Here is a 57,671-nt window from a genome sequence, read left to right as displayed (position 1 = left end):
ATGGTCGCTGTTCGCCGCCCACAGCGTGGGGCAGGCGATCATCAACGCCGACGATGAAGTCGGTCAGCGCTGGCTGAGCAAGCTGCCGGATGCGGTGGCGGTGACGATGCAGGGCAACCTGCAGCCGGGCGGCCACGGCCGCTGGCTGAAAACCACGGCGGTCGACTATCACGACAACGGCGCCACCGTTCGCTTCAGCTCCAGCTGGGGCGACGGCGAGATCGAAAGCCGCCTGATGGGCGCGTTCAACGTCAGCAACCTGCTGTTGGCCTTGGCGACGCTGCTGTCGCTGGGCTATCCGCTGGAGGCGCTGGTGGAAACCGGCAGCCGTCTGCAGCCGGTCTGCGGCCGCATGGAAGTGTTTAACGCGCCGGGCAAACCGACGGTAGTGGTGGATTACGCCCACACGCCGGATGCGCTGGAGAAAGCGCTGGAAGCCGCGCGCCTGCACTGCCAGGGGCAGCTGTGGTGCGTGTTCGGCTGCGGCGGCGATCGCGACAAGGGCAAGCGTCCGCTGATGGGCGGCATCGCCGAACAGTTCGCCGATCGCGTGGTGATCACCGATGACAACCCGCGTACCGAAGAGCCGCGCGCGATTATCAACGACATCCTGACCGGATTGCTGGACGCCGGGCAGGCGCTGGTGATCCACGGCCGCGCCGAAGCGGTAACCAGCGCCATCATGCAGGCGCAGGAACAGGATGTGGTGTTGGTGGCGGGCAAAGGCCACGAAGATTACCAATTGGTAGGCAACCGCCGCCTGGATTACTCCGACCGCACGACGGTCGCCCGACTGCTGGGGGTGCTGGCATGATCCCTGTCTCTCTTCAGACACTGGCTGAGGTATTGAGCGCTGAGCTGATTGGCGCCGATTGCCAAATTGTCGAGGTGACGACAGACACCCGCAAGGTGACCGCCGGTTGCCTGTTTGTGGCGCTGAAAGGCGAGCGTTTCGACGCTCACGACTTCGCGGCGGATGCCGTAGCCGCAGGCGCCGGGGCGCTGCTGGTCAGTAAGCGCTTATTGGTGGACGTGTCGCAGCTGGTGGTGCAAGACACCCGTCTGGCGCTGGGGCAGCTTGGCGCCTGGGTGCGTCAGCAGGTGCCGGCGCGCGTGGTGGCGCTGACCGGCTCCTCGGGCAAGACATCGGTGAAAGAAATGACCGCCGCCATTCTGCGCGAATGCGGCGAAGTGCTGTATACCGCCGGCAACTTCAATAACGACATCGGCGTGCCGCTGACGTTGCTGCGTCTGGAACCGCAGCATGATTTTGCCGTGATTGAGCTGGGCGCTAACCACATTGGCGAAATTGCTTACACCACCGCATTGACGCGGCCGCAGACCGCTTTGGTGAACAACCTGGCGGCGGCTCACCTGGAAGGCTTTGGCTCGCTGGCCGGCGTCGCCCAGGCGAAAGGTGAAATCTTTACCGGCCTGCCGGCCGACGGCGTGGCGATCATCAACGCCGATAACAACGACTGGCCGCACTGGCAGAACATGCTGGGCGGCAAAACCGTCTGGTGCTTCTCGCCGCAGGCCGCCGCAGGCGTGGACTTCTTCGCGGACGACGTGCGGGTAAACGGCGCGGGCACGCAGTTCACGCTGCACAGCCCGTTCGGCACCGCCGAGATCGCGCTGCCGCTGCCGGGGCGCCACAACGTGGCCAATGCGCTGGCGGCGACGGCGCTGGCGATGTCGGTGGGCGCCACCCTCGAAGCGGTGCGTCAGGGGCTGAAACAGCTGCAGGCGGTGCCGGGGCGTCTGTTCCCGGTGGCGCTGGCCGAAGGCAAGCTGCTGCTGGACGACAGCTATAACGCCAACGTCGGGTCGATGACCGCGGCGGCGCAGGTGCTGGCAGAGATGCCGGGCTACCGCGTGATGGTGGTCGGCGATATGGCCGAGCTGGGTGCGGAAGCGGAAGAGTGTCACCGTCAGGTGGGCGAAGCCGCCCGTCTGGCCGGGGTCGACAAAGTGATCAGCGTCGGCGGTTTGAGCCGCGTGCTGAGCGAAGCCTCCGGCAACGGCGAACATTATCAGGACAAGACAGCAGTGATCGCGCGCGTGGCGGAATTACTGTCGGAACATGCGGTCATTACCGTGTTAATCAAAGGTTCACGTAGTGCCGCAATGGAGCAGGTAGTACGCGCGTTACAGGAGAAAGCACCATGTTAGTTTGGCTGGCCGAGCATTTGGTCAAGTATTACTCAGGCTTCAACGTCTTTTCTTATCTGACGTTCCGAGCCATTGTCAGCCTGCTGACCGCGCTGTTCCTGTCGCTGTGGATGGGTCCGCGGGTGATCAAGCGCCTGCAAGAAATGTCCTTCGGCCAGGTGGTGCGCAACGACGGCCCCGAGTCGCACTTCAGCAAGCGCGGCACGCCGACCATGGGCGGCATCATGATCCTGACCTCCATCACCATTTCGGTGCTGATGTGGGCTTACCCGTCCAACCCGTATGTCTGGTGCGTGCTGTTCGTGCTGGTGGGGTACGGCATCGTCGGTTTCGTCGACGACTACCGCAAGGTGGTGCGTAAGGACACCAAAGGGCTGATCGCCCGCTGGAAGTATTTCTGGCAGTCGGTGATTGCGCTGATTGTCGCATTCGCCATGTACGCCGTAGGAAAAGACACGCCAGCCACCGAGCTGGTTGTGCCGTTCTTTAAGGACGTGATGCCGCAGCTGGGCCTGCTGTATATCCTGCTGGCCTATTTCGTCATCGTCGGCACCAGCAACGCGGTCAACCTGACCGATGGCCTGGACGGCTTGGCGATCATGCCGACGGTATTCGTGGCGGCCGGCTTTGCGCTGGTGGCCTGGGCGACCGGTAACATGAACTTCGCCAACTACCTGCATATTCCGTATCTGCGTCATGCCGGTGAGCTGGTGATCGTGTGTACCGCCATCGTCGGCGCCGGCCTCGGGTTCCTGTGGTTCAACACCTACCCGGCCCAGGTGTTTATGGGTGACGTCGGGTCGTTGGCGCTGGGTGGCGCGCTGGGCACCATCGCGGTGCTGCTGCGCCAGGAGTTCTTGTTGGTGATCATGGGCGGCGTGTTCGTGGTAGAGACGCTGTCGGTGATCCTGCAGGTGGGATCGTTCAAGCTGCGCGGGCAACGCATTTTCCGCATGGCGCCGATTCACCACCACTATGAATTGAAAGGCTGGCCGGAACCGCGCGTTATCGTGCGCTTCTGGATCATTTCGCTGATGCTGGTGCTGATTGGCCTGGCAACGCTGAAGGTGCGTTAATCATGGCAGACTATCAGGGTAGAAAAGTCGTCATCATCGGATTGGGCCTCACCGGCCTGTCCTGTGTCGATTTCTTCATGGCGCGCGGCGTAACGCCGCGCGTGATGGATACCCGTATCGCGCCGCCAGGGTTGGACAAACTGCCTGAAAGCGTGGAGCGCCATCTGGGCGATCTGAATCAGGATTGGCTGTTGGCGGCGGATCTGATCGTCGCCAGCCCGGGCGTCGCGCTGGCGACCCCGGCATTGAGCGCCGCGGCGGACGCCGGCGTGGAAATCGTCGGCGACGTCGAACTGTTCTGCCGTGAAGCGCAGGCGCCGATCGTGGCGATCACCGGCTCCAACGGCAAAAGCACCGTCACCACCCTGGTGGGCGAGATGGCGAAAGCCGCCGGTTGGGCGGTGGGCGTGGGCGGCAATATCGGCCTGCCGGCGCTGAGCCTGCTGCGCCAGGAGTGCCAGCTTTACGTGCTGGAGTTGTCCAGCTTCCAGCTGGAAACGACGTATAGCCTGCGGGCGGCGGCGGCGACCATCCTGAACGTGACCGAAGATCATATGGATCGCTATCCGTTCGGCCTGCAGCAGTATCGCGGCGCCAAGCTGCGCGTGTATGAAAACGCCGCGGTGTGCGTGGTGAACGCCGACGACGCGCTGACCATGCCGGTGCGCGGCGCCGACGAGCGCTGCGTCAGCTTCGGCGCCGACGTGGGCGACTATCACCTGAACCGTCAGCAGGGGGAAACCTGGCTGCGGGTGCGCGGTGAGAAAGTGCTGAATACGCGCGAGATGAAACTGACCGGCCGCCACAATTACACCAACGCCCTGGCGGCGCTGGCGTTGGCGGATGCGGTCAATATTCCGCGCGCGTCCAGCCTGAAGGCGCTGACCACCTTCACCGGCCTGGCGCACCGCTTCCAGCTGGCCTGGGAGAACAACGGCGTGCGTTGGATCAACGATTCCAAAGCCACCAACGTCGGCAGCACCGAAGCGGCGCTGAACGGCCTGCAGGTAGACGGCACGTTGCATCTGCTGCTGGGCGGTGACGGCAAGTCCGCCGATTTCTCGCCGCTGGCGCGCTATCTGCAGGGCGACAACGTGCGTCTGTACTGCTTTGGCCGCGACGGCGCCCAGCTGGCACAGCTGCGGCCGGACGTGGCGACGTTGACCGAGACCATGGAGCAGGCGATGCGCACCATCGCCGGCCGCGTACAGCCCGGCGATATGGTGTTGCTGTCACCGGCCTGCGCCAGCCTCGATCAGTTCCGTAATTTTGAAGTGCGCGGCGATGAGTTCGCCCGCCTGGCGCAGGAGCTTGGCGGATGAAACTACGCTTGCCGAACTTCGGGCTGACAGAACGGATGAAAGACTGGGTGACCGGCGCGCGCGACAACGATGCGGTCAACATGGTGCTGTACGATCGCACCCTGCTGTGGCTGACCTTCGGGTTGGCATTCATCGGCTTCGTGATGGTGACCTCGGCGTCGATGCCGATCGGCCAACGTCTGGCGGACGATCCGTTCCTGTTCGCCAAACGTGACGCGCTGTACCTCGGCTTGGCGTTCGGTCTGTCGCTGGTGACGCTGCGTATCCCGATGGAAGTTTGGCAGCGTTACAGCAACGTGATGCTGCTGATGTCGATCGTGATGCTGCTGATCGTGCTGGTGGTGGGGAGCTCGGTAAACGGGGCCTCGCGCTGGATCGCGCTCGGCCCGCTGCGTATTCAGCCGGCGGAGCTGTCCAAGCTGTCGCTGTTCTGCTACCTGGCGAGCTATCTGGTGCGCAAGGTGGAAGAGGTGCGCAGCAACTTCTGGGGCTTCTGCAAGCCGATGGGCGTGATGGTGGTGCTGGCGGTGCTGCTGCTGGCGCAGCCGGACCTCGGTACCGTGGTGGTGCTGTTCATCACCACGCTGGCGATGCTGTTCCTGGCCGGCGCGAAAATGTGGCAATTCCTGGCGATCATCGGCTCCGGCGTGTTCGCCGTGGTGCTGCTGATCATCGCGGAACCGTACCGTATGCGCCGCGTGACCTCGTTCTGGAACCCGTGGGCCGACCCGTTCGGCAGCGGCTACCAGCTGACCCAGTCGCTGATGGCGTTTGGCCGCGGCGAGTTCTGGGGGCAGGGGCTCGGCAACTCGGTGCAGAAACTCGAGTATTTGCCGGAAGCGCACACCGACTTCATCTTCTCCATTTTGGGTGAAGAACTGGGCTATATCGGTGTGGTTTTAGCCCTGTTAATGGTATTCTTCGTCGCTTTTCGCGCGATGTCCATTGGGCGCCGCGCGCTGGAGATCGACCAACGCTTCTCCGGCTTCCTGGCCTGCGCGATCGGCGTATGGTTCAGCTTCCAGGCGCTGGTTAACGTCGGCGCCGCGGCGGGCATGCTGCCGACCAAAGGTCTGACGCTGCCGCTGATCAGTTACGGCGGTTCAAGTTTGCTGATTATGTCGACGGCCATCGTGCTGTTGCTGCGAATTGATTATGAAACGCGCCTGACCAAGGCTCAGGCGTTTGTGAAGAGGTAAGGGATGAGCGGGAAACCTAAGCGTTTAATGGTGATGGCAGGCGGTACAGGCGGGCACGTGTTCCCGGGGCTGGCGGTCGCGCATCATCTGATGGCGCAGGGCTGGCAGGTGCGCTGGCTCGGAACCGCAGACCGAATGGAAGCCGATCTGGTGCCGAAGCACGGGATCGAGATTGATTTTATCCGCATCTCCGGCCTGCGCGGCAAAGGCCTGAAGGCCCAGCTGACTGCGCCGCTGCGGATCTGGCAGGCGGTGCGCCAGGCGAAAGCCATCATGCGCAGCTATCAGCCGGATGTTGTGCTGGGGATGGGCGGTTACGTTTCCGGCCCCGGCGGCCTGGCGGCCTGGCAGTGCGGCATCCCGGTGGTGCTGCACGAGCAGAACGGCATCGCCGGCTTGACCAACCGCTGGCTGGCGCGCATCGCCGCCAAAGTGATGCAGGCCTTCCCCGGCGCGTTCCCGAACGCCGAGGTGGTGGGCAACCCGGTGCGCACCGACGTGTTGGCGCTGCCGCTGCCGGCGGAGCGGTTGCAGGGGCGCGAAGGCCCGATCCGCGTGCTGGTGATTGGCGGAAGTCAGGGCGCGCGCGTGCTGAATCAGACAGTTCCTGAAGTCGCGGCGCGTTTGGGCGATAGAATTACGCTCTGGCATCAGGTTGGCAAGGGCGCGCTGGAAACGGTGCTGCGCGACTACGAAAGGGTAGGGCAGACGCAGCACAAGGTGACCGAGTTCATCGACGACATGGCCGCCGCCTACGCCTGGGCCGACGTGGTGGTCTGCCGCTCCGGCGCGTTGACCGTCAGCGAAATCGCGGCGGCGGGGCTGCCGGCGATCTTCGTGCCGTTCATGCATAAGGATCGTCAGCAGTACTGGAACGCGCGCCCGCTGGAAGAAGCCGGCGCGGCGAAGATTATCGAACAGCCGCAGTTCAACGCCGATGTGGTGGCCGAACTGCTGGCGAGCTGGGATCGCAAGACGCTGCTGGCCATGGCCGAGAAAGCGCGCGCGGTCGCCATTCCGGACGCCACCGAGCGCGTGGCGGCGGAGCTGGTGCGGCTCGCCAAGTAACGAGTGCAGGGGTTCGGTGCGCCGAACCTGAATAAAAGCAATGTGATGTAGGGCCGGGGTACCGGATCCGGATTAGAGAGAGTGATGAATACACAACAACTGGCGAAACTACGTACTATCGTGCCCGAGATGCGTCGCGTCCGGCACATTCACTTTGTCGGCATCGGTGGTGCCGGCATGGGTGGTATCGCCGAAGTGTTGGCAAACGAAGGGTATCAGATCAGCGGCTCCGACCTGGCGCCGAATCCGGTCACCCAACAGTTGAGCGCGCTCGGGGCGACGATTTACTTCAATCACCGTCCGGAAAACGTGCTGGATGCGAGCGTGGTGGTGGTGTCTACCGCCATCTCCGCCGACAACCCGGAGATCGTCGCCGCCCGTGAAGCGCGCATCCCGGTGATCCGCCGCGCAGAGATGCTGGCGGAGCTGATGCGTTTTCGCCACGGCATCGCTATCGCCGGCACGCACGGCAAAACCACCACCACGGCGATGGTCTCGAGCATTTACGCCGAAGCCCGCCTGGACCCGACCTTTGTCAACGGCGGGCTGGTGAAGGCGGCGGGCACCCACGCGCGTCTGGGGTCCAGCCGTTATCTGATCGCGGAAGCGGATGAGAGCGATGCGTCGTTCCTGCATCTGCAGCCGATGGTGGCCGTGGTCACCAACATCGAAGCCGACCACATGGACACCTACCAGGGCGACTTCGAGAACCTGAAGCAGACGTTTATCAATTTCTTGCACAACTTGCCGTTCTACGGCCGCGCGGTGATGTGCATCGACGATCCGGTAGTGCGCGAGCTGTTGCCGCGCGTGGGTCGCCACATCACCACCTATGGCTTCAGTGAAGATGCCGATGTGCGCATCGAAGACTACCGGCAGATTGGGCCGCAGGGGCACTTTACCCTGAGCCGTCAGGACAAGCCGTTGCTGACGGTGACGCTGAACGCGCCGGGCCGCCACAATGCGTTGAACGCCGCAGCGGCGGTAGCGGTAGCGACCGAAGAAGGCATCGACGACGAAGATATCCTGCGCGCGCTGGCGGGCTTCCAGGGCACCGGGCGCCGCTTCGATTTCCTCGGCGAGTTCCCGCTGGAGCCGGTCAACGGCAAAGCGGGCAGCGCGATGCTGGTGGACGACTACGGCCACCATCCGACCGAAGTGGACGCCACGCTGAAAGCGGCGCGCGCCGGCTGGCCGGACAAGCGTCTGGTGATGATCTTCCAGCCGCACCGTTATACGCGCACCCGCGATCTGTACGACGATTTCGCCAACGTGCTGTCGCAGGTGGATGTGCTGCTGATGCTCGACGTGTACGCCGCCGGCGAAGCGCCGATCCCGGGCGCGGACAGCCGTTCGCTGTGCCGCACCATCCGCAGCCGCGGCAAGCTGGATCCGATCCTGGTTTCCGATGCCGATACCGTGCCGGAAACCCTGGCGCAGCTGCTGCAGGATGAGGACCTGGTGCTGGTGCAAGGCGCCGGCAACGTGGGCAAAATCGCCCGTAAACTGGCCGAGCTGAAGCTGCAGCCGCCGAAGAAAGAGGAGGAGCACCATGGCTGATAAAGTTGCAGTTCTGCTGGGCGGCACCTCCGCTGAACGTGACGTTTCCCTGCAATCCGGCGCCGCGGTGCTGGCCGGGTTGCGCGAAGCCGGTATCGATGCGCACGGCGTCGATACCCGCGATTTCCCGGTGACCCAGCTGAAAGAGCAGGGGTTCACCAAAGTGTTTATCGCGCTGCATGGCCGCGGCGGCGAGGACGGCACCCTGCAGGGGCTGCTGGAGTTCCTCGAGCTGCCTTATACCGGCAGCGGCGTGATGGCCTCGGCGCTGACCATGGACAAATGGCGCACCAAGATGGTGTGGCAGTCGATGGGCTTGCCGGTGGCGCCTTACGTGGCGCTGAATCGCCAGCTGTATCTCGGCGCTGAAAAAGCGGCGCTGCTGGCGCGCGTGGCGGATCTCGGCCTGCCGCTGATCGTCAAGCCGAGCCGAGAAGGCTCCAGCGTCGGCATGAGCAAGGTCACCGAGAGCGCCGCGTTGGAAGCCGCGCTGGAAGAGGCCTTCCGTCATGACGACGATGTGCTGGTGGAGAAGTGGCTGAGCGGCCCGGAATACACCGTAGCGATGCTGGGCGACCAGGTGCTGCCGTCGATCCGCATCCAGCCGGCCGGCGTGTTTTACGACTACCAGGCCAAGTACATTTCGGATGACACGCAGTACTTCTGCCCGAGCGGTTTGAGCGCCGAGCAGGAAGCCGAGATGGCGGCGTTGGCGCTGCGCGCCTATCGCGGCCTGGACTGCAGCGGCTGGGGCCGCGTCGACGTGATGCAAGACAGCGATGGCAGCTTCTATCTGCTTGAGGTGAACACCTCTCCGGGCATGACCAGTCATAGCCTGGTGCCGATGGCGGCGCGCCAGTTTGGATTAAGCTTCTCGCAGTTGGTGGCGAGAATTTTGGAGTTGGCCGACTGATATGTCGCAAGCTGCCCTGAATGCGCGCGATCGCGAGGTCGATAACGGCCCGCGCCGCAGCAATGGAACCCAGTTGGCGGGAATGATTTTCCTGCTGATGGTGTTGGGAACGGTCGTGTGGAGCGGTTGGGCGGTGCTTGGCTGGATGAAAGACGCCAGTCGCCTGCCGCTCTCAAGGCTGGTGGTGACCGGCGAACGCCACTACACCACCAACGATGATATTCGTCAGGCGATCCTGGCGCTGGGCGCGCCCGGCACCTTTATGACGCAGGATGTGGACGTCATCCAGCAGCAGATCGAGCGTCTGCCGTGGATCAAGCAGGCCAGCGTGCGCAAACAATGGCCGGATGAGCTGAAGATCCATCTGGTGGAGTACGTCCCGGTGGCGCGCTGGAACGATTTGCACATGGTGGACGCCGAGGGCAAAGCGTTCAGCGTGCCGGCGGAGCGGGCGGGCAAACAGAAGTTGCCGCTGCTCTACGGGCCGGAAGGGAGCGAGCAGGATGTGCTGGAAGGCTATCGGGCGATGAGCGCTTCGTTGGCGGCCAGCAAATATACGCTGAAAATGGCGGCGATGACCGCGCGCCATTCCTGGCAGCTGGCGCTGGACAACGATGTCCGGCTTGAGCTGGGGCGCGATGATCGCAACGGGCGTTTGCAGCGGTTTATCGAGCTTTACCCGGTATTGCAGCAGCAGGGCCAGGCGGAGAGCAAGCGTGTCAGCTATGTCGATCTGCGCTACGAGTCCGGCGCTTCGGTAGGGTGGGCTCCGGTGTTGGTCGATCCGCAGGCGCTTGGCGGTCAGCAAAACAGTAATCAGCAACAGAATCAGGCACAGGCAAAACAACAATGATCAAGTCGACGGACAGAAAACTGGTAGTTGGACTGGAGATCGGTACTGCAAAAGTCTCCGCGTTGGTAGGGGAAGTTCTGCCCGATGGCATGGTCAACATTATCGGGGTGGGCAGCTGCCCGTCTCGCGGTATGGATAAGGGTGGCGTAAACGACCTGGAGTCGGTGGTGAAGTGCGTACAGCGCGCCATCGATCAGGCCGAGCTGATGGCGGACTGCCAGATTTCCTCGGTGTATCTGGCGCTGTCGGGCAAACACATCAGCTGCCAGAACGAAATCGGCATGGTGCCGATCTCGGAAGAGGAAGTGACGCAGGACGACGTGGAGAACGTGGTGCACACCGCCAAATCGGTGCGCGTGCGCGACGAACACCGCATTCTGCACGTGATTCCTCAGGAATACGCCATCGATTATCAGGAAGGCATCAAAAACCCGGTTGGGCTGTCCGGCGTGCGTATGCAGGCCAAGGTGCATCTGATTACCTGCCATAACGATATGGCGAAGAACATCGTCAAGGCCGTGGAACGTTGCGGCCTGAAAGTTGACCAACTTATTTTCGCCGGTCTGGCCGCGAGCTACGCGGTGCTGACCGAAGATGAACGCGAACTCGGCGTTTGCGTGGTGGATATCGGCGGCGGCACCATGGATATGGCGGTGTACACCGGCGGTGCGCTGCGCCACACCAAAGTGATCCCTTATGCCGGGAACGTGGTCACCAGCGATATCGCCTACGCCTTCGGCACGCCGCCGACCGACGCGGAAGCGATTAAAGTTCGACACGGCTGTGCGCTTGGGTCGATTGTTAGCAAGGATGAGAATGTAGAGGTGCCTAGCGTCGGGGGACGTCCTCCGCGCAGTCTGCAAAGACAGACGCTGGCTGAAGTCATTGAGCCACGCTACACCGAACTGTTGAATCTGGTTAACGATGAAATTTTGCAATTGCAGGAGCAACTGCGTCAGCAAGGGGTGAAGCATCATCTGGCGGCAGGTATCGTGCTGACCGGTGGCGCCGCCCAGATTGATGGCCTGGCAGCCTGTGCGCAACGGGTGTTCCACACTCAGGTACGCATCGGCCAACCCTTGAACATCACGGGTCTGACGGATTATGCGCAGGAGCCTTACTACTCGACGGCGGTAGGTCTGCTGCACTATGGAAAAGAGTCTCACCTGAGCGGTGAGACGGAAGTAGAAAAACGCGCCTCGGTGGGCAATTGGTTTAAACGCATCAATAGCTGGCTGAGAAAAGAGTTTTAATGTTTCAACAAAGAGATCATGCTGAGTAATCTTTTTATGATCTCGCAGCGACAGGCACAAAACGGAGAGAAACTATGTTTGAACCAATGGAACTAACCAATGACGCGGTGATTAAAGTCATCGGCGTCGGCGGCGGCGGTGGCAACGCCGTTGAACACATGGTGCGCGAGCGCATCGAAGGTGTTGAATTCTTCGCTGTGAACACGGACGCCCAGGCGCTCCGCAAAACGGCGGTTGGCCAAACCATCCAGATCGGTAGCGGTATTACCAAAGGTCTGGGTGCGGGCGCGAACCCGGAAGTGGGTCGCAATTCAGCGGAAGAAGACCGCGAAGCCCTGCGCGCAGCGCTGGACGGCGCAGACATGGTCTTCATCGCGGCCGGCATGGGTGGCGGTACCGGTACCGGTGCGGCGCCAGTGGTGGCTGAAGTGGCTAAAGATTTGGGTATTCTGACCGTGGCCGTGGTGACCAAGCCTTTCAACTTCGAAGGCAAGAAGCGCATGGCATTCGCGGAGCAGGGTATCGCTGAGCTGTCCAAACACGTGGACTCGCTGATCACCATCCCGAACGACAAATTGCTGAAAGTTCTGGGGCGCGGCATCTCTCTGCTGGACGCCTTCGGCGCGGCCAACGACGTGCTGAAAGGCGCGGTGCAGGGTATCGCCGAGCTGATCACCCGTCCGGGCCTGATGAACGTCGACTTCGCCGACGTGCGCACCGTGATGTCCGAAATGGGCTACGCGATGATGGGTTCCGGCGTGGCTTGCGGTGAAGACCGTGCCGAAGAAGCGGCCGAAATGGCGATCTCCAGCCCACTGCTGGAAGACATCGACCTGTCCGGCGCGCGCGGCGTGCTGGTCAACATTACCGCCGGCTTCGACCTGCGTCTGGATGAGTTCGAAACCGTGGGTAACACCATCCGTGCGTTCGCTTCCGACAACGCGACCGTGGTTATCGGTACCTCGCTGGATCCGGAAATGAACGACGAACTGCGCGTTACCGTGGTTGCAACCGGTATCGGTATGGACAAACGTCCTGAAATCACCCTGGTGACCAATAAACAGGCCAGCCAGCCGGTGATGGATCACCGTTATCAGCAGCACGGCATGTCGCCTCTGCCGCAGGAAGTGAAACCTGCCGCCAAGGTGGTCAACGACCAAGCTGCGCAACCGAATAAAGAGCCCGACTATCTTGATATTCCAGCCTTCCTGCGTAAACAGGCAGACTAAGAATATCCTGAGAATTTGGAATCTCCGCTCTTTGTGCTAAACTGTCCCGCCGGCCATGCTGTATGCTTGGCTGGTAGGATGGATAACATTGCGAGATAAAACGATGATCAAACAAAGGACATTAAAACGTATTGTTCAGGCGACTGGCGTCGGTTTGCATACCGGCAAGAAAGTCACGCTGACAATGCGCCCAGCGCCGGCTAATACCGGGGTCATCTATCGTCGCACTGACTTGAATCCACCGGTTGATTTTCCGGCTGATGCAAAATCCGTGCGTGATACCATGCTCTGTACTTGCCTGGTGAATGAGCATGACGTGCGTATTTCGACCGTTGAGCACCTCAACGCCGCGCTGGCTGGGTTGGGCATCGACAATATCGTTATCGAAGTCGACGCCGCTGAAATCCCAATCATGGACGGCAGCGCCAGTCCGTTCGTGTTCTTGCTGCTGGATGCCGGCATCGAAGAACTGAACTCGGCGAAGAAATTCCTGCGTCTGAAAGAGACCGTGCGTGTTGAAGATGGCGACAAATGGGCCGAGCTGTCCCCGCATAACGGGTTCCGCCTGGACTTCACCATCGACTTCAACCACCCGGCTATCGACGCCAGCTCTCAGCGCTATCGTCTTGATTTCTCGGCTGAGTCGTTCGTGCGTCAAATCAGCCGCGCGCGCACCTTCGGGTTCATGCGCGACATCGAATACCTGCAGTCCCGCGGCCTGGCCCTGGGCGGCAGCTTCGACTGCGCCATCGTGGTGGATGACTACCGCGTGCTGAACGAAGACGGCCTGCGTTTCGAAGACGAATTCGTACGTCACAAAATGCTGGACGCCATCGGCGACCTGTTCATGTGCGGCCACAACATCATTGGCGCGTTTACCGCGTACAAGTCTGGCCACGCGTTGAACAACAAACTGCTGCAGGCCGTGCTGGCTAAGCAGGAAGCGTGGGAATACGTGACCTTCCAGGACGAAGCCGAAATGCCATTGGCATTCAAGGCACCGTCTACCGTATTGGCGTAAGGTCTGAATTCCTCGCCCGCTGCGAATAACGGCAGGCGCATCCTCTGAGAGCCTGAGCATTCAGGCTCGTGATGCGGTCTGATGTTTTGCAGTTGTGTCGCTGATTACTTATCACGACTGGTTGTGTTGGTACCCTCTCCGGCCAATGCAGCCAGCCGTTCCAATATCTTGCGCAGTTTTTCCGGGCTACGGCTCGCCAATCCTCTCAGTTCTTCCGCACTTTCCAGACTCAAATGCCGCATCGGCACCGGTTTTTCCGGCGCTTTCTCTGTGTTTTGCACCTGGTGGCTGCCTTTCGCCATCAAGGCCGGATTAATCCTGATGTCGATCGACGACAATGATGGTAGAATTTGCGCTCGTAGTGCAGACAGCAAAGCGGGTTGTTCGTAGCGCAAGCGCATCATCCAACTGGCATTTGCCGTTTCGAGCACTAAAATACCCTGTCGGAAATTCGCGACGCGGCACCAGGGATGCAGGGGAGCGGGCAACAGGCCCTTCACTGCACGGTTAAGCTTGAGCAGCGCCACCGCGCGTTGCTGGACGTTATGCAGCGGCCCTTTGCTGCCGGCAGACGCGTCGTCGAACAGGACATCTAATAATTGTGGACGGCTATCGCGCATAATGGGCTCCGGCGGATTATAAACTCGTGATCGGTATTCTAAATCGTTGGCGACAATTTGGCAGACGTTATTTCTGGCCCCATCTCCTGTTAGGGATGGTTGCGGCCACGCTTGGCGCGTCTTCCAGTTTGTCCGGCGCCCCCGATCAGGCCGCACTGCCGAATACGTCGTCCAGCCTTAACCGGCAAAATGCGGCCAATGGCACCTTCAACAGCCTGGCCCTGCTGCAGGACGCGCACCGCCGTCCTACCTTCAGCGTAGATTATTGGCAGCAACATGCGCTGCGCACCGTCATTCGTCACCTCTCTTTCGCGCTGGCGCCGCAGGCGGTTTATGCGCGGGTGCAGGAGAGCGAAGCCGAAGCGGAACCCCCTTTGCAGGTGGCGCAACTGGCGCTGCTGTCCACACTCAACGCGCTGCTGACGCACGAGCCGAAGCCGCCGACCATCATTCGCCACACCCACCTTGAGGTGCTGCCAACGCTGGCACGGCACCAGACCGGCCTGTGGGTGGCGCAGGTACAGGGCATTCGCGCCGGGCCTGCCGCGCTCGTCTGACTCCGCCCTTCGGGCACAAAAACCATAAATAATAGCAAGTTGACTGCCGTATCAGGCCGTCATGACAGAGATATCAAACATCATGTTAGTGAAATTATTAACCAAAGTTTTTGGCAGCCGTAACGATCGTACCCTGCGCCGCATGCGCAAAGTGGTTGAGCAGATCAACCGCATGGAACCGGACATGGAAAAACTGTCCGATGATGAGCTGAAAGCGAAAACCAACGAATTCCGCGCGCGCCTGGAGAAGGGCGAATCGCTGGAAAGCCTGATCCCGGAAGCCTTCGCCGTGGTGCGTGAGGCGAGCAAACGCGTGTTCGGCATGCGTCACTTCGACGTGCAGCTGCTGGGCGGCATGGTGCTGAACGATCGCTGCATCGCCGAGATGCGCACCGGTGAAGGTAAAACCCTGACCGCCACGCTGCCGGCTTACCTGAACGCCCTGAGTGGCCGCGGCGTGCACGTCGTGACCGTCAACGACTATCTGGCGCAGCGTGACGCCGAAAACAACCGTCCGCTGTTCGAGTTCCTCGGCCTGAGCATCGGTATCAACCTGCCGGGCATGCCGGCGCCGGCCAAGCGTGAAGCTTACGCCGCCGACATCACCTACGGTACCAACAACGAATACGGCTTCGACTACCTGCGCGACAACATGGCGTTCAGCCCGGAAGAGCGCGTGCAGCGCAAACTGCACTATGCGCTGGTGGATGAGGTGGACTCCATCCTGATCGATGAAGCGCGTACGCCGCTGATCATCTCCGGCCCGGCCGAAGACAGCTCCGAGATGTACATCAAGGTCAACAAGCTGATCCCTAAACTGATCCGCCAGGAAAAAGAAGACTCCGACACCTTCAAGGGTGAAGGGCACTTCTCGGTGGATGAGAAGGCGCGCCAGGTTCACCTGACCGAACGCGGCCTGATCCTGATCGAAGAGATGCTGGTGGAAGCCGGCATCATGGATGAGGGCGAGTCGCTGTACTCGCCGACCAACATCATGCTGATGCACCACGTTACCGCCGCGCTGCGCGCCCACGTGCTGTTCACCCGCGACGTTGACTACATCGTGAAAGACGGCGAAGTGATCATCGTCGACGAACACACCGGCCGTACCATGCAGGGCCGCCGCTGGTCCGACGGCCTGCACCAGGCGGTGGAAGCCAAAGAAGGCGTGGAGATCCAGAACGAGAACCAGACGCTGGCTTCGATCACCTTCCAGAACTACTTCCGTCTGTACGAGAAGCTGGCGGGGATGACCGGTACCGCCGATACCGAAGCCTTCGAATTCAGCTCGATCTACAAGCTGGACACCATCGTGGTGCCAACCAACCGTCCGATGATCCGTAAGGACATGCCGGATCTGGTATACATGACCGAGAAAGAGAAGATCGGCGCCATCATCGAAGACATCCGCGAGCGTACCGCCAAAGGCCAGCCGGTGCTGGTGGGCACCATCTCGATCGAGAAATCCGAAGTGGTTTCCCGAGAACTGACCAAAGCGGGCATCGACCACAAGGTGCTGAACGCCAAGTTCCACGCCATGGAAGCGGATATCGTCGCCCAGGCCGGCCAGAGCGGCGCGGTGACCATCGCCACCAACATGGCGGGCCGTGGTACCGATATCGTGCTGGGCGGCAGCTGGCAGGCCGAAGTGGCGCTGCTGGAAGCGCCGACCGAAGAGCAGATCGAAGCCATCAAAGCCGCCTGGAAAGTGCGCCACGACGCGGTGTTGGCGGCGGGCGGCCTGCATATCATCGGCACCGAGCGCCATGAATCGCGCCGTATTGATAACCAGCTGCGCGGCCGTTCCGGTCGTCAGGGCGATGCCGGTTCATCCCGCTTCTACCTGTCAATGGAAGATGCCCTGATGCGTATCTTCGCTTCGGATCGCGTGTCCGGCATGATGCGTAAACTGGGTATGAAAGAAGGCGAAGCGATTGAGCATCCGTGGGTGACCAAGGCGATCGCCAACGCGCAGCGCAAGGTAGAGAGCCGCAACTTCGACATCCGTAAGCAGCTGCTGGAATACGACGACGTCGCCAACGATCAGCGCCGCGCCATCTACAGCCAGCGTAACGAATTGCTGGACGTGTCCGACGTGAGCGAAACCATCGCCAGCATCCGCGAGGACGTGTTCAAGAGCACCATCGACAACTACATCACGCCGCAGTCGCTGGAAGAAGAGTGGGACATTCAGGGGTTGGAAGAGCGCCTGAAGAACGACTTCGATCTGGAGATGCCGATCGCACAATGGCTGGACAAAGAGCCGGAGCTGCACGAAGAGACGCTGCGCGAACGCATTCTGGAGAACGCCAAAGAGCAGTACCAGCGTAAGGAAGACGTGGTCGGCAGCGAAATGATGCGCAACTTCGAGAAGGGCGTGATGCTGCAGACGCTGGACTCCCTGTGGAAAGAGCACCTGGCGGCGATGGACTACCTGCGTCAGGGTATCCACCTGCGCGGCTATGCGCAGAAGGATCCGAAGCAGGAGTACAAGCGTGAATCCTTCAACATGTTCGCCACCATGCTGGAATCGCTGAAATATGAAGTGATCAGTGTGCTGAGCAAGGTACAGGTGCGGATGCCGGAAGAGGTGGAAGCGCTGGAACAGCAGCGCCGTGAAGAGGCCGAACGCCTGGCGCAGCACCAACAGCTGAGCCACCACGACGAGAACGCGCTGGTGACTGAAGATCCGAACGCGCCGGCGACCGCCGAGCGTAAAGTGGGCCGCAACGATCCATGCCCATGCGGCTCCGGCAAGAAATACAAGCAGTGCCACGGCCGCCTGCAGTAATGCCGGCTGCGGTTAATCGATAATACCCAGGGGCTCAGCTTGCTGAGCCCCTGTTTTTTGACACCCATCAGGAGGGTGAGATGAAACATCTGAATATCGCCGTGGGCATCATCCGTAATGCGCAACGGGAGATCTTTATTACCCGCCGCGCCGCCGACGCGCACATGGCCGGGTTCTGGGAGTTTCCCGGCGGCAAGATCGAACAGGGTGAAACTCCGGAACAGGCGCTGAGCCGCGAGCTGCGGGAAGAGACCGGTATCGAAGCCGAACGTGCCGAGCTGCTGGAGGTGGTGGAGCATCGCTTCAGCGATCGCATCGTGACGCTGAATTTTTATCTGGTGGAGGCCTGGGCAGGCGAGCCGTTCGGCCGTGAAGGGCAACCGATGCGCTGGGTAAAACAGGCGGATCTGCGTGAAGACGAATTCCCGGAAGCCAACGTCGGCATCATCCGACTGCTGGTGGCGCAGGCGAACGCCGCGCAATGACAAGCGTGGCCTGGCGCCCGCCAGGCCAACCGTGGGCGATCAGCGATCGTCCATTTCACTCCAGTCTTCGCTTTCCGACAGATCGCTGTTGCTCGGAATGCGCTTCTCTTCATCGGCCCATTCGCCGAGATCGATCAGCTGGCAGCGCTTGCTGCAAAACGGCCGGAACGGGCTGACTTCACCCCAAACCACGCCGGTGCCACAGGTTGGGCATTTTACTACGGTCGTCATAACGGTTCCTTACGCCTTCTGTCAGTGCTGAGAAGGCTTTCTTTCAGAAGTTCAACAACAGGCCAGTTCGAACGTCAGGCGTTCAGGCACCACGCCATTTTCGCTGTCCAGCGGCAGGAAACGAATGGCATAGCGGGTCTTGTGGCCGGAAATCTGCGGATAAAGCTGCGGCGCCAGATGGAGGCGCAGGCGCAGCAGATCTGCCCCTTCGGCGTTGTCCTGGAAAAAGCCGTTCAGGCTGATTTGATTGCGGAACGGCCCGGACTGGCGGATCAGATCCAGCACCATGGTCAGCGCCTGGTTCAGCGGATCCAGCGACTGCAGCCAGGTGGCGACGTCGGCGTCGCGATCCTGCTGCGGCGCGTGCATCCACATGTGCAGGGTCGGCAGATCGAAGCTGCAGCAGCCGCCGGGAATGTTCAGCCGCTGGCGCACCAGGCCGATCAGCCGGTCTTCGCGCAACGCCTGACCGAGGCGCGGCGCCGCCATCAGCGCCGATGCGCGCGACTTCAACTGGCCGCGCAGCTGATCGATCAGCGCCATGTCCACGCCCGGCACATCGGCCCAGGCCAGTAGTTTTTGCTGCTGGCGCTCCAGCTCTTTGAGCAGTTCGGTGCGCACTTCGCCGCGTTCCAGCACGTCGAGCAAGTCGGAGACGGTGCGAAAGAAGGTGAGGGCGATGGCGGTTTCGCTCAGGGCGCGTTGGCCGTGCAGCTGTTGCAGCAGGAATTCGATGCGCAGCCAGGTGCGCATTTTTTCGTTCAGCGGGTGTTCAAAGAGAACGGTTGGGGAAACATCACTCATGCAGTTTAATCCTGTTGGGGCGCTGTTGCCGCCAGTTCAAGGTAGCGACGATGCAGTGCGGCGACCTGTGGCTCTATCCCCTGAGCGGCGCCGCTGTTGTCAATAATGTCATCCGCCACGGCGAGGCGCTGCCGGCGCGTGGCTTGGGCGGCGAGAATGCTTTGCGCCTGCTCACGGCTGACGCCGTCGCGCGCGATGGTGCGAGCCAGCTGGGTTTCGGCGTCGACGTCGATCACCAGCACCCGATCGGCGCGATCCTGCAGGCCGTTTTCCACCAGCAACGGCACCACCCACAGCGCGTACGGGCTGGCGGCCTGCGCCAGTTGGCGCTGGGTTTCACGGTGTATCAGCGGATGCAGCAGCTGGTTCAGCCAGGTTTTGTCATCGGGATGGCTGAAGATGCGCTGACGCAGCGCAGCACGGTTCAACGCGCCGTCCGGCAGCAACATTTCATTACCAAATCGTTCGGCGATCGCGGCCAAGGCAGGGGTGCCTGGCTCGACGACCTGACGGGCGATCACGTCGGCATCGACAAGGGTTGCGCCGTGGCGCGCAAAGGCGTTCGCGACGGTCGTCTTGCCGCTGCCTATGCCCCCGGTCAACGCAACAATGTAGGCCATGGTGTTAGGTGCATCCGATGTTCATAAAAAAATAATAGTCGAATCATAAAGCGATCGCGCAGAAGTGCAAGTCGGCAGGCGGCGCTTGCGCGTCGGCACCGTTCGGGCGGCGAGAAAAAGCGCAGCGGCACGGCAAAAATGAGCGGGCAATCACACTGCGATTATGCAGGTAAATTTGTCGGATTGTAGCGTAAATAAAGGCGAATTCGCAGTCTTGTTCGGCGATTATTAGCGCGTATTATAACGTCACTGGAACTGGCATTAATCTCGCCGCCGTCTTTTTGCGCCACTGGAAAGCCGTCGGGCAGAGATTCGAACATCCTCCTTGCGATCCGTCGCCATTAACCAGGAAATCATAAGTCATGCGTATTGAAGAAGATTTGAAGTTGGGCTTTAAAGACGTGTTGATCCGCCCTAAGCGCTCCACGCTGAAAAGCCGTTCCGAGGTTGAACTGGAACGTCAGTTTACCTTCAAGCATTCAGGTTGCAGCTGGTCCGGCGTGCCGATTATCGCCGCCAACATGGACACGGTGGGCACCTTCCGCATGGCCGAGGCCCTGGCTTCTTTCGACGTTCTCACCGCCGTACACAAACATTACAGCGTCGAGCAATGGGCTGACTTCGTGCAGCGCATGCCGGAATCGGTGCTGCGCCACGTGATGGTGTCCACCGGCACCTCCGAAGCCGACTTCGCCAAAATGCAGCAGATCCTGGCCCTGTCTCCGGCGCTGAAATTCATCTGCATCGACGTGGCCAACGGCTACTCTGAACACTTCGTCGCCTTCCTGCAGAAAGCGCGCGAAGCCTGCCCGAATCACGTGATCTGCGCCGGCAACGTAGTGACCGGCGAGATGGTGGAAGAGCTTATCCTCTCCGGCGCCGACATCGTTAAGGTTGGCATCGGCCCGGGCTCAGTCTGTACTACCCGCGTGAAGACCGGCGTGGGCTACCCGCAGCTGTCGGCGGTGATTGAATGCGCCGATGCTGCCCACGGGCTGGGCGGCCAAATCGTCAGCGACGGCGGCTGCTCGGTGCCGGGCGACGTCGCTAAAGCCTTCGGCGGCGGCGCTGACTTCGTGATGCTGGGCGGCATGCTGGCCGGCCACGACGAGTGTGAAGGCACCGTGGTGGAAGAGAACGGCGAAAAGTTCATGCTGTTCTACGGCATGAGCTCCGAATCGGCGATGAAGCGCCACGTCGGCGGCGTGGCGGAGTATCGCGCGGCCGAAGGTAAAACCGTCAAACTGCCGCTGCGCGGCGAGGTGGAGTTTACCGTGCGCGATATCCTTGGCGGCCTGCGCTCTGCTTGCACCTACGTTGGCGCCGAGCGCCTGAAAGAGCTGACCAAGCGCACCACCTTTATCCGCGTGGCGGAGCAGGAAAACCGCGTCTTCGGCAGCAAATAAGCCGCACCTTGCATTCGGGCGCAGCGCACCGCGGCGCCCGCTATCCTCTTTTTTATCCCAGCACGCTGCCCAGTTGAAAAATAGGCAGGTACATGGCGATCACCAAAGCACCGACGATCCCGCCCACCACCAGCATCAGCAGCGGCTCCAGCGTTTGCGCCAGCGTATCGGCCAGCTCGTGCGTCTGCCGTTCGTACCACTGCGCCAATTTATCCAGCAAGACGTCCAGCGAGCCCGATTCTTCGCCCACCCGCACCAGCTGCCGGCACAGCGGCGGAAACAGCGGTTGCAGGGCGAGGGCGTGATGAAACGCCTCGCCTTCGGCGAGCTGCCGCTGCACCTGCTCCAGCGCCTGCCGGTACAGCAGATGGTCAGCCGCCAGCGCCGCCGCGTTCAAGCCTTCCACCAGCGTCAGCCCCGCGCGTTGGGTCATGGTCAGAATACGAAACGTTTGGCTCAGCGCGCCGCCGCTCACCAGCCGGGCGATCAGCGGCAGGCGCAGCAAGGCGGCCTGCTCACGTCGGCGCCACGGCGGGCGCGGATGCAGCCAGCGGCAATAGCCGAACAGCAACGCGCCGAGCAGCAGCGCCAAATAGGGGCCAACGGCGATCAGCAGCGCGGACAACCCCAATAACCCTTGGGTAAACCAAGGCAGCGGCGCATCGAACGACTGATAAACCTTGGCGAATTCCGGCAGCACCATCACCAGCATCAGCACGCTGACCAGCAGCGCCACCGCACAGATGAAGAGGGGATAGCGCAGCGCTTTGGTCACTTTGCGGCGCAGCAGCAATTGGGCTTCCTGCTGCTGCGCCAGCTGCAGGCAGCAGCGATCGAGATTGCCGGTTAGCTCGCCGATGGCGATCAGTTGGCGATAGATAAGTGGAAAAACGCCTGGCTGCGCGGCAAGGGTTTCGGAGAGCGGCTGCCCTTCGCGCACCTGTTCTGCCAACTGGCGCAACAGGCAACGCCAGGCCGCCGAAGGGTGCTCTGCCGCCAGAAGCTGCAGTGTATTGACCAGCGGCAACCCGGCCTGCAGCAGGGTGGCGAGTTGGCGGGTGAAGTGGATCAAAGGTTCTCCGCGCCACTGGCCGGGCGTGACGCGTTTGCCGTGCCCGATCCGCCAGGGTTGCATACCTTGCTCAATCAGTAACCGGCTCACCTGCCGTTTTTCATCGCTCATCAGTTCGCCGCGGCGCAGGGCGCCCTGGGCGTCGAAAGCCTGCCAAAGAAACAGCCGGCGCGCTTTCATGGCGCGGTTACGCCGAGCTGGACGACGTCGATCACGCGGTACAGCTCTTCCAGCGAGGTCACGCCTTCGCTGACCAGCGTCAGCCCGGCCTGCAGCAGCGAAAACTGCCCCTGCTCGCGGGCGACATCCGCCAGCAGGCTGGGCGCGGCGTTCGCCAGCAACGCCGCCTGTATTTCCGGCGTAATGGGCAACAGTTCATACACGCCGATGCGCCCGTAGTAGCCGCCGAAGCAATGCTCGCAGCCGTCGGCGCGCCAGGCGGTCAGCGGTTCCGGCCAGACCGAGGCAGGAAAATGCGTGGGTTGGCTGTGTGGGTAGCGGCAGTGGCGACACAGCCTGCGCACCAGCCGCTGCGCGATGACCAGTTTCAGACAGCCGGCGAGCAGGTAGCCGGGGATACCCATGTGCATCAGGCGCGTCAGGGTTTCGCCGGTGGAGTTGGTATGCAGCGTCGACAGCACCAGGTGGCCGGTTTGCGCGGCCTTGACCGCGATCTCGGCGGTTTCCGCATCGCGGATCTCGCCGATCATGATGACATCCGGATCCTGGCGCAGCAGGGCGCGCAGCACCCGGGCGAAGCTCAGCTCGGTTTTGGCGTTGATCTGGGTTTGATTGACGCCGAACAGCGGGATCTCGACAGGATCTTCGACGCTGCACAGGTTGCTTTGCGCATCGTTCAACTGGCGCAGGCCGCTGTACAGCGTTACCGTCTTGCCGCTGCCGGTCGGGCCGGTCACCAGGATCAAACCTTGCGGGCAGGCCAGCGCCGCCGCGTAGCGCGCCAGGTCCGCTCGGCTCATGCCCAGTTGATCCAGCGGCAGCTCCTGCTGTTCGCCCTGCTGAACGCGCAGCACCACCTTTTCGCCGTGCAGCGTCGGCAGAGTGGCGATACGCATGGCATAGCGCGCGCCGTCCAGCGTCAGGCTGAGCTGCCCGTCCTGAGGCTGACGGCGCTCGGCGATATCCAACTGGCCGAGGATCTTCAGCCGGGCGATGAGGCGTGCGGTCAGCTGGGATGACGGCGAGGCGAGGGTTTGCAGCACGCCGTCGATGCGCAGGCGAATGCGAAAATGCTGCCGAAAGGGCTCGAAGTGGACGTCCGAGGCGCGACGCTGAATGGCCAGGCGCAGCGTCTGGTTGATGAACTGCACCACCGGCGCGTCGCCGTCGTCGGGGTAGGCGATGTCGGCGCTGTCTTCTGCGGCCGCCAGCGGCGCCGGTAGCGGTTCCTGGCGTTGGTTCAGCGCCTGCTCCAGCCTGGCCGCCGGCCATTGCTCCAGATGGATGCGCTTGCCGGTGGCGAAACGCAGCGCCGCCAGCAGCCCCTGCGGCGCTTCTTCGTTGAGCGCGATCGTCAGGGTGGTTGGATCTTCGTTCAGCGCCAGCGCCTGATAGCGCCGGCACAGGGCGTGAACTTCTTCGTTGATTTGCGCGTTCATCGCCGTTACTCCGCCGCGTTGTCGAAGCGGAAGACTTCCTGGCATACTTCAACCAGCGTTGCGTTTTCGCTGCTGCACAGCCGGCTCCAGCGGGTCAGCCCATCGGCGTTCGCTTTGGGGGTTAATGCCACCGCCAGCCCCTGCAGCGTTTGGGTGCCGGTCAGGGTGATCACGCCTTTGACGACTTTCACCCCGCTGACGTAACGCGACGTGCCGCCGGTGGGAATGCCTTTGCTGCTGGCTTCACAGCCGGTGGGGGCGCCTTCGTCCAGCACGCACAGCTCGACCGCCAGTTTGTACGGCGACATGGTTTGCAGCATGTCGGTCATCGCCGCTTTCTGGATGTAGCGCTGGTAGGCGGGAATGCCGATGGCGCTGAGGATGGCGATGATGGCGATCACCACCATCAGTTCTATCAGGGTAAAGCCGCGTTGCGTTTCCATGCGTTGTCTCCTCCATAAGGGTGTGGAAGGCAACGGTAGCGGTTTGTGTGGGGGCACGGCGAGGGGCTTTTGCGCGTTTCTCGGCGCGCTTCCATCAGTAATGACGTTGTTTGCAGCGGTGAATAAAAGGGTGCGAGGGGCTTCGCAATTTTACGGTAACGCCCCCGGCAGCGGCCGGGGGCGAGGGGATCATTTGAAGCGCATCGACAGATCGAGCGCGGTCACATGCTTGGTCAGCGCGCCGACCGAAATGTAATCCACGCCGGTCTCGGCGAAGGTGCGCAGCGTCTCACTGGTGACGTTGCCGGATACTTCCAGCTGGGCGCGGCCCTGGGTTTGGGCGACCGCCTGGCGCATCATCTCGACGCTGAAGTTGTCCAGCATGATGATGTCGGCGCCGGCGTCCAGCGCCTGCTGCAGTTCATCGAGCGATTCGACTTCCACTTCCACCGGCACGTCGGCGTGCAGCCAGAAGGCTTTTTCCACCGCGTTCTTGATAGAGCCGGAGGCGATGATGTGGTTTTCCTTGATCAGGAAGGCGTCGGACAGCCCCAGCCGGTGGTTGCTGCCACCCCCGCACAGCACGGCGTATTTCAGCGCGGTGCGCAGGCCGGGCAGGGTTTTGCGGGTATCAAGCAGGCGAGTCCGGGTGCCTTCCAGCAGAGCCACATAGCGGCTGACCTCGGTCGCCACGCCGGAGAGCGTCTGCACGAAGTTCAGCGCGGTGCGCTCGCCGGTCAGCATCACTCGTGCGGGGCCGCGCAGCCGGCAGAGCGGTTGGTTCGGCGTCAGACGGTCGCCGTCCGCCACCAGCCACTCCACCTGCACCTGGTTGCCCAATTGAATAAAGACCTCATTCAGCCAGCGGCGGCCGCAGAATACGCCGGCTTCGCGGGTGATGACGGTGGCTTCGGCCTGCTTGTCAGCCGGTAACAATTGCGCGGTAATATCGCGCCCGGCGTCGACTTCACCCCCCAGGTCTTCGCGCAGCGCCTGGGCGACGGCATAGGGAATATCACTTTCAATTCGTTCAAGAAGCTCGGTGCGGCGACTGTCGGCACTGTAGCGGCGTGTCGGCATGGAAAACTCCGAAATGGACGGTTAGATCGTAGGGGAACATGCTACTCTGTTGCAGGAATAAGTACCACCGCAGAGAGGTGTCTGATGCAGTTGGAAAATGGCTGGATTATCGGGGTGACGCGAGTGGTCTCGCCGCACTGCGATCGGCGCCCGGATGACGAGCCGCCGTCGCTGCTGGTCATCCACAACATCAGCCTGCCGCCCGGCGAGTTCGGCGGCCCCTATATCGACCAGCTGTTTACCGGCACGCTCGATCCCGCACAGCATCCCTATTTTGCCGAGATCCATCAGCTGCGGGTGTCGGCGCACTGCCTGATCCGCCGCGACGGGGAGATCGTGCAGTACGTGCCCTTCGACCAGCGCGCCTGGCACGCGGGCGTTTCCCTGTATCAGGGGCGCGACCGGTGCAACGATTTCTCCATCGGCATCGAGCTGGAAGGCACCGATCAGTTACCCTACACCGAGGCGCAATACCGCGCGCTGCAGGCGGTCACCGCGCTGCTGGCCGAACATTATCCGCCGCTGGCGGCCAATATCGCCGGGCATTGCGATATCGCCCCCGGCCGCAAGACCGATCCCGGGCCGGCGTTCGATTGGGATCGCTATCTGGCATCTCTGGAACAACGCGGCGCGCCCGCTGACGCTATGCTTGAGACAAGAAAAAGGGAGAGGAATCGCTAATGACGCTGTTTACGCTGTTGCTGGTTTTGGCCTGGGAGCGCCTGTTTAAGCTGGGAGAACACTGGCAGCTGGATCACCGTCTCGAAGTGGTGTTTCAGCGGCTGCATCGGGTTTCGCTGGCGCAGACGCTGGCGATGACCGCCGCCTGGATGGTGGTCGTCTGGGGCGTTCTGTGGCTGTCGCACGGGTTGTTCTTCGGCGTGGTGACGCTGCTGCTGTGGATCGTCATCGATCTGCTGTGCGTCGGCGCCGGCATCAAGCGCAAACACTACCGCGCCTATCTGAAAGCGGCGCGGCAGGGCGATACCCACGCCAGCGATCAGATGGCGGAAGAGCTGGCGTTGATCCACGGTTTGCCGGTGGACTGCAGCGAAGAGCTGCGCCTGCGCGAGCTGCAAAACGCGCTGCTGTGGATCAACTTCCGTTATTACCTGGCGCCGCTGTTCTGGTTCGTGGTCTTTGGGCCTTACGGGCCGATCGCGCTGGCGGGGTATGCCTTCCTGCGCGCCTATCAAACCTGGCTGGCGCGCCACAATACGCCGCTGGAGCGTTCGCAATCGGGCATCGATCACCTGCTGAACTGGCTGGACTGGATCCCGGTGCGCTTGGCCGGGGTGGCCTATGCGCTGTTCGGCCACGGCGAGCGGGCGCTGCCGGCCTGGTTCGCCTCGCTGGGGGATCGGCATTCATCGTCGTATCAGGTGCTGACGCGGCTGGCGCAGTTCTCGCTGGCGCGCGATCCGCATATGGATCCGGTGCAAACGCCGCGGGCGGCGGTGACGCTGGCGCGCAAGGTGACGATGATCATCGTGGTGGTGGTGGCGCTGTTGACCATTTACGGCACGCTGCTTTAAGTGGCAGCGAAAAGCAAAACGGGCGCCGAGGCGCCCGTTTTTTTGGTCATTCGGCCGGGATTACAGCTTGGCGAAGCAGCGACGCGCGGCGTCGATGGTGCGCTGAATGTCTTCCTTGCTGTGCGCCACGGACATGAAGCCCGCTTCGAAGGCGGACGGCGCCAGATACACCCCTTCCTCCAGCATCAGGTGGAAGAAGCGCTTGAAGCGTTCCACGTCGCACTGCATCACGTCCTGGTAGCAGGTGACCGCCGGCGCGTCGGTGAAGAACAGGCCGAACATGCCGCCGACGTTGTTGACCACCAGCGGGATATTCTCTTCCTGCGCCGCGTGCAGCAGGCCAGCGGCCAGCATCTCGGTCAGTTCGGTCAGCGTCTGGTGCACGCCCACCTGCGACACTTCGGTCAGGCAGGCATAGCCCGCCGCCATGGCGATCGGGTTGCCGGACAGGGTGCCCGCCTGGTAGACCGGGCCGGTCGGCGCCAGCGCGTCCATCACGTCGCGGCGGCCGCCGAAGGCGCCCACCGGCATGCCGCCGCCGATAATTTTGCCGAGGCAGGTCAGATCCGGCTCGATGCCGTAATAGGACTGTGCGCCGGCCAGCGCCACGCGGAAGCCGGTCATCACTTCATCGATGATCAAGAGCGCGCCGTACTTGTCGCACAGCGCGCGCAGGCCCGGCAGGAATTCCGGCAGCGGCGGCACGCAGTTCATGTTGCCGGCAACCGGCTCGACGATGATACAGGCGATCTCGGACGGGTACTGCTCGAAGGCGGCCCGCACCGAATCCAGGTCGTTATAGGTGCAGGTCAGGGTGTGCTTGGCGAAATCGGCCGGCACGCCCGGTGAGTTCGGCTGGCCGAGGGTCAGCGCGCCGGAACCGGCTTTCACCAGCAGGCAGTCGGCGTGGCCGTGGTAGCAGCCTTCGAACTTGATGATTTTGTCGCGGTTGGTGTAGCCGCGCGCCAGGCGGATGGCGCTCATGGTGGCTTCGGTGCCCGAGTTCACCATGCGCACCATATCCATCGTCGGCACCAGCTCAGTGACCAGCTGCGCCATTTTGACTTCCATCTCGGTCGGCGCGCCGAAGCTCAGGCCGCGCTGCGCCGCTTCGATCACCGCGTCGCGGATCGCCGGGTGGTTGTGTCCCAGCACCATCGGCCCCCAGGAACCGACATAGTCGATATAGGCCTTGCCGTCGGCATCGAACAGATAAGCCCCGTCTGCCCGCTCGATAAACAGCGGCACACCACCCACGCCGGTGAATGCACGCACCGGAGAGTTCACCCCGCCGGGGATCAACTGTTGCGCCTGGGCGTACAGACTTTCGGACTTGCTGTGTAGGCTCATAAATCGGCTCCTGGATTCTCTTTTGAATGATTTGACCGCGCTATTCTAGAGGAGAGCGCCGCGTTATGAAACGATCACAGTCAGATACCATTAACGGCAGCGCCCGCCGCCGGGTTGGGGTAGAATAACCGCCTTGCCTATTTGTATTACAAATTACCTAACGAATTACTCGCGATGACGGAATCACAATCACAGCCAGTCGGGACGTTGAGCCCGCGTCTTAGCCGCAGCGATGCGGTGCGTCAGTTTATTCGCCGCGATAAAACGCCGGTGGCGATCCTGGTGATGGCCGCGCTGGTGGGGACGCTGGCCGGTTTGCTCGGCGTGGCCTTCGATAAGGCGGTGGAGTGGGTGCAGCAGCAGCGGCTGGCTTCGCTGGCGCAGGTCGCCGACTCCTGGATCCTGGTGTGGCCGCTGGCGTTTATCCTGTCCGCCGCGCTGGCGGCGCTGGGCTATTACCTGGTGCGGCGCTTTGCCCCTGAGGCGGGCGGCTCGGGCATTCCGGAGATCGAAGGCGCGCTGGAGGAGCTGCGGCCGGTGCGCTGGTGGCGCGTTATCCCGGTGAAATTCATCGGCGGCATGGGCACGCTGGGGGCGGGCATGGTGCTGGGGCGCGAAGGGCCCACGGTGCAAATGGGCGGCAACGTCGGGCGCATGGTATTGGACGTGCTGCGCATTCGCGGCGCCGAGGCGCGTCATACGCTGCTGGCGACCGGGGCTGCCGCCGGGTTGTCCGCTGCGTTCAACGCGCCGCTGGCCGGCATCTTGTTCATCATCGAAGAGATGCGGCCGCAGTTCCGCTACAACCTGATCTCGATTAAAGCGGTGTTTATCGGCGTTATCATGTCGAGCGTGGTGTTCCAGCTGTTTAACGGCCAGGGCTCGGTGATCGCGGTCGACAAACTTTCTTCGGCGCCCATTAATACCCTGTGGCTCTATCTGGTGCTGGGGGCGATATTCGGCGCGGTGGGCGTGGGATTCAACGCGCTGATCTTCCGCACTCAGGATATGTTCGCGCGTTTGCACGGCGGCAGAATGCGCAATGTCTTGCTGATGGGCGGGCTGCTCGGCGGCGTGTGCGGCATTCTGGGGCTGATCCAGCCGGAGGCGGCGGGTGGCGGCTTTGGGCTGATCCCGATCGCCGCGGCGGGCAATTACAGCGTCGGCATGTTGATGTTCATCTTTATTACCCGCATCTTCACTACGCTGCTGTGCTTCGGCTCCGGCGCGCCGGGCGGCATCTTCGCGCCTATGCTGGCGCTGGGCACGCTGTTCGGCACCGCCTTTGGGCTGGCCGGGGCGCACCTGTTCCCGCAGTACGGCATCGAAGCGGGCACCTTCGCCATCGCCGGCATGGGGGCGCTGTTCGCCGCTACGGTGCGCGCCCCGCTGACCGGCATCGTGCTGGTGCTGGAAATGACCGACAACTACCAACTCATTTTACCGATGATCATCACCTGCCTCGGCGCCACGGTGGTGGCGCAGCTGCTCGGCGGCAAGCCGCTGTATTCGTCGATCCTGGCCCGCACGCTGCAAAGGCAGGAGGCGCAGCTGGCGCGGGAAGCGGCGGAGAAAACAGGTAAGGAAAATACAACAAATGCGGTGAATACTTGAACGCAACACTCAGGTATCGGATAATCGTTAATATTAATCAGGCAGCCATAGTAGCGATCTGATGCTGAACAATGTTGGGAGTAAAGAGTATGAGTGATCAAACGGCACTGCCCCTGCAATTTACCGAGGCAGCAGCAAACAAGGTTAAGTTCCTGATTGCTGACGAAGAAAACCCGAACCTTAAGCTGCGGGTTTACATTACCGGCGGCGGCTGCAGCGGATTCCAGTACGGCTTCACTTTTGACGACAAGGTCAACGATGGCGATATGACCATCGAGAAGCAGGGCGTGGCGCTGGTGGTCGATCCGATGAGCCTGCAGTATCTGGTCGGCGGCTCGGTGGACTACACCGAAGGGCTGGAAGGGTCGCGCTTCGTGGTGACCAACCCGAATGCCAAAACCACCTGCGGTTGCGGTTCGTCGTTCAGCATCTGAGTTTGCCTGTCAGAATATCAACCCGCTCGCCTTACGGCCGGCGGGTTTTTTTATGCCTACCATTCCACGAGGATCACTTCCGCCCCGTTCTCCAGCGCCGGTTGGCGGGTAATGTTCGGCTGCGCCGCCGCATGGCTGCATTCGGCCCGTGGGGCGGCGGCCTCGAGGCGCACGGCGCATTGCGGTTCAATGGTCAGAGTAACGCCGATCCGGCCGCTGACGGCATCGGCATGCGCGGCGCCACTCAGCAGGGCGCCACAGCAGGCAAGCAGGATTTTTTTCATCATTGCGGGAATAGCCATCCGTAAGCAATCTTGTGATGACTTATCGGCAAAAAGTTAAAAAGGTTTAACAGCGCGGGGAGGGGATTAACCTGCGGATAACAGAATTTTACATCGTCACTACGCTATTTATTGGGTGAAAATAATACCACCAAGCCCGTTTTTAGTCTAATAAATCACCCAATGCGGCGTTGCCAAGCGCCGCCCCACAGGGCGACGGCTCAGCGTTCGAGAATAAAGGCGGGCAATTTGAGGTGCCAGCGGATGGCCGCCAACCGAATGGCCAGGGTGATGATCATGCCCAGCATCATGGCCTGTTGCAGCGGCATGCTGAAGGTGTAAAACGCCGTGGCGTGCACGATGCCGCCGATGATGCAGGCGGTGGCGTAAATCTCGGTGCGCAGGATCATCGGGATCTCGCGCGCCAGCACGTCGCGGATAATGCCGCCGCCGACGCCGGTGATCACCCCCATGCAGATTGCCACCAGCGGGCCGGTGCCGGCTGCGAAGGCCTTGTTGACGCCGATGCCGACGAACACCGCCAGTCCGACGGCGTCCAGCACCGGCAGCACCCACTGCGGCAGACGGCGCGGCTGGCGCACCAGCAGCAGCGTCAAGACGCAGGTGATCATCGCCACCACCAGATCGGTGGGATCCTTGACCCAGAACACCGGGCCGTTGGCCAGCGCCATGTCGCGGATGGTGCCGCCGCCGACCGCGGTGACCACGCCCAATACCAGCACGCCGAACGGATCCATGCGCAACTTGCCGGCCAGCAGTACGCCGGAGATGGCGAACACCGCCGTACCGAGAATATCCAACCAGAACACCAGCATCAGCGGATCTCCGCCAGCTGGCGGCACAGCTGCTGCGCCGCCAACAGGATGCGCGGCCCGCCGCGGTTGAACCAGTCTTCGTTCAGCGCGATCACCGGCACCTGCAGCTGCGGCGCCCAGAAGGCTTTCACATTGGCGGCTTCTTTCGCGCCGCCGGTGATGACGATGGCCTGCGGCCGACGCGCCAGCACCTGCTCGCGGCTGATTTGCGGCCAAGGGGTGCGGCTGTCGGCGAAGACGTTCTGCCCGCCGCACAGCGCCAGCACCTGGCTTTGCAATGTGGCGCCGGCGCTGGTGAACAGCGGCTGGGTGCCGAACTGCAGCAGCACGCGCCGTGGCGAGTTAGCGGCGTACTGTTGTTTGAGAGCGGCGAACTGGCGGCGAAGGCCTTCCGCCGCCTGATGCGCCTGCTCCGGGTGCGGGCTGTATTGCGCCAGCTTATCCAGCAAGCCGGCGATCCCTTCGAGATTGTCGGCGTCCGCATAGAAAATTGGGATGCCGAACGCGGCGAGCTGATCCAGCACGCGCTGCGGATTGCCGCCGCGCCAGGCGAGGATCAGGTCTGGCTTGAGCGCCAGCACCCGTTCCAGATTGATGCCCTGCCAGGAGGCCACCTGCTCCAGCCTGGCGGCCTGCGGCGGATAATCGGAATAGGCGCTCGCCGCCACCAGCACATCGCCCATGCCGGCGGCATAGGCGAGTTCGGTGGCGTTGGGCGCCAGGCTGATCACCCGCTGGGCGGCGCCGGCCGGCATGGCCAGCCAGAGCGCCAACAAACAGAGCATCGAGGTAAAGCGCAGCCTCACATCAACCGCGCTTGGCCAGGGTTTGCAGCATGGCGTTGACCATCAGCGTGGACTGTTTGGCCGCTACCACCAGGAACTCGTCAAAGCTCATGTGCGACTCGCTGTCGGCGACGTCGGAAATGGCGCGCACCACCACGAACGGCGTGCCGAACAGATGGCAGACGTGGGCGATCGCCGCGGCTTCCATTTCCACGGCGGCGACGCGCGGGAAGGTGGCGCGAATGCGCGCCAGCGGCTCGGCGCCGTTGATGAAGGCGTCACCGCTGCAGATCAGGCCGCGCACCGCGTGCAGATCCAGCTGTTTGATGCAGCCTTCCGCCAGCGCGATCAGCGCGTCGTCGGCGACGAACGCCGCCGGGCAGCCGGCCATCTGGCCCGGCTCGTAGCCGAAGGCGGTGACGTCGGCGTCGTGGTAGCGCACTTCTTCCGACACCACGATATCGCCCACGCGCAGGGTGCTGGCCAGGCCGCCGGCGGAACCGGTGTTGATCACCAGATCCGGGCTGCAGTGTTCCAGCAGCAGGGTGGTGCCCATGGCCGCAGAAACTTTGCCGATGCCGGATTTCAGCAGGGCCACCTCAACGCCGCCGATCTGGCCGGTGTAGATTTCGCAGCCCGCGCGCTGAATGGTTTGACGGTTTTCGATTTGATCGCGCAGCAGGGTGACTTCCTGCTCCATTGCGCCGATGATGCCTACTTTCATAAATAACACTCGCTGATTGGCCGTGAGAATTGCGGCATAGTCTATCATGGCTGTGTGAGAGAGATAATGCGTTGCATCCGCCGCCGGGAATTGTTATCACGGGGGCAGGGCGCAACGGCGGAGAAACAGATGTCCGGGATCGACTTCAAGCAAAAAATCAGCTTCCAACGGCCTTTCAGCAAACCGATCGAGGCCGAGGAAGAGTACGACATCGTGCGGCAGTTCGAGAGCGATCGCGGGCGCATCGTCAACTCGGCCGCCATTCGCCGTCTGCAGCAAAAAACCCAGGTGTTTCCGCTGGAGCGCAACGCGGCGGTGCGCAGCCGCCTGACGCACTCGATGGAGGTGCAGCAGGTCGGGCGCCACATCGCCAAAGAGATCCTCAACCGCTTCAAACAGGCGGGGAGAATTGATGAGCTCGGCCTGACCCGGCTGCTCGATCCGTTTGAAAGCATCGTGGAAATGGCCTGTCTGATGCACGACATCGGCAATCCGCCGTTCGGTCACTTCGGTGAGTCGGCGATCAACGACTGGTTCGCCCAACGGCTCGATCCCGCCAGCTGCGGCAGCGAGCCGGGCAGCCACGATCGCTGCCAGGTGGCGACGCTGCGCCTGCATGAAGGGGAGAGCGATCTGAACCGGCTGCGCAGCCGGATCCGTCAGGATCTCAGCCACTTCGAGGGCAACGCCCAGGCGATCCGCATGGTGTACAGCCTGCTGAAGCTCAACCTGACCTACGCGCAGGTCGGCTGCATTTTGAAATACACCCGCCCGGCCTACTGGGCGAGCGACATCCCCGCCAGCCACAGCTATCTGATGAAAAAGCCCGGCTACTATCTGGCGGAAGAGGCTTTCGTCGATCGGCTGCGGCGCGAGCTGCACATGGGCGAGTTCGATCGTTTCCCGCTGACCTACATTATGGAGGCCGCCGACGATATCTCGTACTGCGTGGCCGATCTGGAAGACGCGGTGGAGAAGAGCATTTTCACCGTCGAGCAGCTGTATCAGCACCTGATTCAGGAGTGGGGCGAAGTGGCGCCGGGCGATCTGTTCGACAAGACCGTCGCCAGCGCGTTTCGCAAGATCGATCGGGGCGGCGCGCGGCGCAGCGCGGAAGATCAGTTCTTCATGTATCTGCGGGTGTTTACCGTGGCGCGGCTGGTGCCGCACGCGGCGCAGCGCTTTATCGACAATCTGGACGCGGTCTATCAGGGCAGTTTCAATCAGGCGCTGCTGGAGGATTCCAGCCCGGCGTACCGGCTGCTGAAAATATTTAAAAATGTGGCGTTCAAGCACGTGTTCAACCACCCGGAGGTCGAGCAGCTCGAGCTGCAAGGCTACCGGGTGATCAGCGGCCTGCTGGACATTTACAGCCCGCTGCTGGCGATGTCGCTGGCGGACTTCAGCCAGCTGGTGCGCGAGGACAGCCACCGCGCTTACCCGATCGAAACGCGCCTGTTCCACAAGCTGTCCACCAAGCATCGGCTGGCGTATGCGGAGGCGGTAGAGGGGCTGCAGCATTTATCGCCGGAGCAGAAAGCCATTCGGGAATATTATTTCCGCGCCCGTTTATTGCAGGACTATATCAGCGGAATGACCGACCTTTACGCCTATGATGAATATCGTCGATTAATGGCGGCGGAATAATTCAACTGAAGAATAATTGTCAGCAATTCCAACCGGTTGGCTGTCTCGACTTTTGTAAAGACGGACAATATTTGTTTACTATTGCCAATCATCTGTGCCGGAACTTCGGGCTATTAATTAACTCTGAATAAGCACGCAAGACGGCCATTCTTTTTGAACGACTTTATAAGAGACACACAGATGAAAAAAACCGCATTAGTTCTGAGCGCACTGGCATTCAGTATCGGTATGGCGATGGGCCCGGTCACGGCCAGCGCCGCTGAAACCGCCTCTTCCAACACCCAACAGCTGCCGAGCCTGGCGCCGATGCTGGAAAAGGTGATGCCTTCCGTGGTGAGCATTAACGTTGAGGGCAGCACCACGGTCAATACGCCGCGCATGCCGCAGCAGTTCCAACAGTTCTTCGGCGAAGATTCGCCGTTCTGCCAGGATGGTTCGCCATTCCAGGGCTCGCCGATGTGTCAGGGCGGCGAACAGCCAGGGCCGGATGGCCAGCCGCAGGGCACGCAGCAGAAATTCCAGGCGCTGGGCGCCGGGGTGGTCATCGATGCCGCCAAGGGCTATGTGGTGACCAATAACCACGTGGTGGACAACGCCAACAAGATCCAGGTGCAGCTGAGTGACGGCCGCCGTTTCGACGCCAAGGTGATCGGCAAGGATCCGCGTTCCGATATCGCGTTGATCCAGCTGAAAGACTTCAAGAATCTGACGGCGATCAAGATGGCGGATTCCGATCAGCTGCGCGTCGGCGATTACACCGTGGCGATCGGCAACCCGTACGGGCTGGGTGAAACCGCCACTTCGGGCATCGTATCCGCCCTGGGGCGCAGCGGCCTGAACATCGAAAACTATGAAAACTTCATCCAGACCGATGCGGCGATCAACCGCGGTAACTCCGGCGGCGCGCTGGTTAACCTGAACGGCGAGCTGATCGGCATCAACACCGCGATCCTGGCGCCGGACGGCGGCAACATCGGTATCGGCTTCGCCATTCCGAGCAACATGGTGAAAAACCTGACGGCACAAATGGTCGAATATGGCCAGGTGAAACGCGGCGAGCTGGGCATCATGGGCACCGAGCTGAACTCTGAGCTGGCCAAGGCGATGAAGGTCGACGCGCAGCGCGGGGCCTTCGTCAGCCAAGTGATGCCGAAGTCTTCCGCCGCGAAGGCGGGCATCAAGGCCGGCGACGTGATCGTCACCATGAACGGCAAGGCCATCTCCAGCTTCGCCTCGTTCCGGGCGGAGATCGGCACGCTGCCGGTCGGCAGCAAGATGTCGCTGGGCATTATTCGCGACGGCAAACCGGTGACGATTGACGTCACGCTGGAGCAAAGCGCGCAGACTCAGGTGGCCTCGGGCAATATCTACACCGGCATCGAAGGCGCCGAGCTGAGCAACACCCAGGTCGGCAATGTGAAGGGCGTCAAGGTCGACAGCGTGAAAGCCGGCAGCGCAGCGGCGCGTATCGGCCTGAAAAAGGGCGATGTGATCCTGGGCGTGAACCAGCAGCCGATCCAGAACCTGGGCGAGCTGCGTAAAATCCTCGACAGCAAGCCGTCGGTGCTGGCGTTGAATATCCAGCGCGGCGAGAGCCAGCTGTACCTGCTGGCGCAGTGATAGGCGTCTGGCGTTAAAAAGAAAGGCACGCTGCGGCGTGCCTTTTTGCGTTATGGCCTGAGGATTCAGGCCGGTTGCGTCAGATGCGCGCGCGCCGCGTGGATCACCAGTTCAATCTCATCCAACAGCTCCAGCCACTCCGGCTCCAGTTCGTCGTTGGTGACGCCCTGGCGCAGCTGCCGCTCGAGGTAGAAACACAGCTGCTTGAGGCGCGGCACGCCGCTGTAGCTGCAACTGCCGTGCAGCTTATGGACCAGATCGAGGATCTCGTCGTCATGCTGGCCGTCGAGCAGCGCTTGCACCCGCTCGCGCACCTGCGGCAGGAAATCGAGCAGCATTTGCAGCAGATCGCGCGCCAGATCCGGTTTATTGGCCGCCTGACGCAGCGCCAGCGGCCAGTCGAGCGACAGCGGCGCGTCGTCGGCGACGGCGTTTTCCACGTCGCCGCTGTGGTAGCGCGACAGCACGCGGGTCAGCATTTTCTCGTCGATCGGCTTGGCCAGATAGTCGTCCATCCCGGCCTGCAGCAGGTGCTCGCGCTCGCCGCTGGCGGCATGGGCGGTAACGGCGACGATCGGCGTGGAGTTGTGATGCGGCAGCTGGCGGATCAGCTCGCTGGCGTGAATGCCGTCCATCTTCGGCATCTGAATGTCCATCAGGATCAGATCCAGCACGTTGTCGCGCGCCAGCGCCAGCGCTTCCTCGCCGCTCTCGCACAGCAGGGTTTTTTCTACCTGTTCCCCTAGCAGCGTGCCGATCAGCTTCAGGTTGGCCGGGTTGTCGTCAACCGCCATCACCGTCAGCGGCAGGCGTTTACGCTCAGGCGGCGCGGTGAGGCGTGTCGGTGTCTCCATCCTGAGCAGCGGGAACAACCGGGTGCTGGTGATCGGCTTGATCAGGCAGCCGAGCGCGCCTTGTTGCTTGAGCAGCTCGGCATCGATCTGCGCCTGGCACGGCAGCGCCAGAATCACCCGATCGGCCAGCTTCAGCGAGGCCAGCAATTTGTCCTCGTGCTGCGCCATATTGGCGCGGAACGGGATGGGCACGCCGGCCAGCAGGAAGTCATAGTGGCCTGGCGGCAGCTGGGCCAGCGTCGGCGAGTGGGTGATCACCAGCTGCGTGACGCTGAGCATGTTGAGCGTCGCCTGTGCCGCCGTCGGGTTGGACTCGATATAGGCCAGCGTTTTGCCGTTCAGATCCGGCAGGCTCGGCGCCAGCGACAGCATGCCCTCGTTCAGATCCAGCGTGATGTGGAACCAGAAGGTCGAGCCGCGGTTTAACTGGCTGTGGAAGCAGATATCGCCCCCCATCTCTTTCACCAGTTTTTGCGTGATCACCAGCCCCAGCCCGGTGCCGCCGTGGCGGCGGGAGATGCTGGCGTCTGCCTGACGAAACGCCTGGAACAGCTGCGACTGCTGGCGTTCGGAGATGCCGATGCCGGTGTCGTGGATCTGCACTTCCACTTCCACCCGGCGATCCAGCCGTTTGCGCAGCTCGACGCGAATATCGATATTGCCGGTTTCGGTGAACTTGATGGCGTTGCCCAGCAGGTTGGTGATGATTTGCTGCAGGCGCAGCGAGTCGCCGATCACCTGCTCCGGCACGTCGTTGTGCACATCCAGCGTCAGTTCCAGCCCCTTATCGTGGGCGCTGGGCGCCAGCAGCACCACCACTTCGTCCAGCGTTTCACGCAGGGCGAACGGAATATGCTCCAGCACCAGCTTGCCGGCCTCCAGCTTGGAGAAGTCCAGCACGTCGTTGATGATGGTCAGCAGGTTGTTGGCCGAGCGTTCGATGGTCTGCAAATAGTCGGTCTGGGTCGCGCTCAAATCGGTTTTCAGCATCTGGCGGGTGAAGCCGATTACGCCGTTGAGCGGGGTGCGCAGCTCGTGCGACATGTTGGCCAGGAATTCGGACTTGATGCGCGCCGCTTCCTGCGCGCGTTTTTTCGCCAGATCCAGCTCGACGTTCTGAATTTCCATTTGCTCCAGCGTTTCACGCAGGTCGGAGGTGGCCTGATCGATGTTCTGCTGCATCTCTTCGTGATAGGCGGTGAGCGACATCGCCATCGAGTTGATGCCGTTCTTCAGCATGTGCAGCTCGCCGAGCATGTAGCCCTCCACGCGGCTGTCGAGCTGGCCGCGGCGGATACGGTCGACGGTATTCACCATGTTGCGGATCGGGCCGGTCACGTCGCGCATCAGCCGGTAAGCGAACAGGATGGCGATGCACATGCACAGCAACAGCAGCAGGGTGGAGACGAACACCTCTTTATATTGCTGCAGCCGCACCGACTGCAGATCCAGCTCGATCGCCACATAGCCCAGGTTGTTGTCGGGGTGGCTGCCGCCGTCGGCGGTTTCATCCGGATACTGGCTTTCCGACAGGATCGGCGTGCGCAGGATCAGCGAATCGCCGCGTCGGGTGAGCATCAGCTCAGTGGGCAACGGCACGCCTTTCGGCAGCTGCAGCTGAGCGAAGTTGTGGTGATAATTGGAGGTGACGAACAAATTGTTCTGCGCATCGAACACGGTGATCGAACGCACGATGTCCGAATGGCGGCGGTGCAACAGACTGACCAACTGCCTGACCGATTCGCGGCTGCGGAACGTCATGCCGTACTCGCTGGCCACCGCCAGCGGCTCGATGATGCTGGCGCCGGCGTCGACCAGTTGCTCCTGCAGCTCGTTATAGCGGTGCACCACGAAGAAGGTGCTGAGCAGCAAACCAATCAGCAAGGTCGGGGCCAGAATCAGGATCATCATGCGCGCACGCAGGCTGTATTTGGTCATGGGATTCCAATGTGGGAGAATTGACAGCTGACACTAGCTTAATGAACCAGCACACAATCGACAAATATGGCGCAATTCTACTCTCCCAAACGCCGCGTGACGACCCGGCAGAGCTCACAAATCTTCACCGTGACGGTGAGCGATCTCGATCCTTTCGGCCAGGGCGTGGCGCGCCACGACGGCAAAGCGGTGTTCGTGCCGGGCGTATTGCCGGGCGAGCAGGCGGAAATCCAGCTGACCGAAGATAAGCGCCAGTTCGCCAAAGGCAAGCTCAAGCGCCTGCTGAGCCGCAGCCCACAGCGGGTGGCGCCGCGCTGCCCGCATTTCGGCGTGTGCGGCGGCTGCCAGCAGCAGCATGCGGATGAGGCGCTGCAACAGCAGAGCAAGGCGGCGGCGCTGGTGCGCATGATCGCCCGCGAAACCGGGGTGACCCCGCAGCAGGAGCCGGTGATCGCCGGCCCGGAATACGGCTATCGCCGTCGCGCCCGCCTGAGCCTGGCGTGGCAGCCCAAGCCGCAGCGCCTGATGATGGGCTTTCGACAGGCGGCCTCCAGCGAGCTGGTGGCGGTGGAGCACTGCCCGGTGCTGCGGCCGGAGCTGGAACGGCTGCTGGCGCCGGTGCGCGCCTGCCTGAGCGGGCTGCAGGCGGTACGGCGGCTGGGGCATGTAGAGCTGGTGCTGGCGGATAACGGCCCGCTGCTGGTGCTGCGCCATCTCGACGCGCTGAAAGAGGCGGATCGGCAGGCGCTGTTGGCGTTTGGCGAGCGGGAAAACCTCGCCGTTTACCTGGCGCCGGACAGCGATCGCGTGGAAAAACTGTGCGGTGACACGCCGTATTATCAGGTTGACGGGCTACGCTTAGACTTCAGCCCGCGCGACTTTATTCAGGTCAATGACGCCGTAAACCAACAAATGGTGGCGCAGGCCCTTGAATGGCTCGACATTCAACCCAATGATCGGGTGCTGGACCTGTTCTGCGGCATGGGCAATTTTACCCTACCGCTGGCGCGCCGCGCCGCTGCGGTGGTGGGCATCGAAGGTGTTGCCACGCTGGTAGCGAATGGGCAATATAATGCACATAAGAATAAGCTGAATAATGCATCGTTCTTCCACGAGAATCTGGAGGACGACGTTGCGCGGCAACCTTGGGCAGCACAAGGGTTTGATAAGGTGATGCTGGATCCCGCCCGCGCCGGTGCGGCCGGGGTGATGTCACACATTGTAAAACTGGCGCCGGCGCGGGTGGTGTATGTTTCCTGTAACCCCACCACGCTGGCTCGCGACAGCAAAGTGCTGTTGAGCGCCGGTTATCGTCTTGCGCGCGTGCGGATGTTGGATATGTTTCCGCACACGGGGCATCTTGAATCAATGGCGCTGTTTATCAACGAGCGCGCGCCAGAGGTCGCTGCAAAGTAGGGAGAAGTTATGGTTGCGGTAAGAAGTGCACATCTGAATACGGCGGGTGAGTTCGCTCTCGATGAGTGGATAGCCGGCTTGGGGCTACCTAACCCGCAGTCATGTGAGCGATTGGCCGCAACCTGGCGTTATTGTGAGCAGCAGACCCAGAATCACCCCGACGCCTCGCTGTTGCTGTGGCGTGGTCTGGAGATGGTGGAAATCCTCTCGACGCTGAGCATGGACAACGACAGCATGCGCGCTGCGCTGCTGTTCCCGCTGGTGGACGCCGGCATCGTGCAGGAAGAGACCCTGACCGAAGCGTTCGGCAAGGGCATTGTCGCGCTGGTGCACGGCGTGCGCGACATGGACGCCATTCGCCAACTGAAAGCCACCCAAAACGACTCGATGGCCTCCGAACAGGTCGACAACGTGCGCCGCATGCTGTTGGCGATGGTAGAGGATTTCCGCTGCGTGGTCATCAAGCTGGCGGAGCGCATCGCTCACCTGCGCGAGGTGAAAGACGCGCCGGAAGACGAGCGCGTGCTGGCGGCGAAAGAGTGTTCCAACATCTACGCCCCGCTGGCCAACCGGCTCGGCATCGGCCAGCTGAAGTGGGAACTGGAAGATTTCTGCTTCCGCTACCTGCATCCGGAAGAATACAAGCGCATCGCCAAGCTGTTGCATGAGCGCCGCATCGATCGCGAACAGTTCATCGACGATTTCGTCGCCGGGCTGCGCGCCGAAATGGCCAGCGAAGGCATTCGGGTGGAGATCTACGGCCGGCCGAAACACATCTACAGCATCTGGCGCAAGATGCAGAAAAAGCACCTGGCGTTCGACGAACTGTTCGACGTGCGCGCGGTGCGCATCGTGGCGGAGCGTCTGCAGGATTGCTATGCGGCGTTGGGCATCGTGCATACCCACTTCCGCCATCTGCCGGACGAGTTCGACGACTACGTCGCCAACCCGAAACCCAACGGCTACCAGTCTATCCACACCGTGGTGCTGGGGCCGCGCGGCAAAACCGTCGAGATTCAGATCCGCACCCGGCAAATGCATGAAGACGCCGAGCTGGGCGTGGCCGCGCACTGGAAGTACAAAGAGGGCGCGGGCGTGACCGTGCGCTCCGGCTACGAAGAACGCATCGCCTGGCTGCGCAAGCTCATCGCCTGGCAGGAAGAGATGGCGGACTCCGGCGAGATGCTCGACGAAGTGCGCAGCCAGGTGTTCGACGATCGGGTGTATGTGTTTACGCCGAAAGGCGACGTGGTGGATCTGCCGGCCGGCTCCACGCCGCTCGATTTCGCCTACCACATTCACAGCGACGTCGGCCACCGCTGCATCGGCGCCAAGATCGGCGGCCGCATTGTGCCGTTTACCTATCAGCTGAAGATGGGCGATCAGATTGAGATCATCACCCAGAAACAGCCGAACCCGAGCCGCGACTGGCTGAACCCGAACCTGGGGTATGTCACCACCAGCCGCGGGCGCTCGAAGATCCACAACTGGTTCCGCAAGCAGGATCGCGACAAGAACATTCTCGCCGGCCGTCAGATGCTGGACAACGAATTGGAACACCTCGGCATCAGCCTGAAAGAGGCCGAGAAGCTGCTGATCCCGCGCTACAACATGAACTCGCTGGACGAGGTGTTGGCGGCGATCGGCGGCGGGGACATTCGCCTGAACCAGATGGTGAATTACCTGCAGGGCAAGTTCAACAAGCCGAGCGCCGAAGAGCAGGATCGCGAGGCGCTGCGCCAGCTGGTGCAGCAGAAAGCGCCGCCGCCGGCCCGCAACAAGGACAACGGCCGAGTGGTGGTGGAGGGCGTGGGCAACCTGATGCACCACATCGCCCGCTGCTGCCAGCCGATCCCGGGCGACGACATCGTCGGCTTTATCACCCAGGGGCGCGGTATTTCGATCCACCGGGCGGACTGCGATCAGCTTGTCGATCTGCAATCGCACGCGCCGGAGCGCATCGTCGACGCGGTATGGGGCGAAAGCTACTCCAGCGGTTATTCGCTGGTGGTGCGCGTAATGGCCAACGATCGCAGCGGGCTGCTGCGCGACATTACCACCATTCTGGCCAACGAAAAGGTCAACGTACTGGGCGTCGCCAGCCGCAGCGACACCAAGAAGCAGTTGGCCACCATCGACATGGATATCGAAATCTACAACCAGCAGGTGCTGAGCCGGGTGCTGGCGAAGCTGAACCAGCTGCCGGACGTGATAGACGCCAAGCGTCTGCACGGCAACTAAGCCCACATCGCCTTTCGGGCCGTATCGATAGCGGATGCGGCCCGAAATCCATGAATTCGGCGGGCGCTCCCCTGCGCCCCCATGCTTTCTCAGAGATTTTTTATGACCCAATCCACTCCGCTGCAGCGTCTGCTGAACATCATGAAAACGCTGCGCGACCCGCAAATCGGCTGCTCGTGGGATCGCAAGCAAACCTTCGCCACCATTGCGCCTTATACGTTGGAAGAGACTTACGAAGTGCTGGACGCCATCGAACGGCAGGACTACGCCGATCTGCGCGACGAACTGGGCGACTTGCTGTTTCAGGTGGTGTTCTACGCGCAAATGGGGCAGGAGCAGGGGCTGTTCGATTTCGATGAGGTGTGCACCGCCATCAGCGACAAGCTGGAGCGCCGTCACCCGCACATCTTCGGCGACGCCGAGGGCGGAGACAGCGAAGCCGTGGCGGCGCGCTGGGAGCAGCTGAAAGCCGGCGAGCGCGCCGAGAAAGCGCTGCACTCGGTGCTGGACGATATTCCGCAGGCGCTGCCGGCGTTGATGAAAGCGCACAAGATCCAAAAACGCTGCGCCTCGGTCGGCTTCGACTGGAATACCCTGGGCCCGGTGCTGGACAAAGTGTACGAAGAGATCGACGAAGTGATGCACGAAGCCCGCCAGGCGGTGGTCGACGAGAGCAAGCTGGAAGAGGAGATCGGCGATCTGCTGTTCGCCACGGTGAACCTGTCGCGCCATTTGGGCCACAAGGCCGAGAACGCGCTGCAGGCGGCGAACCGCAAGTTCGAGCGCCGCTTCCGCCAGGTGGAAGAGATTGTCCAGCAAAGCGGGCTGCGGCTTGAAGACGCCACGCTGGAGCAGATGGAAGACGCCTGGCAACAGGTGAAACGTCAGGAAAGCTGAATCGCCGCGACAATGTTGATCGCCGACAAGGTTCGCTCAAGCTGAAACGGTTAAGCTTGCGGTCAGGTTAGAGGCGCATGGTTGCCGGCGGCAGCAAAAGGGCAACAAACTGAAATCTAAGGCGTTTTATCGCTCTCGAGGGGCGGTAAAAAGAAATTTTCTCTGCTAACTCTTTGTTTTACCTGGAGGGTTTATGCGGCGCCGGCGGAGTAAACCCTGATGAACACGGGAGGGCGGCCGAGATGATGGACAGCAAAACGATCGTTTGTAGGTCAGGAGAGGTTCGGGTATACTACTTTCCCGTCCTGGTTCTTCCATCGTCTTTAAACCTAAACTCTCAGGTTCAGCATGACAACTAATTATATTTTTGTGACCGGCGGGGTCGTATCCTCTCTGGGTAAAGGCATTGCCGCAGCCTCTCTGGCGGCTATTCTTGAAGCCCGTGGCCTCAACGTTACCATCATGAAACTGGACCCGTACATCAACGTGGATCCGGGCACCATGAGCCCGATTCAGCATGGGGAAGTTTTCGTCACCGAAGACGGCGCAGAAACCGATCTGGATTTGGGTCACTACGAGCGCTTCATCCGCACCAAAATGTCGCGTCGCAACAACTTCACCACCGGCCGCATCTACTCCGACGTGCTGCGTAAAGAACGCCGCGGCGACTATCTGGGTGCGACCGTGCAGGTCATTCCGCACATCACCAACGCGATCAAAGAGCGCATCATCGAAGGTGGCGAAGGCCACGATGTGGTGCTGGTGGAAATCGGCGGCACCGTCGGCGATATCGAATCGCTGCCGTTCCTCGAAGCTATCCGTCAGATGGCGGTAGAAGTGGGCCGCGAGCACACTCTGTATATGCACCTGACGCTGGTGCCGTACATGGCGGCGGCCGGCGAAGTGAAAACCAAGCCGACCCAGCATTCCGTAAAAGAACTGCTTTCCATCGGTATTCAGCCTGATGTGCTGATTTGCCGTTCCGATCGCGCAGTTCCTGCTAACGAACGCGCTAAAATCGCGCTTTTCTGCAACGTGCCGGAAAAAGCGGTTATCTCTCTGAAAGACGTTGATTCTATTTATAAAATCCCAGGCCTATTGAAATCTCAGGGGCTGGACGATTATATTTGTAAACGATTCAGCTTGAACGCACCGGAAGCCAACCTGGCCGAATGGGAACAGGTGATCTACGAAGAAGCCAATCCGGGCGGCGAAGTGACCATCGGCATGGTCGGCAAATACGTTGAGCTGCCGGACGCCTACAAGTCGGTGATCGAAGCGCTGAAGCACGGCGGGCTGAAAAACCGTCTGACCGTGAACATCAAGCTGATCGACTCGCAGGACGTGGAAACCCGCGGCGTGGAAGTGCTGAAAGGGCTGGACGCGATCCTGATCCCGGGCGGCTTCGGTTACCGCGGCGTGGAAGGCAAAGTGATGACCGCACGCTATGCGCGCGAGAACAACATTCCTTACCTGGGCATTTGCCTGGGCATGCAGGTGGCGTTGATGGAGTTCGCTCGCAACGTGGCGGGCATGGAAAACGCCAACTCCACCGAGTTTATGCCAGACTGTAAGTACCCGGTGGTGGCGTTGATCACCGAATGGCGCGACGAAGACGGCAACGTCGAAGTGCGCAGCGAAGAAAGCGATTTGGGCGGCACGATGCGCGTAGGTGGCCAACAGTGCAACCTGATCGACAACAGCCTGGTGCGTCAGCTGTATGGCGAACCGACCATTGTCGAGCGTCACCGTCACCGTTACGAAGTTAACAACATGCTGTTGAAGCAGATCGAAGCCGCAGGGCTGCGTGTCGCCGGTCGTTCCGCCGACAACAAGCTGGTCGAGATCATTGAACTGCCGAATCACCCGTGGTTTGTAGCCTGTCAGTTCCACCCGGAATTTACGTCTACGCCGCGTGATGGGCATCCGCTGTTCGCCGGCTTCGTGAAAGCCGCAGGCGAGCATCAGAAGCGCCAGGTGAAATAAAATATTTGGTAGGCGGCGCGCGGTGAGAACCGCGCGCTGTTTGTCTGGAGTTTTAGTTTAACTTGTACTGAGGAAAACCTAATGTCCAAAATCGTTAAAGTCATCGGTCGTGAAATCATCGACTCCCGCGGTAACCCGACTGTTGAAGCCGAAGTTCATCTGGAAGGCGGTTTCGTCGGCCTGGCTGCTGCGCCGTCAGGTGCTTCTACCGGTTCCCGCGAAGCGCTGGAACTGCGTGACGGTGACAAGTCTCGTTTCCTGGGTAAAGGCGTACTGAAAGCCGTTGCTGCAGTAAACGGTCCGATTGCTCAGGCAGTACTGGGTAAAGATGCCAAAGACCAGGCGAACATCGACAAGATCATGATCGAGCTGGACGGCACCGAAAACAAATCCAACTTCGGCGCCAACGCCATTCTGGCGGTTTCCCTGGCAGCAGCGAAAGCGGCTGCAGCCTCTAAAGGTATGCCGCTGTACGAGCACATCGCTGAACTGAACGGCACCCCAGGCAAATTCTCCATGCCACTGCCGATGATGAACATCATCAACGGCGGCGAGCACGCTGACAACAACGTCGACATTCAGGAATTCATGATTCAGCCGGTTGGCGCGAAAACCCTGAAAGAAGCGGTGCGCATCGGTTCTGAAGTGTTCCACCACCTGGCGAAAGTTCTGAAAGCCAAAGGCATGAACACCGCCGTGGGCGACGAAGGCGGCTACGCGCCAAACCTGGGTTCCAACGCCGAAGCGCTGGCGGTTATCGCTGAAGCGGTAAAAGCGGCGGGCTACGAGCTGGGCAAAGACGTCACTCTGGCGATGGACTGCGCGGCTTCCGAATTCTACAAAGACGGTAAATACGTGCTGGCCGGCGAAGGCAACAAAGCCTTCACTTCCGAAGAGTTCACTCACTTCCTGGAAGATCTGACCAAACAGTACCCAATCGTGTCTATCGAAGACGGCCTGGATGAATCCGACTGGGCGGGCTTCGCTTACCAGACCAAAGTTCTGGGCGACAAAATCCAGCTGGTGGGCGACGATCTGTTCGTTACCAACACCAAGATCCTGAAAGAAGGCATCGAGAAAGGCATCGCTAACTCCATCCTGATCAAATTCAACCAGATCGGTTCTCTGACCGAAACTCTGGCGGCTATCAAGATGGCGAAAGACGCCGGCTACACCGCGGTGATCTCTCACCGTTCCGGTGAAACCGAAGACGCGACCATCGCCGACCTGGCGGTAGGGACTGCGGCTGGCCAGATCAAAACCGGTTCCATGAGCCGTTCTGACCGCGTTGCCAAGTACAACCAACTGATCCGTATCGAAGAAGCGCTGGGTGACCGTGCGCCGTTCAACGGCCTGAAAGAAGTTAAAGGCCAGTAAGTTCGACCGATTCGGTTGCTAAATAAAAACCCGCCGCGGCGGGTTTTTTTATGTTTTAAATTCGTGATGAATGTCAGTCTAATAATAAGTTTTTTATTGAGAACGTGGTCCTATTTAACCCGATAATTTTATTAAAGATAGTAACTGTGTTTATTTTATATTCCATTTTTATTTGCTTTATAATTATTCGTTACTAGACTGCCAATGAGGCAGTTTATTTCTCGCCGTTCTGCCGTAGATCTTCATCCTCACTATGCCTTAATACTGCCGGCTTGCTGGCCGGTTGAGCGAGGGCTTGATGCGACAGCGAATCGTCATTGTCGGCGGCGGAACCGGCGGCACCATCCTGGCCAATGTATTGGCCGAAAAATTGCACCGAGAAATTATTAATAATAAAGTCGAGTTATTAATGATATCGGATTCACCGCTGCATTATTACAAACCGGCGTTTATGTATGTGGCGTTCAATACTTTTTTCAAGCAGGAACTCACGCGCTCACAGCGGAGTTTATTGCGCCCTGAAATACAATTCATTGTTGATAAAGCGGAATCTTTCGATTTAACACAGCGAAATATAGCCACGCAAAGTGGTAAAATTTATTCCTATGACTTTCTGGTCTTTGCTACCGGCTGCGTCCCCTGGCCGGAGCGTATCGAAGGGCTGGCGCAGGCGGGCGATCATTTTTACCAGTATCAGGCCGCCAGGCGGTTGGCGCAAAAACTGGCGACTATCGAGAAAGGGCGTATCTTCATCACCGTTTCCTTCCCTGAAACCCCCAACGTGCCCCACCAGTGCGGCATCGCGCCGATCGAAACCACCTTGATGCTGGATGACTACCTGCGGCGGCGCGGCGTGCGTAAGGCGGTTGAGATCGTTTATACCTATCCGACCATTTCCCAATTGCTGCGCAACTGCCTGTTTTTGCAGCGCCCGACCGGCGAAGCGCTGCCCGCCATTTTTGCCGCGCGCGATATCCGTCACCAGCGCGGTTTTACCCTCAGCCAGGTGGACGCACAGCGCAATATCGCCTATTCCGCCGAGGGGGAGGAACAGCCGTTTGACATCCTGATGGCCACGCCGCCGATCCGGGCGGTGGAAGCGGTGCGCAACACCGGCCTGAGCGATATTCAAAACGGCGAGGGGTGGTTGCCGACCGATCACCAAACGCTACAGGTGTACGGCCAGCAGGGCGTATATGTGATAGGCGACACCGTGGATCTGCCGGTCAGCAAGGCGGGCGGTTCTTGCCACAATCAGGCGCCGGTGATCGCCGACAACATCGTGGCGGAAATACGGCTGGGGCAAACGGTCAGCCATTACGACGGCAAGGTGCAGGCGGTCGCGCAAATGGGGCTGAATGCCGGCATGCCGCTGGTGTACGACTACCGTCACGACGTGCTGCCGACCCCGGCCACCAAGGTGGGCGGCATGCTGCGCAACGGTTTTAACCGCGGTCTGTATTGGGCCACGGTAAGGGGGCTGATATGACGGAAAGCACGGTGCATGGTGATGAACTCCAATCGCTGGCGGGCTTGCTGGAAAAACTGCGGCCGCTGCTGGCCGGCGGGCGGCTGGACAACGTGGTCGATCTGCTATCGTTGCTGTCGGACGTAGTGGATATCGCCGACAACGCGCTGGTGGAAAAACTGGCCGGCGTATTCGAAGGGCTGGTTACGGTCGGTTGGGAGGGAGGGACTGCGTTGAAGATGGCGCACAGCGAGCTGCAATTGAACCCGCCGCCCGCCAATTTTCGTGCGGCTTACGCCTTGCTGAAGCAGCCGGACACCCTGCTGGGCGTCATGCTGCTGCTGCGCACTCTGCAAATTATCGGGCGGCGTACACGGGATGGCGCGTTGCCGCCGGATGCTTCCGATGAATAATTGAATCGGCTTCGTTCACTCAGATAAGGAGTCGTTATGTCCGGCAAACTTGACCATGCCTTCGCTACCCGCGCTATTCATTATGGCTACGATCCTCAGCAGCATCAGGGGGCGCTGTGCCCGCCGGTGTTTATGAGCTCCACTTTTACCTTTCCCACGGCGGAATATGGCGGCGCTTGCTTTGCCGGCACCGAACCGGGGTATTTCTATTCACGTATCGCCAACCCGACGCTGAATCTGCTGGAGCAGCGCATCGCCAACCTCGAAGAGGGGGAAGCGGCGGTGGCGTTCTCTTCCGGCATGGGGGCGATCACCGCCTGTTGCTGGACGTTGCTCAGCCCGGGCGATGAGCTGATCGTCGATGAAACGGTGTATGGGTGCACCTTCAGCTATTTTCATCACGGTCTGGCGCGCTTTGGCGTCAAGATAACCCATGTTGATCTGACCCGGCCGGAGCGGCTGGCCGCCGCGATCGGTAGGCGCACCCGGCTGGTGTATTGCGAAACCCCGGCCAACCCCAACATGCGACTGATCGATATCGCCGCAGTGGCGGAGATTGCACACCGGCATCAGGCGTTGCTGCTGGTGGACAACACCTACTGTACGCCGTACCTGCAGCGGCCGCTGACGCTGGGCGCCGACATCGTGGTGCACTCGGCCACCAAGTACCTCGGCGGCCACGGCGATCTGCTGGCCGGGCTGGCGGTGACGAGCGAGGCGCTGGCGCAGACGATCCGGCTTGAGGGGCTGAAGGACATGAACGGGGCAGTGCTGTCGGCGCAGGATGCTGCGCTGGTACTGCGCGGTTTGAAAACCTTGCCGCTGCGCATGGATCGTCATTGCGATAACGCGCAGCGTCTGGCGGAGATGTTGGCGGAGCATCCTGCGGTCGAGCGGGTGTATTATCCCGGCCTGGCGAACTTCCCGCAGCATGCGTTGGCGCAGCGGCAAATGGCGCGCCCCGGCGGCATGCTGGCGTTTGAACTGCGGGGCGGCATGAGTGCAGGCATTCGCTTCCTCAATGCGCTGCAGCTCATCTTGCGCGCGGTCAGCCTGGGCGATTGCGAAAGCCTGGCGCAACACCCGGCCAGCATGACGCACTCGGCCTACAGCCCCGAAGAGCGGCGGCGCCATCATATCAGCGAGGGATTGGTGCGGTTGTCCGCCGGGCTGGAGGCGTTTGACGACTTGCAGGCGGATGTCCTGCAAGCATTGGCGCAGGCGCATTAAAAAACCCGCCGCAGCGGGTTTTATCAGAAGCGAGCGTTACATCTGCTGCGTTGCCGCGGTCACCGGCGAACCCCCGCCTTTCTTGCGCACCCACAGCCAGTAAGCCACGGTGAGTAAAGCGATCCACACCAGCCCGACGTACAGCGCGATGCGGCTCTCTTCGAAGTAGCCGAGCAGGCCGATGACGAATGCCATAAAGGCGGTCGCCAATGCCGGCGCCACCGGCCACCACGGCACCGGGAAGCTCAACTGACGAGTTTCTTCCGGCGACAGCGTGCGGCGCATGACGATCTGCGACAGCAGGATCATCAGCCACACCCAGACGGTGGCGAAGGTGGCGATCGAGGCGATGATCATGAAGACCTTCTCCGGGATCAGGTAGTTGAGCACCACCGCCAGCAGCAGGGCGACCGACATCACCAGCACCGTCATCCACGGCACGCCGCTGGCGGTCAGTTTGGTGAAGCTGCGCGGCGCCTGGCCGTCCTGCGCCATGCCGTACATCATGCGGCCGGCGCCGAAGATGTCGCTGTTGATGGCCGAGATGGCGGCGGTGATCACCACCACGTTCAGCACGTTGGCGGCGGAGCTGATGCCGAGGTTGCTGAAGATCTCAACGAACGGGCTGCCGTTCTGGCCGATGCTGTTCCACGGGTAGATCGCCATCAGCACCGTCAGCGTCAGCACGTAAAACAGCAGGATGCGCACCGGCACGGCGTTGATCGCTTTCGGCAGCACTTTGGCGGGGTCTTTCGCCTCGCTGGCGGTAATGCCGATGATCTCGATGCCGCCGAAGGCGAACATCACCACCGCCAATGACGCGACCACGCCGCCGATGCCGTTGGGCATAAAGCCGCCGTGCTGCCACAGGTTACTGATACCGGTAGCGTGCTGGGCTTGGCCGAAGCCGAACAGCATCACCGCCGCGCCGCCGACGATCATCGCCACGATGGCGGCGACCTTGACCAGCGACAGCCAGAATTCCAGCTCGCCGAACACCTTGACGCTGCACAAATTGAGCGCGCCGATAAACAGAATGATGCTGAGCACCCAGACCCACTGGGCGACGTCCGGGAACCACAGCCCCATATAAATGCCGAAGGCGGTGACGTCCGCCAGGGCGACGATCACCATTTCGAAGGTGTAGGTCCAACCGGTGAGGAACCCGGCCAGCGGGCCGAGATAGTGGCTGGCGTAGTGGCCGAACGAGCCGGAAACCGGCTGGTGCACCGCCATTTCACCCAGCGCGCGCATCACCATGAACACCGCTGCGCCCCCCACCAGGTAGGCCAGCAGCACGGCCGGGCCGGCCAGCTGGATGGCGCCGGCGGAGCCGTAGAACAGGCCGGTGCCGATCGCCGAGCCGAGAGCCATGAAACGGATGTGCCGCGCGTTTAGTCCGCGTCTGAGTTGTGTTGTTTCGTTACGCATGTTGCTTCCCGTTAAGTGTTTGCCGAACAGGCACGCGCTGCCCGCGCCGGGTGGAACGCACCCGGCGGGGCAGAACAAACTGCGTGATTCAGTGTGTGATGATTATGCCTGGCTAGGCAGCAGCGCCGCAGGCAGCAGCGATGTCAGGTGACCGGCCGCCAAGAGTTGGCTGGCGGCTTCAATGTCGGGGGCGAAGAAACGATCCTTGTCGTAGAAACTGACATGCTCGCGCAGCAGACGGCGCGCCTGCTCCAGACCTTCCGAGGTCTTCAGGCCGTTGCGGAAATCCAGGCCCTGGCAGGCGGCCAGCCATTCGACCGCCAGAATGCCGCGCACGTTGTCCGCCATGATCCACAGGCGGCGACCGGCGGCCGGCGCCATGGAAACGTGGTCTTCCTGGTTGGCGGAGGTCGGAATGCTGTCGACGCTCGACGGGTGCGCCAGCGCTTTGTTTTCGCTGGCCAGCGCCGCGGCGGTCACCTGGGCGATCATGAAGCCGGAGTTCACGCCGCCGTTTTCCACCAGGAACGGTGGCAGTTGCGACATGTGCTTGTCCATCATCAGCGAGATGCGGCGCTCGGACAGCGAACCGATTTCGGCGAACGCCAGCGCCAGGTTATCGGCGGCCATCGCCACCGGCTCGGCGTGGAAGTTGCCGCCGGACAGCACGTCGCCCTGTTCGGCGAACACCAGCGGGTTATCGGAGACGGCGTTGGCTTCAATTTCCAGCACCTCGGCGGCCTGGCGGATCTGCGTTAGGCAGGCGCCCATCACCTGCGGCTGGCAGCGCAGGGAGTAAGGATCCTGCACTTTTTCGCAGTTGCGATGCGAGTCGGAGACTTCGCTGCGCGCGCCGAGCAGGTGGCGGTAGGCGAGGGCGGCGTCGATCTGGCCGCGCTGGCCGCGCACCTCGTGGATGCGCGCATCGAACGGGCTGCGAGAGCCCAGCGCCGCTTCCACCGTCAGGCTGCCCGCCACGGTCGCGGCGGCGAACAGGTCTTCGGCATCGAACAGGCCGCGCAGCGCGAAGGCGGCGGAGACCTGGGTGCCGTTCAGCAGCGCCAGGCCCTCTTTCGCCGCCAGCGTCAGCGGTTTCAGGCCGGCCTTGGCCAGCGCTTCAGTCGCCGGCAGCCATTGGCCCTGATGGCGCGCCTGGCCTTCGCCCAGCAGCACCAGGCTCATGTGCGCCAGCGGCGCCAGGTCGCCGGAGGCGCCGACGGAGCCCTTCAGCGGAATATGCGGATAAACTTCGGCGTTGACCAGCGCGATCAGCGCCTGGATGACTTCCAGACGAATGCCGGAGAAGCCGCGCGACAGGCTGTTGATCTTCAGCACCATGATCAGGCGCACCAGGTTGTCGTCGGTCGGCTCGCCCACGCCGGCGGCGTGCGACAGCACGATCGAACGCTGCAGGTTTTCCAGATCGTCGCGGGCGATGCGTGTCGAAGCCAGCAGGCCAAACCCGGTGTTGATGCCGTAAGTGGTGCGGTTTTCCTCAACGATGCGTTCCACGCAGGCCACGCTCTGCTGGATTGGCGCGTAGGCGTTGTCGTCCAGCGTCAGCGTCACCGGGTGTTGATAGACGTCGCGTAGCTGGGCCAGCGTCAGTTTGCCTGGGCGAATAGTCAGCGCTTTCATGCTTTTTCTCCTTGGGTCGCGGCAACCATCGGCAGGTTCAGGCCTTGCTCACGGGCGCAGTCGATAGCGATATCGTAACCGGCGTCGGCGTGACGCATGACCCCGGTAGCCGGGTCATTGTGCAGAACGCGGGCGATGCGCTCGGCGGCTTCGTCGGTGCCGTCGCAGACGATCACCATGCCGGAGTGTTGGGAGAAGCCCATGCCGACGCCGCCGCCGTGGTGCAGGGAAACCCAGGTGGCGCCGCTGGCGGTGTTCAGCAGGGCGTTGAGCAACGGCCAGTCGGAAACCGCATCGGAGCCGTCTTTCATCGCTTCGGTTTCACGGTTCGGGCTGGAAACGGAGCCGGAATCCAGGTGATCGCGGCCGATGACGATCGGGGCGGACAGTTCGCCGCGGCGCACCATTTCGTTGAACGCCAGGCCCAGCTTGGCGCGCTGGCCGAGGCCAACCCAGCAGATGCGCGCCGGCAGGCCCTGGAAGCTGATGCGCTCGCGCGCCATGTCCAGCCAGCGGTGCAGGTGTTCGTCATCCGGGATCAGCTCTTTCACCATGGCGTCGGTTTTGTAGATGTCCTGCGGATCGCCGGACAGCGCCGCCCAGCGGAATGGCCCGATGCCGCGGCAGAACAGCGGACGGATGTAGGCCGGCACGAAGCCCGGGAAGTCGAAGGCGTTGTCGACGCCGGTTTCTTTCGCCATCTGGCGAATGTTGTTGCCGTAGTCGAAGGTCGGCACGCCCATCTGCTGGAAGGCCAGCATGGCTTTGACGTGATCGGCCATCGACTGCTTGGCGGCGGCGACCACTTTGGCCGGCTCGGTCTGGGCGCGCTGGCGATATTCTTCCCAGCTCCAGCCTTTCGGCAGGTAGCCGTTCAGCGGATCGTGGGCGCTGGTCTGATCGGTGACCATGTCCGGGCGCACACCGCGGCGAACCAGCTCAGGCAGGATTTCCGCCGCGTTGCCGCACAGGGCGATGGAGATGGCTTTGCCTTCCGAGGTGTATTTTTTGATGCGTGCCAGCGCGTCGTCCAAATCTTTAGCCTGCTCATCGACGTAGCGGGTTTTCAGGCGGAAATCGATGCGGCTCTGCTGACATTCGATGTTCAGCGAGCAGGCGCCCGCCAGCGTCGCGGCCAGCGGCTGCGCGCCACCCATGCCGCCCAGGCCGGCGGTCAGCACCCAGCGGCCCTGCAGGCTGCCGTCGTAATGCTGGCGGCCCGCTTCGACGAAGGTCTCATAGGTGCCCTGAACGATGCCCTGGCTGCCGATGTAGATCCAGCTGCCGGCGGTCATCTGGCCGTACATGGCCAGGCCTTTGGCGTCCAGTTCGTTGAAGTGTTCCCAGGTTGCCCAGTGGGGCACCAGGTTGGAGTTGGCGATCAGCACGCGCGGCGCGTTGCTGTGGGTTTTGAAGACGCCGACCGGCTTGCCGGACTGCACCAGCAGGGTTTCGTCTTCCTCCAGCGTTTTCAGCGTTTCGACGATCTTGTCGTAGCAATCCCAGTCGCGCGCGGCGCGGCCGATGCCGCCGTACACCACCAGCTCGTGTGGGTTCTCCGCAACTTCAGGATCGAGGTTGTTCATCAGCATGCGTAACGGCGCTTCGGTCAGCCAGCTTTTTGCGTTTAATTGTGTGCCGCGTGGCGCGCGTACATCGACATTGCGAACTTTGTTATTTGTAGTCACAGCAGTTTCCTCAAACAGTATCGGTGCAGATTCCATGCCGCGGTGGGGGATGAGTACCACGGCATAACAATGCGTAGGGTTTATTAACATATACTTGTATGTACAAGCATATGCAACACTGACCAGTTGCCGCTTAAAAGTGGCATAAGAAAAAGTTATTTTCTTTTAATATCAGTTTGATATGCGATTTTTTATCGCCGGCTTCATGTATGGAAAGCCGGAGAAAAGTGAGCTGTTCGGCAAAAATGAATTAAAAATGACTCATTTTTGGGCGGCTAGTCACAATATTTTTACAGACTGATTACAGTTGCGGCCAGGGGATAAACAAACCCTATCGCCGCAGGGAAAAAGCCCGCCGTCGGTGGCGGGCTTGTCAGGGTCAGGCCGCCGGTTGCAGCGTCGGTTTGCGGCTCATTTTGCATACCGTGGCGATGGCGGCGATCAGCGCCGGCACGCACAGGAACATCAGGATGCTCTGCACCTCCCACTGCATCGCCAGCAGTTGGGCGCCCATCATGGTGCCGGCGACGCCGCCGAAGCGGCCGATGCCCTGCATCCAGGCGATGCCGGTGGCGCGGCTGTGGGTGGGGTAGAAGGTGGCCGCCAGCGTTTGCAGCCCGGACTGCGCGCCGTTCATGGTGACGCCCATCAGGAAGATGAAGGCGCCCAGCAGCACGATGTGTTTGTCCTCGGTCGCCATCGCCACGATCAGCAGGGCAGTGGCGACAAAGCCGCTCGAGACCACCTTATGCGCGTTCCAGCGATCCATCAGCCAGCCGGCCACCAGGATGCCAAGCGTGCCGCCGAAGGTGAACAGCGAGGTGAGCATCGCCGATTGCTCCAGCTGGTAACCCAGCCCCTGCATCAGGATCGGCATCCAGCTCAGCAACACGTAGTAGATTACCAGCCCCATAAAGTAGGTCAGCCACAGCATCAGCGTGCCGAGCAGGTAAGGGCGGCTGAACAGCAGGCCGACACTGGTCTTGGTGTGCGTCAGCTTCTCTTCGTACAGGTAAAAACGCGTCACGCCGTCCAGGCTCTGGCTGACGAAGCGCTGTGCGATGCGCTTGATCTTCGCCGCATCCTGCCCGCGGTTGACCATGTATTTGACCGATTCCGGCAGCAGTAGGATCAGCAAAACCGTCAACGCCAGCGGCGCAATGGCGCCGAGCAGCAGCACGCTGTGCCAGCCGTAGCTCGGGATCAGCCACGATGAAATGGCGCCGCCGCCGGCCGCGCCCAGCGGAAAACCGCAATACATGGTGTTGATCGCCAGCGAACGGCAGCGCTGCGGCGCGTATTCGGAGATCAGCGTGATGGCGTTGGGCATCGCCGCTCCCAGCCCGAGGCCGGTGAGAAAGCGCCACAGCGTCAGGCTGTTGAGCGAGCCGGCGTAGGCGGTGGCCAGGCTCGACAGGCCGAAGAACAGGCAGGAAAACACCAGCACGCGTTTGCGGCCGATGCGGTCGGAGATTGGCCCGGCGATCAGCGCGCCGAGCGACAGCCCCAGCAGCGCGGCGCTCAGCACCGGCCCCAGATCCTGTTTGACGATGCCCCAGTCTTTGGCGACCGAGGGGGCGATATAGCCCATGGCGGCGGTATCGAAACCGTCGATGGCGAGGATCAGGAATCCGAGAATGATCAGGGTCCAGTGAAACAGCGAAAACTTGCTGTCGTCGATGGCCTGCTGAATGTTCAACTCGCTGGTGGAATGAGTCATGGCACCCTCTAAACGCAGATGTAGTCGTGATGGATGGAACGTGGCCGAAACTGACGCTCGGCTTGTATTTGCTTGTATATACATCTGCGCGTCGGCGCTTTATGTCAAATATATTTATCTTATGCGTTAAATAAATGTTGTTTTTGCGAAGCAGGTTACACCGTGAATGAAAGGCCAAAGCCTGACTCACAAATTAAATGAACGCCGTGGGTGGTGAGATATGCTGGCGGCGGCGCGGAGAATAAAATTTAATACAATGTTGGCCGTTTGGTCGCCGGGCCGGAATCTGCGATAATCGCTTTTTACTTTTCCAGATTGAGAAACCGATGCAGTACCCGATCAATGAGATGTTCCAAACCTTGCAGGGCGAAGGCTTTTTCACCGGCGTGCCGGCCATTTTTATCCGCTTGCAGGGCTGCCCGGTAGGGTGCAGTTGGTGCGATACCAAACATACCTGGGAAAAGGAAGCCAATCGGGAAGTCGACCTGCAACGGATCCTGGTCAAAACAGAGGAAAGCGACGCCTGGGGCAATGCCGGCGCCGAGCAGCTGTTGGCGGTGATGCGCCAACAAGGTTACACCGCGCGCCATGTGGTGATCACCGGCGGCGAACCCTGCATCTACGATCTGACACCGCTGACCGAGCTGTTCGAACAGCATGGCTACGGCTGCCAGATTGAGACCAGCGGCACCCACGAGGTGCGCTGTTCCGCCAACACCTGGGTGACGGTTTCGCCGAAGGTGAATATGCGCGGCGGCATGAAGGTGCTGGATCAGGCGCTGCGGCGCGCCGACGAGGTGAAGCATCCGGTGGCGCGCGAGCGCGACATCGAGGCGCTGGACGCGCTGCTGGCGACGCTGCAGGACGACAAGGCGCGCATTATCGCGCTGCAGCCGATCAGCCAGAAAGAAGAGGCGACCCGCCTGTGCATCGAAACCTGTATCGCGCGCAACTGGCGGCTGTCGATGCAGACCCACAAGTATCTGAACATCGCCTAAAATCAGGGCGCCCTTTGAACTGACCCCCAGAAGTTGGACGATGTAAATTCAGGCGGCCTTCATGGCCTGGGTTCGATACTCTACCGGACTCAGGCCTTTTAGTTTCTCTCTGAGGCGGCTGTGGTTATAGTAATCAATGTAGTTCTCTATTTCTTT

General features: G+C 61.4%; 50 protein-coding genes (1 of these 50 running past the window's edge). 31 read left to right on the top strand and 19 right to left on the bottom strand.

Going from position 1 to position 57,671, the window contains the following annotated elements; translation table 11 throughout:
• From murE to lpxC, 12 genes are all read left to right on the top strand, one after another.
• On the top strand, positions 1 to 814 hold the 3' portion of the coding sequence (gene murE, locus REA38_RS24020; RefSeq protein WP_033652911.1) for a UDP-N-acetylmuramoyl-L-alanyl-D-glutamate--2,6-diaminopimelate ligase. The gene continues 674 nt to the left of window position 1, outside the view; the window shows 814 of its 1,488 coding nt (coding positions 675-1,488); its start codon lies beyond the left edge, outside the window; its stop codon occupies positions 812 to 814.
• A complete protein-coding gene (murF, locus tag REA38_RS24015; protein WP_308886757.1) occupies positions 811 to 2,172 on the top strand; it encodes a UDP-N-acetylmuramoyl-tripeptide--D-alanyl-D-alanine ligase in 1,362 nt (453 codons plus the stop codon). The genes murE and murF overlap by 4 nt, the downstream gene beginning before the upstream one ends.
• The gene (gene mraY / locus REA38_RS24010; RefSeq protein WP_004932782.1) at positions 2,166 to 3,248 is read left to right on the top strand and encodes a phospho-N-acetylmuramoyl-pentapeptide-transferase; all 1,083 of its coding nucleotides are present in this window, start codon (positions 2,166 to 2,168) and stop codon (positions 3,246 to 3,248) included. Before murF ends, mraY begins: the two co-directional genes overlap by 7 nt.
• Before the next feature lie 2 nt (positions 3,249 to 3,250).
• Positions 3,251 to 4,570 carry a UDP-N-acetylmuramoyl-L-alanine--D-glutamate ligase gene (gene murD / locus REA38_RS24005; RefSeq protein ID WP_126171337.1) on the top strand — a complete coding sequence of 440 codons (1,320 nt, stop codon included), beginning with the start codon at positions 3,251 to 3,253 and terminating at the stop codon, positions 4,568 to 4,570.
• Positions 4,567 to 5,769: a cell division protein FtsW gene (gene ftsW / locus REA38_RS24000; RefSeq protein WP_047569331.1), complete on the top strand. Its 1,203-nt coding sequence runs from the start codon at positions 4,567 to 4,569 to the stop codon at positions 5,767 to 5,769. Before murD ends, ftsW begins: the two co-directional genes overlap by 4 nt.
• Before the next feature lie 3 nt (positions 5,770 to 5,772).
• A complete protein-coding gene (murG, locus tag REA38_RS23995; RefSeq protein ID WP_004932773.1) occupies positions 5,773 to 6,837 on the top strand; it encodes an undecaprenyldiphospho-muramoylpentapeptide beta-N-acetylglucosaminyltransferase in 1,065 nt (354 codons plus the stop codon).
• Between the two features lie 84 nt (positions 6,838 to 6,921).
• Entirely contained in the window at positions 6,922 to 8,397 is a 1,476-nt protein-coding gene (gene murC, locus REA38_RS23990) for a UDP-N-acetylmuramate--L-alanine ligase (protein WP_025301571.1), read from the top strand.
• Positions 8,390 to 9,310 (top strand): D-alanine--D-alanine ligase, encoded by a 921-nt coding sequence (locus REA38_RS23985; protein WP_033641257.1) that lies wholly within the window; start codon positions 8,390 to 8,392, stop codon positions 9,308 to 9,310. Before murC ends, REA38_RS23985 begins: the two co-directional genes overlap by 8 nt.
• 1 nt (position 9,311) lies before the next feature.
• On the top strand, positions 9,312 to 10,163 hold the full coding sequence (gene ftsQ, locus REA38_RS23980) for a cell division protein FtsQ (protein ID WP_033637108.1): 852 nt from the start codon (positions 9,312 to 9,314) through the stop codon (positions 10,161 to 10,163).
• Positions 10,160 to 11,416, top strand: a complete 1,257-nt coding sequence (gene ftsA, locus REA38_RS23975; RefSeq protein ID WP_004932758.1) for a cell division protein FtsA — start codon at positions 10,160 to 10,162, stop codon at positions 11,414 to 11,416. The genes ftsQ and ftsA overlap by 4 nt, the downstream gene beginning before the upstream one ends.
• A gap of 74 nt (positions 11,417 to 11,490) precedes the next feature.
• The gene (gene ftsZ / locus REA38_RS23970; protein ID WP_004932757.1) at positions 11,491 to 12,645 is read left to right on the top strand and encodes a cell division protein FtsZ; all 1,155 of its coding nucleotides are present in this window, start codon (positions 11,491 to 11,493) and stop codon (positions 12,643 to 12,645) included.
• Between the two features lie 103 nt (positions 12,646 to 12,748).
• Complete coding sequence (gene lpxC / locus REA38_RS23965) at positions 12,749 to 13,666, top strand: UDP-3-O-acyl-N-acetylglucosamine deacetylase (RefSeq protein ID WP_025159644.1); 918 nt, start codon at positions 12,749 to 12,751, stop codon at positions 13,664 to 13,666.
• A gap of 104 nt (positions 13,667 to 13,770) precedes the next feature.
• Here lpxC and REA38_RS23960 read toward each other — a convergent pair whose 3' ends face one another.
• Positions 13,771 to 14,286 (bottom strand): DUF721 domain-containing protein, encoded by a 516-nt coding sequence (locus REA38_RS23960; RefSeq protein ID WP_308886755.1) that lies wholly within the window; start codon positions 14,284 to 14,286, stop codon positions 13,771 to 13,773.
• Between the two features lie 26 nt (positions 14,287 to 14,312).
• On the opposite strand from REA38_RS23960, the gene secM reads away from it, so the two are divergent.
• The 3 genes from secM to mutT all read left to right on the top strand — a co-directional run bounded on the left by secM (position 14,313) and on the right by mutT (position 18,119).
• Positions 14,313 to 14,843 carry a secA translation cis-regulator SecM gene (gene secM, locus REA38_RS23955; protein ID WP_033649205.1) on the top strand — a complete coding sequence of 177 codons (531 nt, stop codon included), beginning with the start codon at positions 14,313 to 14,315 and terminating at the stop codon, positions 14,841 to 14,843.
• Between the two features lie 82 nt (positions 14,844 to 14,925).
• The gene (secA, locus tag REA38_RS23950) at positions 14,926 to 17,634 is read left to right on the top strand and encodes a preprotein translocase subunit SecA (protein WP_043148141.1); all 2,709 of its coding nucleotides are present in this window, start codon (positions 14,926 to 14,928) and stop codon (positions 17,632 to 17,634) included.
• Positions 17,635 to 17,714: 80 nt separating this feature from the next.
• Positions 17,715 to 18,119, top strand: coding sequence for an 8-oxo-dGTP diphosphatase MutT (mutT, locus tag REA38_RS23945; RefSeq protein WP_033652916.1), 405 nt, complete (start codon positions 17,715 to 17,717; stop codon positions 18,117 to 18,119).
• A gap of 39 nt (positions 18,120 to 18,158) precedes the next feature.
• Here mutT and yacG read toward each other — a convergent pair whose 3' ends face one another.
• The 3 genes from yacG to coaE are packed head-to-tail and all read right to left on the bottom strand — an operon-like array spanning position 18,159 to position 19,774.
• A complete protein-coding gene (gene yacG / locus REA38_RS23940) occupies positions 18,159 to 18,350 on the bottom strand; it encodes a DNA gyrase inhibitor YacG (RefSeq protein WP_004932737.1) in 192 nt (63 codons plus the stop codon).
• 51 nt (positions 18,351 to 18,401) lie between these two features.
• Positions 18,402 to 19,154 (bottom strand): cell division protein ZapD, encoded by a 753-nt coding sequence (gene zapD / locus REA38_RS23935; RefSeq protein WP_039568833.1) that lies wholly within the window; start codon positions 19,152 to 19,154, stop codon positions 18,402 to 18,404.
• 5 nt (positions 19,155 to 19,159) lie between these two features.
• Entirely contained in the window at positions 19,160 to 19,774 is a 615-nt protein-coding gene (coaE, locus tag REA38_RS23930) for a dephospho-CoA kinase (protein WP_033637119.1), read from the bottom strand.
• Between the two features lie 362 nt (positions 19,775 to 20,136).
• Between coaE and REA38_RS23925 the strand changes: the two genes are divergently transcribed.
• Positions 20,137 to 21,180, top strand: coding sequence for a GMP reductase (locus REA38_RS23925; protein WP_015376656.1), 1,044 nt, complete (start codon positions 20,137 to 20,139; stop codon positions 21,178 to 21,180).
• 52 nt (positions 21,181 to 21,232) lie between these two features.
• Here the strand turns inward: REA38_RS23925 and hofC are convergent, their stop codons facing one another.
• The 4 genes from hofC to nadC all read right to left on the bottom strand — a co-directional run bounded on the left by hofC (position 21,233) and on the right by nadC (position 25,394).
• A complete protein-coding gene (gene hofC / locus REA38_RS23920) occupies positions 21,233 to 22,432 on the bottom strand; it encodes a protein transport protein HofC (RefSeq protein ID WP_043148138.1) in 1,200 nt (399 codons plus the stop codon).
• Positions 22,429 to 23,871 (bottom strand): type II secretion system protein GspE, encoded by a 1,443-nt coding sequence (gspE, locus tag REA38_RS23915; RefSeq protein ID WP_308886752.1) that lies wholly within the window; start codon positions 23,869 to 23,871, stop codon positions 22,429 to 22,431. The genes hofC and gspE overlap by 4 nt, the downstream gene beginning before the upstream one ends.
• Before the next feature lie 5 nt (positions 23,872 to 23,876).
• Complete coding sequence (ppdD, locus tag REA38_RS23910) at positions 23,877 to 24,314, bottom strand: prepilin peptidase-dependent pilin (RefSeq protein WP_308886751.1); 438 nt, start codon at positions 24,312 to 24,314, stop codon at positions 23,877 to 23,879.
• 189 nt (positions 24,315 to 24,503) lie between these two features.
• Entirely contained in the window at positions 24,504 to 25,394 is an 891-nt protein-coding gene (gene nadC / locus REA38_RS23905; protein WP_019455086.1) for a carboxylating nicotinate-nucleotide diphosphorylase, read from the bottom strand.
• Positions 25,395 to 25,478: 84 nt separating this feature from the next.
• On the opposite strand from nadC, the gene ampD reads away from it, so the two are divergent.
• Positions 25,479 to 26,075, top strand: a complete 597-nt coding sequence (ampD, locus tag REA38_RS23900; protein WP_033649217.1) for a 1,6-anhydro-N-acetylmuramyl-L-alanine amidase AmpD — start codon at positions 25,479 to 25,481, stop codon at positions 26,073 to 26,075.
• The gene (gene ampE, locus REA38_RS23895) at positions 26,075 to 26,929 is read left to right on the top strand and encodes a beta-lactamase regulator AmpE (RefSeq protein WP_025301586.1); all 855 of its coding nucleotides are present in this window, start codon (positions 26,075 to 26,077) and stop codon (positions 26,927 to 26,929) included. The genes ampD and ampE overlap by 1 nt, the downstream gene beginning before the upstream one ends.
• 60 nt (positions 26,930 to 26,989) lie before the next feature.
• On the opposite strand, the gene hemL is transcribed toward ampE, so the two are convergent.
• Positions 26,990 to 28,279: a glutamate-1-semialdehyde 2,1-aminomutase gene (hemL, locus tag REA38_RS23890; RefSeq protein ID WP_110157310.1), complete on the bottom strand. Its 1,290-nt coding sequence runs from the start codon at positions 28,277 to 28,279 to the stop codon at positions 26,990 to 26,992.
• A 174-nt stretch (positions 28,280 to 28,453) separates the two neighbouring features.
• Here hemL and clcA point away from each other — a divergent pair, with 174 nt between their 5' ends.
• Together clcA and erpA are read left to right on the top strand one after the other, a co-directional pair.
• On the top strand, positions 28,454 to 29,893 hold the full coding sequence (gene clcA, locus REA38_RS23885; protein WP_033637129.1) for a H(+)/Cl(-) exchange transporter ClcA: 1,440 nt from the start codon (positions 28,454 to 28,456) through the stop codon (positions 29,891 to 29,893).
• 89 nt (positions 29,894 to 29,982) lie between these two features.
• Complete coding sequence (gene erpA / locus REA38_RS23880; protein ID WP_004932708.1) at positions 29,983 to 30,327, top strand: iron-sulfur cluster insertion protein ErpA; 345 nt, start codon at positions 29,983 to 29,985, stop codon at positions 30,325 to 30,327.
• Positions 30,328 to 30,383: 56 nt separating this feature from the next.
• Here the strand turns inward: erpA and REA38_RS23875 are convergent, their stop codons facing one another.
• The 4 genes from REA38_RS23875 to mtnN form a co-directional block, all read right to left on the bottom strand.
• A complete protein-coding gene (locus REA38_RS23875; RefSeq protein WP_033652924.1) occupies positions 30,384 to 30,629 on the bottom strand; it encodes a hypothetical protein in 246 nt (81 codons plus the stop codon).
• 200 nt (positions 30,630 to 30,829) lie between these two features.
• Positions 30,830 to 31,444 carry a TRIC cation channel family protein gene (locus tag REA38_RS23870; protein WP_033637131.1) on the bottom strand — a complete coding sequence of 205 codons (615 nt, stop codon included), beginning with the start codon at positions 31,442 to 31,444 and terminating at the stop codon, positions 30,830 to 30,832.
• On the bottom strand, positions 31,444 to 32,229 hold the full coding sequence (gene btuF, locus REA38_RS23865) for a vitamin B12 ABC transporter substrate-binding protein BtuF (RefSeq protein ID WP_060445937.1): 786 nt from the start codon (positions 32,227 to 32,229) through the stop codon (positions 31,444 to 31,446). Before btuF ends, REA38_RS23870 begins: the two co-directional genes overlap by 1 nt.
• Positions 32,230 to 32,251: 22 nt before the next feature.
• Complete coding sequence (gene mtnN, locus REA38_RS23860; protein ID WP_033637132.1) at positions 32,252 to 32,953, bottom strand: 5'-methylthioadenosine/S-adenosylhomocysteine nucleosidase; 702 nt, start codon at positions 32,951 to 32,953, stop codon at positions 32,252 to 32,254.
• A gap of 129 nt (positions 32,954 to 33,082) precedes the next feature.
• Between mtnN and dgt the strand changes: the two genes are divergently transcribed.
• The gene (gene dgt / locus REA38_RS23855; protein WP_308886749.1) at positions 33,083 to 34,600 is read left to right on the top strand and encodes a dGTPase; all 1,518 of its coding nucleotides are present in this window, start codon (positions 33,083 to 33,085) and stop codon (positions 34,598 to 34,600) included.
• Positions 34,601 to 34,780: 180 nt separating this feature from the next.
• A complete protein-coding gene (gene degP / locus REA38_RS23850; RefSeq protein ID WP_033649228.1) occupies positions 34,781 to 36,220 on the top strand; it encodes a serine endoprotease DegP in 1,440 nt (479 codons plus the stop codon).
• Between the two features lie 65 nt (positions 36,221 to 36,285).
• On the opposite strand, the gene barA is transcribed toward degP, so the two are convergent.
• The gene (gene barA, locus REA38_RS23845) at positions 36,286 to 39,012 is read right to left on the bottom strand and encodes a two-component sensor histidine kinase BarA (protein WP_041033294.1); all 2,727 of its coding nucleotides are present in this window, start codon (positions 39,010 to 39,012) and stop codon (positions 36,286 to 36,288) included.
• A 66-nt stretch (positions 39,013 to 39,078) separates the two neighbouring features.
• Here barA and rlmD point away from each other — a divergent pair, with 66 nt between their 5' ends.
• The 8 genes from rlmD (at position 39,079) to REA38_RS23805 (ending at position 50,040) form a co-directional block, all read left to right on the top strand.
• Complete coding sequence (gene rlmD, locus REA38_RS23840) at positions 39,079 to 40,428, top strand: 23S rRNA (uracil(1939)-C(5))-methyltransferase RlmD (RefSeq protein ID WP_033652930.1); 1,350 nt, start codon at positions 39,079 to 39,081, stop codon at positions 40,426 to 40,428.
• Positions 40,429 to 40,437: 9 nt separating this feature from the next.
• Positions 40,438 to 42,669, top strand: a complete 2,232-nt coding sequence (gene relA / locus REA38_RS23835) for a GTP diphosphokinase (protein ID WP_033637137.1) — start codon at positions 40,438 to 40,440, stop codon at positions 42,667 to 42,669.
• Positions 42,670 to 42,771: 102 nt separating this feature from the next.
• Positions 42,772 to 43,566, top strand: coding sequence for a nucleoside triphosphate pyrophosphohydrolase (mazG, locus tag REA38_RS23830; RefSeq protein WP_060452769.1), 795 nt, complete (start codon positions 42,772 to 42,774; stop codon positions 43,564 to 43,566).
• Between the two features lie 348 nt (positions 43,567 to 43,914).
• Positions 43,915 to 45,552, top strand: coding sequence for a glutamine hydrolyzing CTP synthase (pyrG, locus tag REA38_RS23825; protein WP_033637139.1), 1,638 nt, complete (start codon positions 43,915 to 43,917; stop codon positions 45,550 to 45,552).
• A gap of 81 nt (positions 45,553 to 45,633) precedes the next feature.
• A complete protein-coding gene (gene eno, locus REA38_RS23820; RefSeq protein ID WP_033637140.1) occupies positions 45,634 to 46,929 on the top strand; it encodes a phosphopyruvate hydratase in 1,296 nt (431 codons plus the stop codon).
• A 298-nt stretch (positions 46,930 to 47,227) separates the two neighbouring features.
• The gene (locus REA38_RS23815; protein WP_041033298.1) at positions 47,228 to 48,418 is read left to right on the top strand and encodes an NAD(P)/FAD-dependent oxidoreductase; all 1,191 of its coding nucleotides are present in this window, start codon (positions 47,228 to 47,230) and stop codon (positions 48,416 to 48,418) included.
• Positions 48,415 to 48,810 (top strand): hypothetical protein, encoded by a 396-nt coding sequence (locus tag REA38_RS23810; protein ID WP_077791442.1) that lies wholly within the window; start codon positions 48,415 to 48,417, stop codon positions 48,808 to 48,810. Before REA38_RS23815 ends, REA38_RS23810 begins: the two co-directional genes overlap by 4 nt.
• A 36-nt stretch (positions 48,811 to 48,846) precedes the next feature.
• On the top strand, positions 48,847 to 50,040 hold the full coding sequence (locus tag REA38_RS23805) for a methionine gamma-lyase (RefSeq protein ID WP_039568871.1): 1,194 nt from the start codon (positions 48,847 to 48,849) through the stop codon (positions 50,038 to 50,040).
• A 36-nt stretch (positions 50,041 to 50,076) separates the two neighbouring features.
• Here REA38_RS23805 and REA38_RS23800 read toward each other — a convergent pair whose 3' ends face one another.
• The 4 genes from REA38_RS23800 to REA38_RS23785 all read right to left on the bottom strand — a co-directional run bounded on the left by REA38_RS23800 (position 50,077) and on the right by REA38_RS23785 (position 56,517).
• On the bottom strand, positions 50,077 to 51,471 hold the full coding sequence (locus tag REA38_RS23800; protein ID WP_033652933.1) for an amino acid permease: 1,395 nt from the start codon (positions 51,469 to 51,471) through the stop codon (positions 50,077 to 50,079).
• A gap of 102 nt (positions 51,472 to 51,573) precedes the next feature.
• On the bottom strand, positions 51,574 to 53,109 hold the full coding sequence (gene hutH / locus REA38_RS23795; RefSeq protein ID WP_033637148.1) for a histidine ammonia-lyase: 1,536 nt from the start codon (positions 53,107 to 53,109) through the stop codon (positions 51,574 to 51,576).
• Complete coding sequence (hutU, locus tag REA38_RS23790) at positions 53,106 to 54,797, bottom strand: urocanate hydratase (protein ID WP_025159649.1); 1,692 nt, start codon at positions 54,795 to 54,797, stop codon at positions 53,106 to 53,108. Before hutU ends, hutH begins: the two co-directional genes overlap by 4 nt.
• A gap of 379 nt (positions 54,798 to 55,176) precedes the next feature.
• Complete coding sequence (locus REA38_RS23785; RefSeq protein WP_033637149.1) at positions 55,177 to 56,517, bottom strand: aromatic acid/H+ symport family MFS transporter; 1,341 nt, start codon at positions 56,515 to 56,517, stop codon at positions 55,177 to 55,179.
• Between the two features lie 326 nt (positions 56,518 to 56,843).
• On the opposite strand from REA38_RS23785, the gene queE reads away from it, so the two are divergent.
• Entirely contained in the window at positions 56,844 to 57,515 is a 672-nt protein-coding gene (gene queE / locus REA38_RS23780) for a 7-carboxy-7-deazaguanine synthase QueE (RefSeq protein ID WP_033652935.1), read from the top strand.
• Positions 57,516 to 57,563: 48 nt separating this feature from the next.
• Here the strand turns inward: queE and REA38_RS23775 are convergent.
• On the bottom strand, positions 57,564 to 57,671 hold a 108-nt coding region (locus tag REA38_RS23775), incomplete at its 5' end, for an IS3 family transposase (RefSeq protein ID WP_308886109.1).

This window comes from Serratia sp. MF1(2023) (assembly GCF_030954545.1).
GTDB lineage: Bacteria > Pseudomonadota > Gammaproteobacteria > Enterobacterales > Enterobacteriaceae > Serratia > Serratia sarumanii.
The sequence above is the reverse complement of the archived record's forward strand: the minus strand, read 5'-3'. Positions and strand labels throughout refer to the sequence as shown.

Coding starts and splice junctions, on each gene's coding strand:
- murF (WP_308886757.1), top strand. CDS start 811: ATGATCCCTGTCTCTCTTCAGACACTGGCTGAGGTATTGAGCGCTGAG.
- mraY (WP_004932782.1), top strand. CDS start 2,166: ATGTTAGTTTGGCTGGCCGAGCATTTGGTCAAGTATTACTCAGGCTTC.
- murD (WP_126171337.1), top strand. CDS start 3,251: ATGGCAGACTATCAGGGTAGAAAAGTCGTCATCATCGGATTGGGCCTC.
- ftsW (WP_047569331.1), top strand. CDS start 4,567: ATGAAACTACGCTTGCCGAACTTCGGGCTGACAGAACGGATGAAAGAC.
- murG (WP_004932773.1), top strand. CDS start 5,773: ATGAGCGGGAAACCTAAGCGTTTAATGGTGATGGCAGGCGGTACAGGC.
- murC (WP_025301571.1), top strand. CDS start 6,922: ATGAATACACAACAACTGGCGAAACTACGTACTATCGTGCCCGAGATG.
- REA38_RS23985 (WP_033641257.1), top strand. CDS start 8,390: ATGGCTGATAAAGTTGCAGTTCTGCTGGGCGGCACCTCCGCTGAACGT.
- ftsQ (WP_033637108.1), top strand. CDS start 9,312: ATGTCGCAAGCTGCCCTGAATGCGCGCGATCGCGAGGTCGATAACGGC.
- ftsA (WP_004932758.1), top strand. CDS start 10,160: ATGATCAAGTCGACGGACAGAAAACTGGTAGTTGGACTGGAGATCGGT.
- ftsZ (WP_004932757.1), top strand. CDS start 11,491: ATGTTTGAACCAATGGAACTAACCAATGACGCGGTGATTAAAGTCATC.
- lpxC (WP_025159644.1), top strand. CDS start 12,749: ATGATCAAACAAAGGACATTAAAACGTATTGTTCAGGCGACTGGCGTC.
- REA38_RS23960 (WP_308886755.1), bottom strand. CDS start 14,286: ATGCGCGATAGCCGTCCACAATTATTAGATGTCCTGTTCGACGACGCG.
- secA (WP_043148141.1), top strand. CDS start 14,926: ATGTTAGTGAAATTATTAACCAAAGTTTTTGGCAGCCGTAACGATCGT.
- mutT (WP_033652916.1), top strand. CDS start 17,715: ATGAAACATCTGAATATCGCCGTGGGCATCATCCGTAATGCGCAACGG.
- yacG (WP_004932737.1), bottom strand. CDS start 18,350: ATGACGACCGTAGTAAAATGCCCAACCTGTGGCACCGGCGTGGTTTGG.
- zapD (WP_039568833.1), bottom strand. CDS start 19,154: ATGAGTGATGTTTCCCCAACCGTTCTCTTTGAACACCCGCTGAACGAA.
- coaE (WP_033637119.1), bottom strand. CDS start 19,774: ATGGCCTACATTGTTGCGTTGACCGGGGGCATAGGCAGCGGCAAGACG.
- REA38_RS23925 (WP_015376656.1), top strand. CDS start 20,137: ATGCGTATTGAAGAAGATTTGAAGTTGGGCTTTAAAGACGTGTTGATC.
- hofC (WP_043148138.1), bottom strand. CDS start 22,432: ATGAAAGCGCGCCGGCTGTTTCTTTGGCAGGCTTTCGACGCCCAGGGC.
- gspE (WP_308886752.1), bottom strand. CDS start 23,871: ATGAACGCGCAAATCAACGAAGAAGTTCACGCCCTGTGCCGGCGCTAT.
- ppdD (WP_308886751.1), bottom strand. CDS start 24,314: ATGGAAACGCAACGCGGCTTTACCCTGATAGAACTGATGGTGGTGATC.
- nadC (WP_019455086.1), bottom strand. CDS start 25,394: ATGCCGACACGCCGCTACAGTGCCGACAGTCGCCGCACCGAGCTTCTT.
- ampD (WP_033649217.1), top strand. CDS start 25,479: ATGCAGTTGGAAAATGGCTGGATTATCGGGGTGACGCGAGTGGTCTCG.
- ampE (WP_025301586.1), top strand. CDS start 26,075: ATGACGCTGTTTACGCTGTTGCTGGTTTTGGCCTGGGAGCGCCTGTTT.
- hemL (WP_110157310.1), bottom strand. CDS start 28,279: ATGAGCCTACACAGCAAGTCCGAAAGTCTGTACGCCCAGGCGCAACAG.
- clcA (WP_033637129.1), top strand. CDS start 28,454: ATGACGGAATCACAATCACAGCCAGTCGGGACGTTGAGCCCGCGTCTT.
- erpA (WP_004932708.1), top strand. CDS start 29,983: ATGAGTGATCAAACGGCACTGCCCCTGCAATTTACCGAGGCAGCAGCA.
- REA38_RS23875 (WP_033652924.1), bottom strand. CDS start 30,629: ATGGCTATTCCCGCAATGATGAAAAAAATCCTGCTTGCCTGCTGTGGC.
- REA38_RS23870 (WP_033637131.1), bottom strand. CDS start 31,444: ATGCTGGTGTTCTGGTTGGATATTCTCGGTACGGCGGTGTTCGCCATC.
- btuF (WP_060445937.1), bottom strand. CDS start 32,229: ATGCTCTGTTTGTTGGCGCTCTGGCTGGCCATGCCGGCCGGCGCCGCC.
- mtnN (WP_033637132.1), bottom strand. CDS start 32,953: ATGAAAGTAGGCATCATCGGCGCAATGGAGCAGGAAGTCACCCTGCTG.
- dgt (WP_308886749.1), top strand. CDS start 33,083: ATGTCCGGGATCGACTTCAAGCAAAAAATCAGCTTCCAACGGCCTTTC.
- degP (WP_033649228.1), top strand. CDS start 34,781: ATGAAAAAAACCGCATTAGTTCTGAGCGCACTGGCATTCAGTATCGGT.
- barA (WP_041033294.1), bottom strand. CDS start 39,012: ATGACCAAATACAGCCTGCGTGCGCGCATGATGATCCTGATTCTGGCC.
- rlmD (WP_033652930.1), top strand. CDS start 39,079: ATGGCGCAATTCTACTCTCCCAAACGCCGCGTGACGACCCGGCAGAGC.
- relA (WP_033637137.1), top strand. CDS start 40,438: ATGGTTGCGGTAAGAAGTGCACATCTGAATACGGCGGGTGAGTTCGCT.
- mazG (WP_060452769.1), top strand. CDS start 42,772: ATGACCCAATCCACTCCGCTGCAGCGTCTGCTGAACATCATGAAAACG.
- pyrG (WP_033637139.1), top strand. CDS start 43,915: ATGACAACTAATTATATTTTTGTGACCGGCGGGGTCGTATCCTCTCTG.
- eno (WP_033637140.1), top strand. CDS start 45,634: ATGTCCAAAATCGTTAAAGTCATCGGTCGTGAAATCATCGACTCCCGC.
- REA38_RS23815 (WP_041033298.1), top strand. CDS start 47,228: ATGCGACAGCGAATCGTCATTGTCGGCGGCGGAACCGGCGGCACCATC.
- REA38_RS23810 (WP_077791442.1), top strand. CDS start 48,415: ATGACGGAAAGCACGGTGCATGGTGATGAACTCCAATCGCTGGCGGGC.
- REA38_RS23805 (WP_039568871.1), top strand. CDS start 48,847: ATGTCCGGCAAACTTGACCATGCCTTCGCTACCCGCGCTATTCATTAT.
- REA38_RS23800 (WP_033652933.1), bottom strand. CDS start 51,471: ATGCGTAACGAAACAACACAACTCAGACGCGGACTAAACGCGCGGCAC.
- hutH (WP_033637148.1), bottom strand. CDS start 53,109: ATGAAAGCGCTGACTATTCGCCCAGGCAAACTGACGCTGGCCCAGCTA.
- REA38_RS23785 (WP_033637149.1), bottom strand. CDS start 56,517: ATGACTCATTCCACCAGCGAGTTGAACATTCAGCAGGCCATCGACGAC.
- queE (WP_033652935.1), top strand. CDS start 56,844: ATGCAGTACCCGATCAATGAGATGTTCCAAACCTTGCAGGGCGAAGGC.